Annotated in this window: 53 protein-coding genes and 1 pseudogene (1 of these 54 cut by a window edge); 25 read left to right on the top strand and 29 right to left on the bottom strand. The window is 62.2% G+C overall.

What is annotated here, in order from left to right:
- Window positions 1-1,395, bottom strand: the 5' portion of a protein-coding gene (gene ctaD / locus LOY34_RS00270) for a cytochrome c oxidase subunit I (protein ID WP_045200704.1). The gene continues 195 nt to the left of window position 1, outside the view; the window shows 1,395 of its 1,590 coding nt (coding positions 1-1,395); its start codon is at window positions 1,393-1,395; the stop codon falls past the left edge of the window.
- A gap of 52 nt (window positions 1,396-1,447) precedes the next feature.
- On the bottom strand, window positions 1,448-2,575 hold the full coding sequence (coxB, locus tag LOY34_RS00265; protein ID WP_038997844.1) for a cytochrome c oxidase subunit II: 1,128 nt from the start codon (window positions 2,573-2,575) through the stop codon (window positions 1,448-1,450).
- Between the two features lie 368 nt (window positions 2,576-2,943).
- Between coxB and LOY34_RS00260 the strand changes: the two genes are divergently transcribed.
- Window positions 2,944-3,591: a hypothetical protein gene (locus LOY34_RS00260; protein ID WP_045200708.1), complete on the top strand. Its 648-nt coding sequence runs from the start codon at window positions 2,944-2,946 to the stop codon at window positions 3,589-3,591.
- A gap of 12 nt (window positions 3,592-3,603) precedes the next feature.
- Here LOY34_RS00260 and LOY34_RS00255 read toward each other — a convergent pair whose 3' ends face one another.
- The 5 genes from LOY34_RS00255 to prlC all read right to left on the bottom strand — a co-directional run bounded on the left by LOY34_RS00255 (window position 3,604) and on the right by prlC (window position 9,776).
- Entirely contained in the window at window positions 3,604-5,163 is a 1,560-nt protein-coding gene (locus LOY34_RS00255; RefSeq protein ID WP_195885375.1) for a SulP family inorganic anion transporter, read from the bottom strand.
- 162 nt (window positions 5,164-5,325) lie between these two features.
- Window positions 5,326-6,045: a carbonic anhydrase gene (locus tag LOY34_RS00250; RefSeq protein WP_045200712.1), complete on the bottom strand. Its 720-nt coding sequence runs from the start codon at window positions 6,043-6,045 to the stop codon at window positions 5,326-5,328.
- Window positions 6,046-6,290: 245 nt separating this feature from the next.
- On the bottom strand, window positions 6,291-7,352 hold the full coding sequence (locus LOY34_RS00245; RefSeq protein WP_258664142.1) for a PA0069 family radical SAM protein: 1,062 nt from the start codon (window positions 7,350-7,352) through the stop codon (window positions 6,291-6,293).
- Between the two features lie 97 nt (window positions 7,353-7,449).
- Window positions 7,450-7,728, bottom strand: coding sequence for a YheV family putative zinc ribbon protein (locus LOY34_RS00240; protein WP_258664140.1), 279 nt, complete (start codon window positions 7,726-7,728; stop codon window positions 7,450-7,452).
- Window positions 7,725-9,776, bottom strand: a complete 2,052-nt coding sequence (prlC, locus tag LOY34_RS00235) for an oligopeptidase A (RefSeq protein WP_045200718.1) — start codon at window positions 9,774-9,776, stop codon at window positions 7,725-7,727. The genes LOY34_RS00240 and prlC overlap by 4 nt, the downstream gene beginning before the upstream one ends.
- 91 nt (window positions 9,777-9,867) lie before the next feature.
- On the opposite strand from prlC, the gene LOY34_RS00230 reads away from it, so the two are divergent.
- Both LOY34_RS00230 and LOY34_RS00225 read left to right on the top strand, forming a co-directional pair.
- On the top strand, window positions 9,868-10,416 hold the full coding sequence (locus tag LOY34_RS00230; RefSeq protein WP_045200720.1) for a gamma carbonic anhydrase family protein: 549 nt from the start codon (window positions 9,868-9,870) through the stop codon (window positions 10,414-10,416).
- Window positions 10,417-10,445: 29 nt separating this feature from the next.
- Window positions 10,446-11,096 carry an HAD family hydrolase gene (locus LOY34_RS00225; protein WP_093387231.1) on the top strand — a complete coding sequence of 217 codons (651 nt, stop codon included), beginning with the start codon at window positions 10,446-10,448 and terminating at the stop codon, window positions 11,094-11,096.
- A gap of 4 nt (window positions 11,097-11,100) precedes the next feature.
- Here LOY34_RS00225 and LOY34_RS00220 read toward each other — a convergent pair whose 3' ends face one another.
- Window positions 11,101-12,255: an aminopeptidase gene (locus tag LOY34_RS00220; protein WP_408980898.1), complete on the bottom strand. Its 1,155-nt coding sequence runs from the start codon at window positions 12,253-12,255 to the stop codon at window positions 11,101-11,103.
- Window positions 12,256-12,321: 66 nt separating this feature from the next.
- Here LOY34_RS00220 and LOY34_RS00215 point away from each other — a divergent pair, with 66 nt between their 5' ends.
- Together LOY34_RS00215 and LOY34_RS00210 are read left to right on the top strand one after the other, a co-directional pair.
- Window positions 12,322-12,735, top strand: a complete 414-nt coding sequence (locus tag LOY34_RS00215) for a hypothetical protein (protein WP_195885372.1) — start codon at window positions 12,322-12,324, stop codon at window positions 12,733-12,735.
- Between the two features lie 53 nt (window positions 12,736-12,788).
- Window positions 12,789-13,202 carry a hypothetical protein gene (locus LOY34_RS00210; protein ID WP_045200724.1) on the top strand — a complete coding sequence of 138 codons (414 nt, stop codon included), beginning with the start codon at window positions 12,789-12,791 and terminating at the stop codon, window positions 13,200-13,202.
- A 3-nt stretch (window positions 13,203-13,205) separates the two neighbouring features.
- On the opposite strand, the gene LOY34_RS00205 is transcribed toward LOY34_RS00210, so the two are convergent.
- Window positions 13,206-13,439 carry a DUF1161 domain-containing protein gene (locus LOY34_RS00205; protein ID WP_195885371.1) on the bottom strand — a complete coding sequence of 78 codons (234 nt, stop codon included), beginning with the start codon at window positions 13,437-13,439 and terminating at the stop codon, window positions 13,206-13,208.
- Between the two features lie 73 nt (window positions 13,440-13,512).
- Window positions 13,513-13,938: an OsmC family protein gene (locus tag LOY34_RS00200; protein WP_093377662.1), complete on the bottom strand. Its 426-nt coding sequence runs from the start codon at window positions 13,936-13,938 to the stop codon at window positions 13,513-13,515.
- 186 nt (window positions 13,939-14,124) lie between these two features.
- On the opposite strand from LOY34_RS00200, the gene LOY34_RS00195 reads away from it, so the two are divergent.
- Complete coding sequence (locus tag LOY34_RS00195; protein ID WP_195885370.1) at window positions 14,125-15,129, top strand: LLM class flavin-dependent oxidoreductase; 1,005 nt, start codon at window positions 14,125-14,127, stop codon at window positions 15,127-15,129.
- Between the two features lie 39 nt (window positions 15,130-15,168).
- On the opposite strand, the gene LOY34_RS00190 is transcribed toward LOY34_RS00195, so the two are convergent.
- Window positions 15,169-15,396: a DUF1161 domain-containing protein gene (locus tag LOY34_RS00190; RefSeq protein ID WP_045200732.1), complete on the bottom strand. Its 228-nt coding sequence runs from the start codon at window positions 15,394-15,396 to the stop codon at window positions 15,169-15,171.
- 104 nt (window positions 15,397-15,500) lie between these two features.
- The gene (locus LOY34_RS00185; RefSeq protein WP_010222667.1) at window positions 15,501-15,716 is read right to left on the bottom strand and encodes a dodecin; all 216 of its coding nucleotides are present in this window, start codon (window positions 15,714-15,716) and stop codon (window positions 15,501-15,503) included.
- Window positions 15,717-15,869: 153 nt separating this feature from the next.
- Here LOY34_RS00185 and LOY34_RS00180 point away from each other — a divergent pair, with 153 nt between their 5' ends.
- Window positions 15,870-16,196 carry a YqjD family protein gene (locus tag LOY34_RS00180; protein ID WP_045200734.1) on the top strand — a complete coding sequence of 109 codons (327 nt, stop codon included), beginning with the start codon at window positions 15,870-15,872 and terminating at the stop codon, window positions 16,194-16,196.
- Here the strand turns inward: LOY34_RS00180 and LOY34_RS00175 are convergent.
- On the bottom strand, window positions 16,193-17,089 hold the full coding sequence (locus LOY34_RS00175; RefSeq protein ID WP_176794201.1) for a LysR family transcriptional regulator: 897 nt from the start codon (window positions 17,087-17,089) through the stop codon (window positions 16,193-16,195). The genes LOY34_RS00180 and LOY34_RS00175 overlap by 4 nt on opposite strands.
- Before the next feature lie 109 nt (window positions 17,090-17,198).
- Between LOY34_RS00175 and trpB the strand changes: the two genes are divergently transcribed.
- Window positions 17,199-18,416: a tryptophan synthase subunit beta gene (gene trpB / locus LOY34_RS00170; RefSeq protein WP_195885369.1), complete on the top strand. Its 1,218-nt coding sequence runs from the start codon at window positions 17,199-17,201 to the stop codon at window positions 18,414-18,416.
- Window positions 18,413-19,225, top strand: coding sequence for a tryptophan synthase subunit alpha (gene trpA / locus LOY34_RS00165; RefSeq protein ID WP_195885368.1), 813 nt, complete (start codon window positions 18,413-18,415; stop codon window positions 19,223-19,225). Before trpB ends, trpA begins: the two co-directional genes overlap by 4 nt.
- 105 nt (window positions 19,226-19,330) lie before the next feature.
- Here trpA and LOY34_RS00160 read toward each other — a convergent pair whose 3' ends face one another.
- Window positions 19,331-19,660, bottom strand: coding sequence for a DOPA 4,5-dioxygenase family protein (locus LOY34_RS00160; protein WP_045200742.1), 330 nt, complete (start codon window positions 19,658-19,660; stop codon window positions 19,331-19,333).
- Window positions 19,661-19,737: 77 nt separating this feature from the next.
- Between LOY34_RS00160 and LOY34_RS00155 the strand changes: the two genes are divergently transcribed.
- Together LOY34_RS00155 and LOY34_RS00150 are read left to right on the top strand one after the other, a co-directional pair.
- On the top strand, window positions 19,738-20,355 hold the full coding sequence (locus tag LOY34_RS00155) for an NAD(P)-dependent oxidoreductase (protein WP_258664135.1): 618 nt from the start codon (window positions 19,738-19,740) through the stop codon (window positions 20,353-20,355).
- 66 nt (window positions 20,356-20,421) lie between these two features.
- Complete coding sequence (locus LOY34_RS00150; protein WP_195885366.1) at window positions 20,422-21,993, top strand: SulP family inorganic anion transporter; 1,572 nt, start codon at window positions 20,422-20,424, stop codon at window positions 21,991-21,993.
- Here LOY34_RS00150 and aroE read toward each other — a convergent pair.
- Window positions 21,990-22,814 carry a shikimate dehydrogenase gene (gene aroE, locus LOY34_RS00145; RefSeq protein WP_195885365.1) on the bottom strand — a complete coding sequence of 275 codons (825 nt, stop codon included), beginning with the start codon at window positions 22,812-22,814 and terminating at the stop codon, window positions 21,990-21,992. The genes LOY34_RS00150 and aroE overlap by 4 nt on opposite strands.
- A 54-nt stretch (window positions 22,815-22,868) precedes the next feature.
- Complete coding sequence (gene hemF / locus LOY34_RS00140) at window positions 22,869-23,795, bottom strand: oxygen-dependent coproporphyrinogen oxidase (protein WP_045200751.1); 927 nt, start codon at window positions 23,793-23,795, stop codon at window positions 22,869-22,871.
- 131 nt (window positions 23,796-23,926) lie between these two features.
- On the opposite strand from hemF, the gene LOY34_RS00135 reads away from it, so the two are divergent.
- A complete protein-coding gene (locus LOY34_RS00135) occupies window positions 23,927-24,904 on the top strand; it encodes an NADPH:quinone reductase (protein ID WP_045200753.1) in 978 nt (325 codons plus the stop codon).
- Window positions 24,905-24,979: 75 nt separating this feature from the next.
- Here the strand turns inward: LOY34_RS00135 and LOY34_RS00130 are convergent, their stop codons facing one another.
- On the bottom strand, window positions 24,980-25,537 hold the full coding sequence (locus tag LOY34_RS00130; protein WP_045200754.1) for an L-threonylcarbamoyladenylate synthase: 558 nt from the start codon (window positions 25,535-25,537) through the stop codon (window positions 24,980-24,982).
- Window positions 25,538-25,574: 37 nt separating this feature from the next.
- Window positions 25,575-26,674: pseudogene (gene dprA, locus LOY34_RS00125) on the bottom strand (DNA-processing protein DprA).
- Window positions 26,675-26,915: 241 nt separating this feature from the next.
- Here dprA and def point away from each other — a divergent pair.
- From def to LOY34_RS00100, 5 genes are read left to right on the top strand one after another with little or no spacing between them, the layout of a single operon-like run.
- Window positions 26,916-27,422 carry a peptide deformylase gene (gene def, locus LOY34_RS00120; RefSeq protein WP_038605133.1) on the top strand — a complete coding sequence of 169 codons (507 nt, stop codon included), beginning with the start codon at window positions 26,916-26,918 and terminating at the stop codon, window positions 27,420-27,422.
- A 57-nt stretch (window positions 27,423-27,479) separates the two neighbouring features.
- Entirely contained in the window at window positions 27,480-28,412 is a 933-nt protein-coding gene (fmt, locus tag LOY34_RS00115) for a methionyl-tRNA formyltransferase (RefSeq protein ID WP_195885363.1), read from the top strand.
- On the top strand, window positions 28,409-29,719 hold the full coding sequence (gene rsmB / locus LOY34_RS00110; RefSeq protein WP_093377709.1) for a 16S rRNA (cytosine(967)-C(5))-methyltransferase RsmB: 1,311 nt from the start codon (window positions 28,409-28,411) through the stop codon (window positions 29,717-29,719). The genes fmt and rsmB overlap by 4 nt, the downstream gene beginning before the upstream one ends.
- A gap of 19 nt (window positions 29,720-29,738) precedes the next feature.
- Window positions 29,739-31,112 carry a Trk system potassium transporter TrkA gene (gene trkA / locus LOY34_RS00105; protein WP_010222685.1) on the top strand — a complete coding sequence of 458 codons (1,374 nt, stop codon included), beginning with the start codon at window positions 29,739-29,741 and terminating at the stop codon, window positions 31,110-31,112.
- A 13-nt stretch (window positions 31,113-31,125) separates the two neighbouring features.
- Window positions 31,126-31,437, top strand: a complete 312-nt coding sequence (locus LOY34_RS00100; protein ID WP_195885362.1) for a tetratricopeptide repeat protein — start codon at window positions 31,126-31,128, stop codon at window positions 31,435-31,437.
- 73 nt (window positions 31,438-31,510) lie between these two features.
- Here LOY34_RS00100 and LOY34_RS00095 read toward each other — a convergent pair whose 3' ends face one another.
- Together LOY34_RS00095 and LOY34_RS00090 are read right to left on the bottom strand one after the other, a co-directional pair.
- Window positions 31,511-32,398, bottom strand: a complete 888-nt coding sequence (locus tag LOY34_RS00095) for a lysophospholipid acyltransferase (RefSeq protein WP_045199360.1) — start codon at window positions 32,396-32,398, stop codon at window positions 31,511-31,513.
- Window positions 32,399-32,437: 39 nt separating this feature from the next.
- The gene (locus LOY34_RS00090; RefSeq protein WP_045199362.1) at window positions 32,438-32,989 is read right to left on the bottom strand and encodes a DNA-3-methyladenine glycosylase I; all 552 of its coding nucleotides are present in this window, start codon (window positions 32,987-32,989) and stop codon (window positions 32,438-32,440) included.
- Window positions 32,990-33,071: 82 nt separating this feature from the next.
- On the opposite strand from LOY34_RS00090, the gene glyQ reads away from it, so the two are divergent.
- From glyQ to LOY34_RS00070, 4 genes are all read left to right on the top strand, one after another.
- The gene (gene glyQ / locus LOY34_RS00085; protein WP_195885361.1) at window positions 33,072-34,019 is read left to right on the top strand and encodes a glycine--tRNA ligase subunit alpha; all 948 of its coding nucleotides are present in this window, start codon (window positions 33,072-33,074) and stop codon (window positions 34,017-34,019) included.
- Window positions 34,016-36,070 carry a glycine--tRNA ligase subunit beta gene (gene glyS / locus LOY34_RS00080; protein WP_045199365.1) on the top strand — a complete coding sequence of 685 codons (2,055 nt, stop codon included), beginning with the start codon at window positions 34,016-34,018 and terminating at the stop codon, window positions 36,068-36,070. The genes glyQ and glyS overlap by 4 nt, the downstream gene beginning before the upstream one ends.
- Window positions 36,071-36,073: 3 nt before the next feature.
- Window positions 36,074-36,607: a D-glycero-beta-D-manno-heptose 1,7-bisphosphate 7-phosphatase gene (gene gmhB, locus LOY34_RS00075; protein WP_195885359.1), complete on the top strand. Its 534-nt coding sequence runs from the start codon at window positions 36,074-36,076 to the stop codon at window positions 36,605-36,607.
- A 61-nt stretch (window positions 36,608-36,668) separates the two neighbouring features.
- Entirely contained in the window at window positions 36,669-37,439 is a 771-nt protein-coding gene (locus LOY34_RS00070; RefSeq protein ID WP_045199369.1) for a 1-acyl-sn-glycerol-3-phosphate acyltransferase, read from the top strand.
- A 173-nt stretch (window positions 37,440-37,612) separates the two neighbouring features.
- Here LOY34_RS00070 and LOY34_RS00065 read toward each other — a convergent pair whose 3' ends face one another.
- Complete coding sequence (locus tag LOY34_RS00065) at window positions 37,613-39,235, bottom strand: MFS transporter (RefSeq protein ID WP_045199370.1); 1,623 nt, start codon at window positions 39,233-39,235, stop codon at window positions 37,613-37,615.
- Window positions 39,236-39,335: 100 nt separating this feature from the next.
- On the bottom strand, window positions 39,336-40,985 hold the full coding sequence (locus tag LOY34_RS00060) for a GMC family oxidoreductase (RefSeq protein WP_195885358.1): 1,650 nt from the start codon (window positions 40,983-40,985) through the stop codon (window positions 39,336-39,338).
- Between the two features lie 137 nt (window positions 40,986-41,122).
- Between LOY34_RS00060 and LOY34_RS00055 the strand changes: the two genes are divergently transcribed.
- Window positions 41,123-42,010, top strand: coding sequence for a LysR family transcriptional regulator (locus tag LOY34_RS00055; protein ID WP_045199374.1), 888 nt, complete (start codon window positions 41,123-41,125; stop codon window positions 42,008-42,010).
- A gap of 4 nt (window positions 42,011-42,014) precedes the next feature.
- On the opposite strand, the gene LOY34_RS00050 is transcribed toward LOY34_RS00055, so the two are convergent.
- Genes LOY34_RS00050 through LOY34_RS00040 form a run of 3 tightly spaced genes read right to left on the bottom strand, consistent with a single transcriptional unit; the run spans window position 42,015 to window position 45,028 of the window.
- Window positions 42,015-42,833: a sulfite exporter TauE/SafE family protein gene (locus LOY34_RS00050; protein ID WP_093377741.1), complete on the bottom strand. Its 819-nt coding sequence runs from the start codon at window positions 42,831-42,833 to the stop codon at window positions 42,015-42,017.
- The gene (locus LOY34_RS00045) at window positions 42,830-44,107 is read right to left on the bottom strand and encodes an FAD/NAD(P)-binding oxidoreductase (RefSeq protein WP_195885357.1); all 1,278 of its coding nucleotides are present in this window, start codon (window positions 44,105-44,107) and stop codon (window positions 42,830-42,832) included. Before LOY34_RS00045 ends, LOY34_RS00050 begins: the two co-directional genes overlap by 4 nt.
- Before the next feature lie 36 nt (window positions 44,108-44,143).
- Complete coding sequence (locus LOY34_RS00040; protein ID WP_045199380.1) at window positions 44,144-45,028, bottom strand: MBL fold metallo-hydrolase; 885 nt, start codon at window positions 45,026-45,028, stop codon at window positions 44,144-44,146.
- Window positions 45,029-45,267: 239 nt separating this feature from the next.
- Between LOY34_RS00040 and LOY34_RS00035 the strand changes: the two genes are divergently transcribed.
- The 3 genes from LOY34_RS00035 to LOY34_RS00025 all read left to right on the top strand — a co-directional run bounded on the left by LOY34_RS00035 (window position 45,268) and on the right by LOY34_RS00025 (window position 49,144).
- Window positions 45,268-46,581, top strand: a complete 1,314-nt coding sequence (locus LOY34_RS00035) for a sigma-54-dependent Fis family transcriptional regulator (RefSeq protein ID WP_195885356.1) — start codon at window positions 45,268-45,270, stop codon at window positions 46,579-46,581.
- A 152-nt stretch (window positions 46,582-46,733) separates the two neighbouring features.
- A complete protein-coding gene (locus tag LOY34_RS00030) occupies window positions 46,734-48,239 on the top strand; it encodes a DUF3300 domain-containing protein (RefSeq protein ID WP_045199384.1) in 1,506 nt (501 codons plus the stop codon).
- Between the two features lie 14 nt (window positions 48,240-48,253).
- The gene (locus tag LOY34_RS00025) at window positions 48,254-49,144 is read left to right on the top strand and encodes a DUF2950 domain-containing protein (RefSeq protein ID WP_195885355.1); all 891 of its coding nucleotides are present in this window, start codon (window positions 48,254-48,256) and stop codon (window positions 49,142-49,144) included.
- A 90-nt stretch (window positions 49,145-49,234) separates the two neighbouring features.
- Here LOY34_RS00025 and gyrB read toward each other — a convergent pair whose 3' ends face one another.
- Genes gyrB through dnaA form a run of 4 tightly spaced genes read right to left on the bottom strand, consistent with a single transcriptional unit; the run spans window position 49,235 to window position 55,441 of the window.
- Entirely contained in the window at window positions 49,235-51,652 is a 2,418-nt protein-coding gene (gene gyrB / locus LOY34_RS00020) for a DNA topoisomerase (ATP-hydrolyzing) subunit B (RefSeq protein ID WP_045199388.1), read from the bottom strand.
- Between the two features lie 4 nt (window positions 51,653-51,656).
- Complete coding sequence (recF, locus tag LOY34_RS00015) at window positions 51,657-52,760, bottom strand: DNA replication/repair protein RecF (RefSeq protein WP_010222707.1); 1,104 nt, start codon at window positions 52,758-52,760, stop codon at window positions 51,657-51,659.
- 19 nt (window positions 52,761-52,779) lie between these two features.
- On the bottom strand, window positions 52,780-53,883 hold the full coding sequence (dnaN, locus tag LOY34_RS00010) for a DNA polymerase III subunit beta (RefSeq protein ID WP_038997897.1): 1,104 nt from the start codon (window positions 53,881-53,883) through the stop codon (window positions 52,780-52,782).
- Between the two features lie 40 nt (window positions 53,884-53,923).
- Complete coding sequence (dnaA, locus tag LOY34_RS00005; protein ID WP_093377769.1) at window positions 53,924-55,441, bottom strand: chromosomal replication initiator protein DnaA; 1,518 nt, start codon at window positions 55,439-55,441, stop codon at window positions 53,924-53,926.

Here is a 55,441-nt window from a genome sequence, read left to right as displayed (position 1 = left end):
GTCGGCGAACTGCAGATTGTAGTCGGGGATCCTGCGCGGCATGCCGGCCAGGCCGACGAAGTGCATGGGGAAGAAGGCCATGTTCATGCCGATGAACGACAACCAGAAGTGCAGCTTGCCCAGGGTTTCGTCGTACATGTGCCCGGTCCACTTCGGCAGCCAGTAGTAGGCCGAGGCGAAGATGCCGAAGATCGCCCCGGGCACCAGCACGTAGTGGAAGTGAGCCACCACAAAGTAAGTGTCGTGGTACTGGAAGTCCGCCGGAGCAATCGCCAGCATCAATCCGGAGAAGCCGCCGATGGTGAAGAGAATGACGAAGGCGATGGCGAACAGCATCGGGGTCTCGAAGGTCAGCGAGCCTTCCCACATGGTGCTCACCCAGTTGAACACCTTCACCCCGGTGGGCACCGCGATCAGCATGGTCGCGTACATGAAGAACAGCTCGCCGACCACCGGAATGCCGACCACGAACATGTGGTGGGCCCAGACGATAAACGACAGGAAGGCAATCGCGCCGGTGGCATAGACCATCGAGGTGTAGCCGAACAGCGGCTTGCGCGAGAACGCCGGGATGATCGAGCTGACCGCGCCGAAGGCCGGCAGGATCATGATGTACACCTCGGGGTGGCCGAAGAACCAAAACACATGCTGGAACAATACCGGGTCACCACCGCCGGCAGCGCTGAAGAAGCTGGTGCCAAAGTGGATGTCCATCAGCATCATGGTCACCACGCCCGCCAGTACCGGCATCACCGCGATCAGCAGGAAGGCGGTGATCAGCCAGGTCCAGACAAACAGCGGCATCTTCATCAGGGTCATGCCCGGGGCACGCAGGTTGAGGATGGTGGCGATGACGTTGATCGCGCCCATGATCGAGCTGATGCCCATCAGGTGGATGGCGAAGATGAAGAAGGTCACGCTTTCCGGCGCGTAGGTGGTTGAGAGCGGGGCGTAGAAGGTCCAGCCGAAGTTCGGTCCGCCACCGGGCATGAACAGCGTCGAGACCAGCAGCAGGAACGCGGCCGGCAACAGCCAGAAGCTGAAGTTGTTCATGCGTGGCAGGGCCATGTCCGGCGCGCCGATCATCAGCGGGATCATCCAGTTGGCGAGGCCAACGAAGGCCGGCATCACCGCGCCGAAGACCATCACCAGGCCGTGCATGGTGGTCATCTGGTTGAAGAACTCCGGCTGGACGATCTGCAGCCCGGGCTGGAACAGCTCGGCGCGGATGACCATGGCGAACGAGCCGCCGAGCAGGAACATCATGAAACTGAACCACAGGTACATGGTGCCGATGTCTTTGTGGTTGGTGGTCAGCACCCAGCGCATCAGGCCCTTGGCCGGCCCGTGGGCGTGCTCATGACCGTGGCTGTGGTCGTCGATCACTGCGCTCATGTCCTGTCTCCTGCAGTCCGGTGGCGGGGGCGCGGATAGGCATCAACCCGGCTCATTTGCTTTCTGCCTGTTTGATCGCCAGCACGTCTTTTGGCGTGACCATATCGCCCTTGTTGTTGCCCCAGGCGTTGCGTTCGTAGGTCACTACGGCGGCGATATCGACTTCCGAGAGCTGCTTGCCGAAGGCGGCCATGGCCGTGCCCGGCTTGCCGTGAAAGACGATACTCAGGTGATCTTCCTTGGGTCCGGTGGCAATTTTCGAGCCCTTGAGCGCCGGGAACATCGGCGGCAGGCCCTGACCTTCGGCCTGGTGACAGGCCACGCAGGTGGTGTGGTAAACCTTGTCGCCGCGCTCGACCAGCTCTTGCAGGGTCCATTCCTTGCTGGTCAGCTCCTTGAGCTTGGCCGCCTCGGCCTTGCGCTCGCCGAGCCAGGTGTCGTAGTCGGCCTTGGACTTGACTTCGACCACCACCGGCATGAAGCCGTGGTCCTTGCCGCACAGCTCGGTGCACTGGCCGCGGTAGATGCCGGGCTTCTCGACCCGTGTCCAGGCTTCGTTGACGAAGCCTGGAATGGCATCGCGCTTGACCGCAAAGGCCGGCACCCACCAGGAATGGATAACGTCGGCGGCGGTGACCAGGAAGCGCACCTTGGCACCCACCGGCAGCACCAGCGGCTGGTCGACTTCGAGCAGGTAGTGCTCGTCCTTGGGCGCTTTGTTGTGGATTTGATCGGCGGGGGTAGCCAGGTTGCTGAAGAACTCGACATCCTGGCCCAGGTATTTGTAATGCCATTTCCACTGGTAGCCGGTGACCTGGATATCGACGTCCGACTCGCTGGCATCGTAGATATCGATCAGGGTCTTGGTCGCCGGAATGGCCATGGCCACCAGGATCAGGAACGGCACCACCGTCCACATGATCTCGACCCAGGTGTGCTCGTGAAAATGCGCGGGCTGCTGGCCGGTGGAACGACGGTGGATGATCATCGACCAGAACATTGCGCCAAAGACCACCAGGCCGATGATCACGCAAATCCAGAAAATGGTCATGTGCAGGTCGAACACTGCATTGCTGACTTCAGTCGCCCCTGGCGCCATGTTCACGGTCCAGGCGGCGTGCGCCTGACCGAATACCGACCACAACAGGAGGCCCATCCAGACATGTGGATGTCGCATCATTGCGGGTTCCCCTTATCGTTCTTGTTATCCCGGAGGCGTGGACCTACGGCTAAGGGTACGGCGGCCAAGACTGCGAACTTCGACGACCGAGCCCCTGCGAACTGCAGTCGGGCCTCATCAGCGAATCACTTTCAAACCGGAGTATAGACAGCGACCCCGGCGCCGCAATGCACACAGGGAAAACATCGGCAGAAGTTGAACGTTTGCGCGCAAAGCCGCTAATTACCTGGCTTGAGGCACAATGATGGCATTTAGATATAATTGGCGAATATTAAGTTGTTAATGGTTATGCCAAATGCGTCTTAGGCATTTTCAGAACCGAGCTACCTTATGTCTTCCGTTTGTCACGCCTTTACCCTGGAGTTGTCATGAACATCGCCGCTTTGCGCGAGCAGATTACCCGTGCCCGTCAACATGAGACCGAAACCGGCCAACTGAAAACTCAACTGGAAAACCAGCTGCCCCACCTGCACCCTTCGATCCATCTGCCAAAGGCCGATGCCCAAGGCGCCCTGGTGCGCTTCGTCGACGCCTATATCGATCAGGTACCAGAACTGCTGGAGGCGGCCAACGAGGTTGCCCGCGAAGCCGGCATCGAGTCGCAGATCAAACCGGTGCTGAAAATCGCCGAGCAGTACTTCCTGCAACCGCCCGCCATCACCGATACCCACCTCGGCCTGGGCTGCCTGCTGGATGAGGCCTACCTGGCCCATCGCCTGGTGGAAGAAGTTAACGACTTGTACATCAAGCACTTCAACCAGCCGCTGATCCCGCTCGACACCACTGTGGCCAACCTGATCGCCCACCAACTGATCGGCGAGCAGTTTGCCAATCAGCTGGATGAAGTGGTGCACCACTCGGTGGACGAGATGCTCAACGAAGAAAGCTTTGCCCTGGAGTCGGTCGAGCAGTACCGCGACAAGCTCAGCAGCCCGAACACCGGCGAAGCCTGGAAGCGCTGGCCGTGCCTGTCGCGTCAGCTGGGTGTGGGCCTGGAGCTGGATCAGTCGGCTTGAGGCTGATTCGGCTCAAGCCCCCAACCCGGCTGTCGTCCGCACCCGGCCCTCGACCCGGCGCTTGAGCCGCCGCTGCTCGATCAGCAGCCGCGAGCCCTTGCCGGAATTGGCCCGGCCCCAGTCCTCGAGCAGCTCCAGGCAGGAGTGGTCGATGTAGCTGAGGTTGGCCAACGGCACGTGCAGGGTGGTCCCGGGCGGAATGCCTTCCAGCACCTGGGCCAGTGCCGGCACCTTGAGAAAGGTCGCCGCACCGCTCAGGCGCAGTTGCATATGGCCCGGTTGATCAAGGCTGGCCACGCTGATTTTCAGGCGTGCGGCCTTGAGCGCAAGCTTCAGCAGGGTCAGGGCAAAACCGAGCAGTACGCCGGTCAGCAGGTCGGTGAAGATGATCGCCAACGCTGTCGCCGCATAGGTGAACATCGGCATCCGGCCATACCGCCCCAGCCCGCGAAAGGCCTTGAAGTCGACCAGCTTGATCCCGGTGTAGACCAGCACACCCGCCAGGCTCGCCACCGGAATCTGCTGCAGCACGCTGCTGAGCACCACCACGAAAGCCAATAACCAGACCCCATGCAGGATCGCCGACAGGCGCGTTTGCGCCCCGGCCTGGACGTTGGCCGAGCTGCGCACGATAACCCCGGTCATTGGCAGTGCCCCCAGAACGCCACAGAGCATATTGCCCAGGCCCTGGGCCGACAGTTCGCGGTCAAAGTCCGAGCGCTGGCCGTTGTGCATGCGATCGACAGCGGCGGCAGATAGCAGGGTTTCGGCGCTGGCGATAAAGGCCAGGGCAAAGGCGGCGACCAGCAGGTTGGGGTCGGCCAGGTGGAGCAGGTCGGCCGGGCTCAGCCAATCGATGGCTTCGCTGAGGTTAGCCGGCACTTCGACGCGGTTCACCGGCAATGCCAGCCAGATGCTGATCGCGGTCATCACGGCTACACCCAGCAGCGCACCCGGCACGAAGCGCAGCGACTGCGGGCGCAAGCGCTCCCACCCCCACATGATGGCGATGGTGCCGAGCCCGAGCGCACCGGCCTGCCAGCCGTTGCCCGGGCTTTCTAGCGGCAACGCCTGGGCCAGGGTCGCCGGAAAGCCCAGCAGGTTGGCCAGGCCCGAAGGTTGCGGGGCGCTGTCGAACATCACATGCACCTGGGACAAGACAATCAGCACGCCGATACCCGCGAGCATGCCGTACACCACCGCCGGCGCCGTGACCCGGAACCAGCAGCCCAGGCGCAAACGGCCGGCGAGCAGTTGCAGCAGGCCGGCCAACAGCAGGATCGGGCCGAGCATCGCCACGCCATGCTGGCGCACCAGTTCGAACACCAGCACCGCCAGGCCGGCGGCCGGACCGCTGACCTGCAACGGCGAGCCGGCCAGCCAACCAACGACGATACCGCCGATGATCCCGGTGATCAGGCCCTTGGCCGGTGGCATGCCCGAGGCGATGGCGATACCCATGCACAAGGGCAGGGCGACCAGAAACACGACTACTGACGCCAGTAATTCACGCGGCAAGGCCGCTTTCACTTGTGTCTTGTTCACCCTGTTACTCCTTCTCTCACGTTTCATGGCCATTCCAATGGCCGCTGGCACAACCCCTGACTTACGCGCAGCCGCATACCGCCAGCGGGCGCCGGCACGGCAATCAGGGAGATTCAAGGCAGCCGATGACCAGGCCGCACCAGGCAGGTGCAGCCGTCAATCAGCGATTCGCGGGGGTGTCAGGGACGCTTAGTAGCGGCCTTTTGGGGTGGCGCAGGGGATCGGCTGGCCTTGGGCTAGCGGCAGGAAGCTGTCGCTGGCGGCGTCATAGGCCTCGATCTGGCTGGTTTCGATGTCGTAGATCCAACCATGGATATACAGCTGGCCGGCTGCCAGGCGCGAAGCCACCGACGGGTGAGTGCGCAAGTGGTGCAGCTGGGCGATGACGTTTTCTTTGGTCAGCACCTGCATGCTTTCATGCTCGCTGCCACAGGAGCAGTTGTCTTCGACCACCGTGCGGGCGACCTCGGCATGGCGCAGCCAGGCTTTGACCGTCGGCATTTTCTCCAGGCTCTGCGGGTTGAGCACCGCGCGCATGGCGCCGCAATCGGAGTGACCGCAGACGATGATGTGGTGAACGCCCAAGGCCAGCACCGCATACTCAATGGCGGTGGACACACCGCCGTTCATCTGCCCGTAGGGAGGCACGACGTTACCGACGTTGCGGGTCACGAACAGGTCGCCAGGGGAGCTCTGGGTAATCAGCTCGGGCACAATGCGTGAATCGGCACAGGTGATGAACATCGCACGGGGCTTTTGCGCGGTGGCGAGTTTCTTGAACAGCTCTTGCTGCTCGGGAAAAACGTCATGATGGAAGCGCAGGAAGCCGTCGACGATATGCTTCAGAGCGGCATCGGCGCTCTCGGCTGGGGCTTGCGGGACAACCTTGGATGGGTCCTTGACGGGCATGATTCATCCTCTTTGACGGTTTTGGGTTAAGTCCATTTTACCGGGTTGATGATTCAAACGGCGTATGACAGTTGGATGAAATACGCGCGCCAACCATCACATCAGTTGTTGACTGAATTCCTACGCTACTCGGCGAAACTTAACTCAAACTGAATTGCGAGGCTCTAGAACGGGCGTTCCAGAGATTCAAAGAGGTGTCTGGATAATAGCAAAAAAACATTAATGGCCAATACCCATTAATGAAATCAGAGCAGCGACATCTGCCCGCCTGGAGGACAAAACGCTGTGCAATCAAGCGCGTAGCCTTCGCGCCGATTCAGCCCCAGGCGGCGGATCGCCTTGCTGAAGCGTTGCGCCAGCAACTCGGCAAATACCCCCTCGCCGCGCATGCGCGCACCGAAGCGGCTGTCGTACAACTCACCACCGCGGCTCTGGCGAATCAGGCTAAGGACATGATTGGCCCGTTGGGGGTAATGGTCCAGCAGCCATTGCTCGAACAGCGGTGCCACCTCCAGCGGCAGGCGCAGAATCATGTAGGCCGCGTTCAGGGCGCCGCTGGCCTTGGCCGCCTCGAGCAAGTGCTCAAGCTCGCTGTCGTTGATCATCGGGATCATCGGCGAACACAGCACACCCACCGGCACACCGGCCTCGGCCAGCACCCGGATCGCCCGCAGACGTGCCTTGGGCGCCGCTGCCCGTGGCTCCAGCGTACGCTTGAGCTCGTCGTCCAGGGTGGTCAGGCTGATCATCACCTGTACCAGATTCTGCCGGGCAAGCTCGGCGAGCAGGTCCAGGTCGCGCAGAATCAGTGAGCCCTTGGTGACGATGGTGACCGGGTGCCGGTAGCGCAACAGCACTTCGAGCAGGCGCCGGGTCAGTTGTTGCTCGCGTTCGATGGGCTGGTAGGGGTCGGTGTTGGAGCCCAGGTTGATCGGTGCGCACACATAGCCAGGCTTGCTCAGTTGCTGTTCGAGCACGGCGGCAGCGTTGGTCTTGGCAATCAGCTTGGTTTCGAAGTCGAGCCCCGGCGACAGATCCCAATAAGCGTGGCTGGGCCGGGCATAGCAGTAGATACAGCCGTGCTCGCAGCCGCGATAAGGATTGATCGAGCGATCGAAGGGCAGGTCGGGCGAGTTGTTGCGGGTGATGATGGTCTTGGCGGTTTCGATGCGTACTTCGGTACCCTGGGTCAGGGGCACTTCCTGGTACCAACCGTCATCCTCGGCCACCGAGCGATTCGGGGCGAAGCGGTTATGGGAATTGCTCGCGGTGCCACGACCCCGCACCGGCCCTTGAGGATTGAACATGAAAAACCCCGGATACTGTTTTTATATACAGTACACGGGGCTAGTGTTCGATTCCAGTACCGCTGGGCGCCAGCCGAAAATGCTGGCGCTGGCGCGTTTACTCGGTTGACTTCTTCAACTTCGGATTGGGGAAGAACTGCACCGTCTGCACCGTGGTCGCGGCAGGTTTCACCTCGACCTTGTTGACCCGCGTACCCAGTTCCTTGGGCACCGACAGCCCTTGCTCGTTAAGGGTGTCAGAAAAACCGCAGGCCACACATTCCCGGTGCGGAACGCTGTCTTCGCTCCACATCATCAGTTTGTCCGGCTCGCTGCACGCCGGGCAGACCGCCCCGGCGATAAAGCGCTTTTTCGTTACCACAGGCCCATCACTCATGCCGCCACTTCCTCACTCAGGCCACTGTGGCGCAAGAGTGCATCGATTGACGGCTCGCGGCCACGGAAGTCGACGAACAGCAGCATCGGCTCCTGGGAACCGCCACGGGCCAGGATCGCTTCGCGAAAGGCGCGGCCGGTGTCGGCATTGAGCACGCCTTCTTCTTCGAAGCGCGAGAAGGCGTCGGCCGACAGTACTTCCGCCCACTTGTAGCTGTAGTAACCGGCTGCGTAGCCACCGGCAAAGATATGCGCAAAGCTGTTAGGGAAGCGGTTGTACGCCGGTGGGCGCATGACCGAAACCTCGTCGCGCACCCCTTCGAGCACTTGCAACACGCTGCGGCCGTCGCCGTGGCTGGCATGCAGTTCGAAGTCGAACAGCGAGAATTCCAGCTGGCGAACCATCATCAGCCCGGACTGGAAGTTCTTCGCCGCCAGCATCTTCTCCAGCAAATCCTGGGGCAGGGCTGCGCCAGTTTCGTAGTGGCCAGAAATCAGCGCCAGGCCTTCAGGCTCCCAGCACCAGTTTTCCATGAACTGGCTCGGCAGCTCGACCGCGTCCCAGGCCACGCCGTTGATACCGGAGACACCGGCATGCTCGATGCGGGTCAGCAGGTGATGCAGGCCATGGCCGAATTCGTGGAACAGGGTGGTGACTTCGTCGTGGGTCAGCAACGCCGGCTTGCCGGGGGCGGCCGGGGTGAAGTTGCACACCAGGTTGGCCACCGGGCTCTGCAGCTGGCCGTCAGCGGTCAGGCGACGGTCGCGGGCGCCGTCCATCCAGGCACCGCCACGCTTGTTGGCGCGGGCATAGAGGTCGAAGAAGAAGCGCCCGACGTGCTGGCCGTGCTCCTTGATTTCGAACAGGCGCACGTCCGGGTGCCAGCTGTCGAAGCCCTTGAGTTCGGCAATTTCGATGCCGTACAGGCGCTGGACGATGGTAAACAAGCCGCTCAGCACCTTGTCGATCGGGAAGTAGGCGCGCAGGGTTTCCTGGGAAACGCTGTAGCGCTGTTCACGGAGTTTTTCCCCGTAGAAGCCGCTGTCCCAGCTCTGCAGGTCCGGACAACCCTGCTCGGCGGCATAGGCCTTGAGCTGGGCCAGGTCCTGGGTGGCAAACGGCTTGCTACGCTTGGCCAGGTCACGCAGAAAGCTCAGCACCTGGTCGCTGGACTCGGCCATCTTGGTCGCCAGGCTCAGCTCGGCGAAGTTGGCGTAACCGAGCAGCTCGGCCAGCTCCTGACGCAGGTCGAGAATCTCGGCCATCACCGGGCCGTTGTCGAACTGGCCGGCATTCGGGCCCTGGTCGGAGGCGCGAGTGCAGTAGGCGGCGTAGATTTCTTCGCGCAGGGCGCGGTCTTCGGCGTAGGTCATTACCGCGTAGTAGCTGGGGAACTCCAGGCTGATCAGCCAGCCGTCGAGGCCCTTGGCCTGCGCCGCGGCGGCCATTTGTGCTTTGGCCGAATCAGTCAGGCCGGCAAGCGCCGCTTCGTCGCTGACATGCTTGGTCCAGGCCTGGGTGGCGTCTAGCAGTTGGTTGGAGAAACGGCTGCCCAGCTCGCTGAGCTTGCTCTGCACTTGCGCGTAACGCTGCTGCTTTTCGGCCGGCAGGTCGATACCCGACAGGCGGAAGTCTCGCAGGGCGTGTTCAAGAATAGTTTTTTGTGCCACATCGAAGCCGGCAGCTTCGGGGCTGGCGATCAATGCCTCATAGGCCTGAAACAGCTCGCGGTTCTGGCCCATTTCGGTGGCATACGCGCTCAACGCCGGCAAGCAAGCCTCGTAGGCTTCGCGCAGTTCGGCGCTGTTGCACACGGCATTGAGGTGGCTGACCGGGCTCCAGGCGGCGCCCAGGCGGTCGTTGAGTTCGTCCATGGCCAGGATCAGGCCGGCCCAGCTCGGGCTCTTGCCCTGGGCCTTGAGGATGTCGGCAATGGCTGTACGGTTGTCGGCCAGGATCTGTTCAATCGCCGGCTGCACATGCTCGGCACGGATCGCCGAGAAGGGCGGCAAGTCATAAGACTGCAGAAGCGGGTTGTTCGCACTCACGGTTAAACACCTTGGCAGAAGAAACACTTCCCCATCTTAATTACAATCGACGCCGACCGCAGCCCTATCCATACCAAAGAGAATTCCTATCATGGCCATCCGTAGCTTCCAGCATCACACTCCCAGGCTTGGCGAACGCGCCTTTGTCGACCGCAGTGCCGTGGTACTGGGTGATGTCGAGATCGGTGCCGACAGCTCGGTGTGGCCATTGACGGTGATCCGCGGCGATATGCACCGCATCCGCATCGGTGCGCGCACCAGCGTGCAGGATGGCAGCGTGCTGCACATCACCCATGCCGGGCCGTTCAACCCGGACGGTTTCCCGCTGCTGATCGGCGATGAGGTAACCATTGGTCACAAAGTCATGCTCCACGGCTGCACCCTGGGCAACCGCATCCTGGTCGGCATGGGCAGCACCATCATGGATGGCGCCGTGGTCGAAGACGAAGTGATCATCGGCGCTGGCAGCCTGGTACCGCCGGGCAAGCGCCTGGAAAGCGGGTTTCTGTACGTCGGCAGCCCGGTCAAGCAGGCCCGCGCCCTGAGCGAGAAGGAGCGCGCGTTCTTCCCCTACAGCGCCGGCAACTACGTCAAACTCAAGGACCAGCACCTGGCCGAAGGCTATCACCTGCCCGAGTGAACCTGTCCACCGCCTTATTCGAGACCGCCATGCACCAGCAAAACATCCTCTTTGACCTCGACGGTACCCTGACCGACCCGCGCCTGGGTATCACCCGCTCGATCCAGTACGCACTGGCCAAGCTGGGCATCGACGAGCCGGACCTGACGCGCCTGGAACACTTCATCGGCCCGCCGCTGCTGCAGGCCTTCATGCAGTTCTATGATTTTGATGAGGCCAAGGCCTGGGACGCGGTGAATTTCTATCGCGAACGCTTCAAGGTCACCGGCCTATACGAAAACCAGGTGTTCGACGGCGTCAGCGAAATGCTCGAAACCCTGCAAGGGCAGGGCCGCACCCTGTATATCGCCACCTCCAAACCTTGGGAGTTTGCCCGCGAGATCGCCCGCCATTTCGACTTCGCCAAGCACTTCAAGGTGATCTACGGCAGCGAGCTGGATGGCACCCGCACCAACAAGGTCGAGCTGATCCGCCACCTGCTGGCCGAAGAAGCCCTGGACCCTGCGCACACCCTGATGATCGGCGACCGCAAGCACGACCTGATCGGCGCCCGCAGCAACGGCCTGGAAGCGGTAGCGGTGGGGTATGGCTTTGGTAGCCATGAAGAGTTGACGGCGGAGCAGCCGGCCTACCACTTTGCGACCTTGGCGCAACTGCACCAGGCGTTCCAGCGCGGCTGAGACCCTATCGCGGGGCAAGTCGGGTCGCCGCACCGCCGCTCCCACTGTAGGAGCGGCGGTGCGACGACTCGACTTGCCCCGCAATGCTTTTCAGCGCCTGCTGACGCTGCTCAAGGGGTAGCCGCCCGAATGCTTCTACTCGCTGATAAAACACCTGCCAATCGCCGCCCACCTCGGCAAACAGCTGGGCAAACGCCGGCACCCACTGGTCGTACAGACCAAACGGCAACAACTTGGCATTGTTCATCGGCGCATTGATCCAGGCGTCATAGCGTCCGACACCGCCCCACTGGTTATCGCGCAAGGCCCGGTATTCACGGCGCAAGCGTTCGAATTCGGCCTGCTTGCCCGCACGCTTGGCGGGTTCGGTGAGCGGCGCCGCATACAACGCCTTGAGCCGTTCGCGACTGGCCAGCACCAGGGCGACGAACTGCTCGCGCTGTTGGCTGCCATCTTCGACCAGCGTTGGCAGGCCCCGCGCCGCGCGCCATTGGCGAGTGCCTTCCTGCTCGACGAATGTGGCGAAGGACTCGTTGAACGCAGTGTCGTCCTGGACATAGACGCGTTGATGGGCCAACTCATGAAAGATCACCGTGGCCAGGCGTTCATCACCCCAGCCAAGCATGGAGCTGAGGATCGGATCGTCGAACCAGCCCAGGGTCGAATAGGCTTCGACACCGCCGACATAGACATCCAGCCCTTGTTGTTTCTGCAGCGCAGCCGCCCCGCGCGCGGCGCCCTGGTTGTAATAACCACGGTAGGCAACACAGCCGGCGATGGGGAAGCAATGAGTCTGCGGCTCCAGCGACAACTCGGGTGTGGCGAATACGTTCCAGACCACGAAGGGCCGGCCGATATCGGCATAAACCCGATAGCTGCGGTTGTCCGGCAGCTTCAACTGCGCGCTGGCGAAGGCGCGAGCTTGCTCGGCGTGCAGCAACTGCTGGCGCAATTTACTGTCGGTGGCCGGGTCTGCTACCAGCTCGGCAACCGGCTGGCGCGCCCGCAACAGCTGCCACTGACCGCTGGCCAGTTGCCCGTAGTAACTGACACTGGCACAACCGCTCAGCAGCCCGATGGCCAACAAGGGAACCAAGTAGCGAAAAAGACGGTCGAGTGCCCCATGACTTGAGCGCAACAAAAAAAATAGTCGAAGCATTGGTGTCCTGTATCCGCTCAAGTACTCATCCGCTTCAAGACTATCCTGCCCGGCTGGAGTTTTGCCATGCGTACACTGCTCGTCGTCAGCACTGTTGTGCTTCTGTCCGGCTGCGCCGGCCTTCCTGCGCCTGACCCCAACCAGGCCTGGATCGACCTTGCCCCTGGTGAGGACGACACCTTGCACGCCGTCGAAGTAGACGAGCGCGCCTGGGCCGACAAACGCTATTTCGAAGTACCGCCAGGCAGCCATGAGCTGACCGTGCGCTATCTGTTTGCGGTTACGCCAAGCAATATCGGCCCGGTCAACGAGCCACTGTGGCGCGATTGCCAGCTCAATGTGAAATTCAATGATTTCAGTGCCGGCCAGCGCTACCAGCTTGAAGCCGGTAGCATCGGCTTCCGCCCCTGGGCCAAGCTCTATGACGAACAGCGCAAAGTGGTCGGCAAAGGCCAGCCGGCGGGCTGCCAGCGTACCTAAAGGCGTGAATGGCGCTATGCTTATGCTTTGTAACCCGCACGTCGGAGTTCGCCATGCGCCAGCCTGTGATGCTGCTCGCAATCAGTACCCTTGGAGCTTGCGTTAGCCCCCTGCCACCTGTGGATAACAAACAGGCCTGGGTCGACCTCTACACCATCACGCCGGGCAAGACACTGATGGCCGAACGGCTCGATGGCAAACGCCTGACCGATGGCCGGTTCTTTCAGGTGACGCCCGGTGCCCACGAGTTGGTGGTGCGGTTCGACTACGAGATCTACTCCGGTGGATTCAGTACCGACCCGACCGAGCGCACCTGCTACCTGACCATCAAGTTCGCGCATTTCAAGGCCGGCCAGCGCTATCGCCTGGAAGCCCGGGCCCCGGCCATGCAGCCCAGCGCCTACCTCTATGATGCCCAGCGCAAGATGGTCGCCGAAGAGTCCAACGACGTCTTCTGCACCCCCTGAGGCCTAGCGATCATTCTTTTGGTAGATGATCTTCTTGGTGCCGCCTTCACAGCTGCCGACCACCATGTTCTGGTCGTGGACCTCGTCAGTCTTGACGATTTCCAAGGTGTAGGAACTCACGTTGTTGGCCTGGATCTTGGCTTCGATCTCGGCCTTGAGCTCTTCACAGGGTTTCGGCGCGGCCAGCGCAGCGGTTGCCAGCAGCGAAGCCAGCACAGCGATTGCAACACGGATCATGGGACAGCTCCTTGTGGCGGCAGTCGTTCTACCGACCCTCATTTGACCACAAGAAGCGCGCCCCGGTTCTGCCTTAACTCAGCAGCGTCGCATCCAGGCTGATTTTCGCGTTGAGCACTTTCGACACCGGGCAACCGGCCTTGGCCTTGTTGGCAATCTCAAGAAACTGCGCTTCGCTAGCCCCGGGGACCTTGGCCTTGAGGATCAGGTTCACGGCAGTAATGGCAAAGCCATCCGGCAGTTTGTCGAGGGTCACTTCGGCGATGGTATCGATGCGTTCGGCGGTCAAGCCCGCTTCACCGAGCATCATTGACAGGGCCATGGAGAAGCAGCCTGCATGCGCCGCGCCAATCAGTTCCTCCGGATTGGTACCCGGCTGGCCTTCGAAGCGGGTATTGAAGCCATAAGGGTTCTGCTTGAGAGCGCCGCTTTCAGTGGAAAGCAGGCCCTTGCCATCCTTTAAGCCACCTTGCCAGATAGCTGATGCTGTCTTTTTCATAAAGCCTCCTGAGCTCCCTGGGGCGCGGGATATCGCGCCTTGCCTTAATTTCAGAGAGCCCTGACGCAGGCAAGTTCAGAAGGATTACAAGCCCCGGCATTGATTCCTGCAGATGTGCCCATACAGAGCTAGAAAGGCCGTTGGATTGTTTGCGGCCCCTCGACTGCCCAGGAGGCGCCAACGCCCATGAAGCAACTTGCCGATATCAAGATTTCCACCCTCGACCTGGTGCCAGTACGCGCCGACAGCGGCCCGGCGCAGTCCCTGCGCAACTCACTGGACCTGGCGCAACACGTCGAGAAGTTTGGCTACAACCGCTTCTGGGTGGCCGAGCACCACAACATGGATGGTATCGCCAGCTCCGCAACCTCGGTGCTGCTCAGCTACCTGGCCGGTGGTACCTCAACCATTCGTGTTGGCGCCGGCGGGGTGATGCTGCCCAACCATGCGCCACTGGTGATCGCCGAACAGTTCGGCACACTCGCCAGCCTGTATCCCGGGCGAATCGACCTGGGCCTGGGCCGCGCGCCGGGCTCCGACCAGATGACCGCCCGCGCCCTGCGCCGCGAACGCTCGGGCAGTGCCGACGACTTTCCCGATGACGTCGAAGAACTGATGCGCTACCTGGGCCCGCGCACGCCGGAGCAGAAGGTCATTGCCGTGCCGGGTTACGGTACCGAAGTGCCGATCTGGCTACTGGGTTCGAGCCTGTTCAGTGCACAACTGGCCGGTATGCGCGGTTTGCCCTACGCCTTCGCCTCGCATTTCGCTCCACGTTACATGCACGAGGCGATTCGCGTGTACCGCAACCACTTCCAGCCCTCGGCGGTGCTCGACAAGCCTTATGTGATGCTTGGCGTACCACTGGTGGCGGCCGAGACCGATGAACAGGCCGACTACCTGGCCACCTCGGTGTATCAGCGCATCCTCGCCCTGATGCGCGGGCAAAGCCTGGTGCAACGCCCGCCAGTGGAGACCATGGACGGCCTGTGGTTGCCGCATGAGCGGGAAGCGGTGGGCAGCTTCCTGGGCCTTGCGATGGTCGGCAGCCCGCAGAAAATCCGCGCCAAACTGGAGGTGTTGCTGGAGCAGACCGAGGCGGATGAGCTGATCTTCACCTGCGACCTGTATGAGCATGCCGACCGCATACGCTCTTATGAGCTGCTGGCGCAGACAGTGCTGGGCAACTGAGGGCCCTATCGCGGGGCTTGCCCCGCGATGGATTCAACACTATCGCCCGCGCTTATAGACTATTTCCTTGGTGCCGCCTTCGCAGCTACCCACGACCTTGCCGTCTGCGGCAGCGCCTTTATCGACGATCTCCAGCGAGTAGCCGCTGACACCCTTGGCGTCCAGCTTGGCTGCTATTTCGCCCTTGAGCTCTTCACATGGCTTGCCGGCTGCCAGCGCAGTACCGGCCAGCGTCATCAAACCTATCGCTACTACCAACTTCTTCATCGATCGCTTTCCTTGTTCAGATCAAAATAGAGAAGGGCGCCAGGAAGGCCGGGCGCCTCAGGATTGTGTAACGCAATTGACCCGCACAAGCCAGTGTCGCCGCATCAGCTGTTGACGATGCGAAAGCCCACTTTGAGCGTGACCTGAAAATGCGCGGCCTTGTTGTCCTTGATATGGCCTCGGGTGTCGACCACTTCGAACCACTCAAGGTGCTTGATGCTCTTGCCTGCTTCGGCCAGGGCATTGTTGATCGCCTCTTCGATAGAGGTGGGCGACGAGCCGACCAGCTCGATTTTCTTGTAGGTGTGATGATCAGACATAAGCAATCTCCTTTTTGAATGTGAGATAGAGCCTAGCAGCGCCGGGCTGTTTTACCTGCGAGGGGTAAATGCCGTTAAAAGTTCGACTGCACTTTCCCAGCAGCCTGTAGTCGGAACCTACACAGCTCAACTCAATCTCGAAGGAGAGTCACCATGGCCAACACCTCGCTGCGTAAAGCTTCGCTGCAAAGCATGGAAGCGGAAATCGAAAGCCTGCTCAAGTCACTGGAAAGCCTCAAGGACGATGCCTCGGATGAGTCGCGCAAAACCCTCAAGACGCTCAAGGGCAACGCCGAGAATGCCCTGCGCCATTCGCGCAGCCTGCTCAGCGATGCCTACGAAGAAGTAAAAACCAAGACCCGCGAGACTGGCCTGGCCACCCGCGATTACGCCCAGGAACACCCGTGGACCACCGCCGGTGTCGCCGTTGGCGCCCTCGGCCTGCTGGCCGCCTACCTGATGTGCAAACGCGGTAACTAAGCGGCCTGGCGCGCAAGCTCCGCGCGCAACCAGCCGGCCAATTGCTCGGCGCGCCCGTCTGCGGCGCGTCGCGGCACCCACAGGGCCAGCGCGGCCTGGGTTTCGCAAAAACCCCATGGCGCCGCCAGGCGCCCGGCGCGCAAGTCGTCGGCTACCAGCGGTTGCGGCGCAATCGCCACGCCCAACCCTGCCACTGCAGCCTCCAGCAAGTAATACAAATGCTCGAAATCCTGCCCGTAACGCAGCGCCTGCGGGTCGATACCTTGCTGCGCCGCCCAGCTTGGCCAGGCTTGCGGGCGAGAAGTGGTCTGCAACAGGGTTTGCGTCAGCAACGCCTCGGCTGGCGCCTGCTGCAAGCGGCTGAACCCGGCAAAGTGCGGGCTGAGCACCGGGCCAATACACTCCTGGGCCAGCACATGCACTTGCATATCCGCAGGCCAGGGCGGCTCGGCAAACACCAGCAAGGCATCCAGCCCTGGGCGACGCGGGTCGAGATCACCTTCACCGGCCGACAGGTGCAGGCGCAGTTCCGGCAAATCCGCTTTTAATCGCCCCAGCCGTGGGATGAACCAGCGCGCCAGCAGGCTGCCGGAGCAACCGAGGACGAACGGCGCATCGGCGCCGCTCTGGCTGATGTCCGCACACGCGCCGCGCAAGCGCTCGAAGGCATCACTACTGGCATCGCGCAAACGCACCCCGGCATCTGTGAGTTTAAGGCCACGTCCTTCCTTAACGAACAAGGCCACCCCAAGGTGTTCTTCGAGCACCTTCAATTGCCGGCTGACCGCGCCGTGGGTAACGTGTAGCTGTTCGGCCGCCTGGCTGACGCTATTGAGCCGGGCAGTGGCTTCAAAGGCCCGCAGGGCATTGAGTGGGGGCAGGTCCTGGCGCATAACGTGTGAGTTTTCCTGACAGGTTGTCGCAATCTTATCGGTTTTCAGTTGCGCGTGTCGTGGTTAGAGTAAAGCCATTCCCGACTTCACTACCGCCCTGGAGCGACCCATGACCCAGACCAACTTCCGCGCCGGCCCCGATGCCAATGGCCTGTTTGGCGCATTCGGCGGCCGCTACGTGGCAGAAACCCTGATGCCGCTGGTGCTCGACCTTGCCCGCGAATACGAAGCAGCCAAAGCCGACCCGGAATTTCTCGAGCAACTGGCGTACTTCCAGCGCGACTACATCGGCCGCCCGAACCCGCTCTACTTCGCCGAACGCCTGAGCGAACACTGCGGCGGCGCGAAGATCTTCTTCAAGCGTGAAGAGCTCAACCACACTGGCGCGCACAAGGTGAACAACTGCATCGGCCAGGTGCTGCTGGCCAAGCGCATGGGCAAAAAACGCCTGATCGCCGAAACCGGCGCCGGCATGCACGGCGTGGCCACTGCCACCGTCGCCGCGCGCTTCGGCCTGCCTTGCGTGATCTACATGGGCGCCACCGACATCGAGCGCCAGCAAGCCAACGTGTTCCGCATGAAGCTGCTGGGCGCAGAAATCGTTCCGGTCACCGCCGGCACCGGCACCCTCAAGGACGCGATGAACGAAGCCCTGCGCGACTGGGTCACCAACGTCGACGACACCTTCTACCTGATCGGTACTGTAGCGGGCCCGCACCCGTACCCGGCAATGGTCCGCGACTTCCAGTCGATCATCGGCAAAGAGACCCGTGAACAGCTGCAAGCCAAGGAAGGGCGCCTGCCCGACAGCCTGATCGCCTGCGTCGGCGGTGGCTCCAACGCCATGGGCCTGTTCCACGACTTCCTCGATGACGCCAGTGTGCAAATCATCGGCGTCGAAGCCGGTGGCCACGGGGTCGACACCGACAAGCATGCCGCCAGCCTCAACGGTGGCGTACCGGGCGTGCTGCACGGCAACCGCACCTACCTGCTGCAGGATGCCGACGGCCAGATCACCGACGCCCACTCGATTTCCGCCGGCCTCGACTACCCCGGCATCGGCCCGGAACACGCCTGGTTGCACGAAGTGAAACGCGTCAAGTACGTCAGCATCACCGACGACGAAGCCCTGGCCGCGTTCCACACTACCTGCCGCCTGGAAGGCATCATTCCGGCCCTGGAAACCTCCCACGCCCTGGCCGAAGCGATCAAACGCGCACCGACCCTGCCCAAGGATCACCTGATGGTGGTGTGCCTGTCCGGGCGCGGCGACAAAGACATGCAAACCGTGATGAGCCATATGGCCGCCCAGGAGAAACAGGCATGAGCCGTCTTGAACAACGCTTCGCCGAACTGAAGGCCGAAGGCCGCTCGGCACTGGTCACCTTCATCACCGCAGGCGACCCTGGCTACGACGCTTCGCTGCAGATCCTCAAAGGCCTGCCGGCTGCTGGCGCCGACGTCATCGAACTGGGCATGCCGTTCACCGACCCGATGGCCGACGGCGTGGCAATCCAGCTCGCCACCCTGCGCGCCCTGGACGCCGGTCAGACCCTGGCGAAAACCCTGCAAATGGTTCGCGAGTTCCGCGTCGACAACCAGACCACGCCGATCGTGCTGATGGGCTACTACAACCCGATTCACCGCTTTGGCGTCGAGGCCTTCGTGGCTGAAGCCAAGAAAGTGGGCGTGGATGGCCTGATCATCGTCGACCTGCCGCCGGAGCACGACGCCGAGCTGGCCACCCCGGCCCAGGCCGCGGGCATCGACTTTATTCGCCTGACCACCCCGACCACCGACGACGTGCGCCTGCCGCGTGTGCTGGAACGCAGTTCGGGCTTCGTCTACTACGTGTCGGTTGCCGGTGTGACCGGTGCCGGTTCTGCGACCACCGAACACGTCAGCAGCGCTATCGAGCGCCTGCGCCGGCACACCGACCTGCCAATCAGCGTCGGCTTCGGTATCCGCACGCCAGAGCAGGCTGCGGCGATTGCCAGGCTATCGGATGGTGTAGTGGTCGGTTCGGCGCTGGTCGACAAGATAGCCAATGCGGCCACTGCCGAGCAGGCTGTGGGTGATGTGCTCGAGCTGTGCTCGGCGCTGGCCCAGGGTGTGCGGGGTGCACGCAAGGCCTGATCCCTGTGGGAGCGGCGGTGCGACGCCTCGACTTGCCCCGCGATTGCGGTCCATCAGACAGATCGCAATCGCGGAGCCAGCCCGCACCGACCCCGCAGCCGTAAACTACTTGAAAATCGTCAGATCCAGCGGCCGCACCGCCCCCATCCAGATCGCATGATCACGATGATCGGCCAGCTCGTCACCAGTCAACGGATGCAGAAACACCACCAGCCCTTGGCGATATAACGCCAGCCAGGGCAGCACCACCCCCACCACTTCAGGCCCGAAGGCCAACTGGCAGCTCCAGTCCGGGTGCGGCCCGACCGGCTTCTGATGCATGCGCCCCATGGTCACCGGAAACAGCCGAGCGGCTTCTTCGCACAACTGGCGAGCCTGCTCCAGGGTGCTGGCGTCATAGTAGATATGCGCGTGATAGCCCTTGATCCTTTGCACGAAAACTCCTTAATCGCAACGAACCTGCGCCTGGCTACGCGGGTCAAACGATCACCCGTTGCCAATGGAGTGATCTGGTGAAAAATGCCGAAACCCCAGTGTTCAAACTGGTCCTGCTTGGAGGTTTGAGCAGCCTGGGCAGCGCCCTGATGGCCGAATTGCTCAAGCGCCAGCATGAGGTGATCGTCGTGGTCGATGATCTCAATACCCTGGCACCGCGCCCCGGCCTGCACTTCAAGACCGGCGGCCTCGATACCGCCGATCAGGCCGAACAAAGCGTGGCCGGCGGCTCGGCGGTGGTCTGCCTGTTGCCAGCACTGGCGCCCGATGACTTTGCCGCGCAACTGCGCATGAGCCAGGCGCTGATCGCCGGCATGTCCCGCACCACTATACGCCGGCTGTTGCTGGTGGGCGATTTCAGCGTGCTGGATCAGAATCACGGGCACGATGAACAACAACGGGCCTGCGCCGACCAGATCGTCGACCTGTTGCAGCGCAGCCCGCTGCACTGGACCCTGATCAACACCCCGCAGCAAGTTGCCGGCCTGGGCATCGAGCACTTTCACCAGACCCATGGCACCCTCGAGCCGGGTTTGGCCGAACCACTGCAACGCCTGGCCCGAGTGGCAGCGGCCATGGTCGATGCCCTGGAGCTCAAGCTGCACCATGGCGAGCATGTGAACTTTGTTTTCTGACGCGGCTTGCACCCGAGCGCCCGACATCGCACCCTGAACAGCTTCCGCCTGCAATAGAGAGTGCTCATGGCCTGGCCTGACCGCCATCGACTGCTGCCGTTTCTCACCTGGTTGGCGCGCCAGACCGGGGCCAGCGTGCGTCGCGATCTGCTGGTGGGCCTGAGCGGGGCGATCCTGGCCCTGCCGCAATCAATCGCCTATGCCCTGATTGCCGGGCTGCCGGCCGAGTACGGGCTATACGCAGCGATCGTACCGGTGATCATCGCCTGCCTGTGGGGCTCGTCCTGGCACCTGATCTGCGGGCCGACGGCGGCAATCTCGATTGTCCTCTATGCCAGCGTCAGCCCCCTGGCAGTTGCGGGCAGCAGTGACTACATCACCCTGATCCTGCTGCTGACCTTCCTCGCCGGGGTGTTTCAGTGGTTGCTGGGGCTGCTGCGCTTCGGCGCGCTGGTCAATTTCGTCTCGCAGTCGGTAGTGCTGGGTTTCACCCTCGGTGCTGCGCTGGTCATTGCCCTCGGGCAATTGCCCAACCTGATGGGTATCGACTTGCCCAGCCAGGCCACCGCCCTGAAGACCGTGCAAAACCTGCTGGCGCATGCCCCGGAGGTGGATTGGCCCTCGTTGTTGCTGGGGCTGGGTACGCTGCTGCTGGGTATTGCGTTGAAGCTGTTGCAGCCGCGCTGGCCGGGCCTGTTGATAACTCTGGCGGTGGCCAGCGTGCTGGTCTGGCTGCTCCCAGGTGTTTTCGGCCATGTGCAGTTGGTGCCCGGTTTCATCGGTCAGCTTCCACCGATAAGCCCCTTGCCGCTGCTGGACCTGGAGCTGATTTTGCGTCTGCTACCCAGCGCCGTGGCGGTCGGCATGCTTGGCCTGGTTACCAGCCTGTCGATTGCCCGCTCGCTGTCAGCACGCTCCGAGCAACTGATCGATGCCAACCAGGAAATCCGCGCCCAGGGCCTTTCAAACATGGTCGGGGGATTTTTCTCCGGCTACCTGTCATCCGGTTCCTTCACCCGCTCCGGGCTCAGCTACGAGGCCGGCGCCCGCTCGCCCCTGGCCGGGGTGTTTTCCGCCCTGTGGGTAACGTTGTTTGCAGTAGCAGGGGCAGGGCTGATCGCGCATATTCCGATCCCGGCCATGGCCGGCAGCATCCTGCTGATCTGCTGGGGCCTGGTTGATCATCGGGCGATCCGCGCGCTGTTTCGCGTCAGCCGTTCGGAATTCCTGGTGATGGCCCTAACGGCAGCAGCAACACTGTTGCTCGAGCTGCAAACGGCGATCTACGCCGGGGTGCTGGCGTCGCTGTTCTTTTACCTCAAACGCACCTCACGGCCACGGGTGCAGCAGTCCCGCGAAGGGGATGCCGACGTGTTGCGGGTGGGCGGGTCAATCTTCTTCGGCGCCAGCCACTACCTGCAGGTGCGCTTGCAGCGTTGCCCAGGGCCGCAGGTAGTGATCGATGCCCGGCAGATCAACTTCATCGATTATTCCGGGGTCGACATGCTTCATCGCGAAGCGCGCCGCCTGGGTCGTGCTGGCGGCAGCCTGACGCTGCGCCGGGCGCGGGCGCAAGTGATCGAGGAGTTGCACAAGCTGGAGGGGGCAGCGCACTGCCCGATCCGCTTCGAAGATTAGCCGCGCGCCAGTTGACGGCGCAGTTCGTCGAGCACCGGCGCGGTGTCGGGGCGCACGCCGCGCCAGATGTAGAACGCCTCGGCGGCCTGCTCGGCAAGCATACCCAAGCCATCGAGGACCTTGGCCGCCTTGTGCTCGCCGGCCCAACGGCAGAAAGGCGTAGGCTCCTTGCCATACATCATGTCGTAGCACACGGTCTTGCCGGGCTCGATCAGGCTGGCGGAAATCGGCGGCAGCTCGCCGGCAAGGCTCGCCGAGGTGGCGTTGATGATCAGGTCGACCGGCTCTTCAAGCCAGTCGAAGCCGCTGGCAGCCACCGGCCCCAGGTCGGCGAATTCACGGGCCAGTTGCTCGGCTTTTTCCACCGTGCGGTTGGCGATTACCAGCGAAGCCGGGTTGTGCGCCAGCAATGGCTCCAGCACCCCGCGCACGGCACCGCCGGCGCCGAGCAACAGGATGCGCTTGCCAGTCAGTTGCACCCCGGCATTGACGGTAAGGTCGCGGACCAGGCCGGCGCCATCGGTGTTGTCGCCCTGCAAGGTGCCATCGGCGAGCTTGCTCAGGGTATTTACCGCCCCCGCGCGCTGGGCCCGTGGGGTCAGGCTATCGACCAGGCGATAGGCTTCTTCCTTGAACGGCACGGTGACGTTGGCACCCAGGCCCTGCTTGAAAAAGCCCTGGGCGCACATGCTGAAGTCATCCAGCGGCGCCAGCAGGGTGCTGTACTCCAGTTGCTGGCCGGTCTGGTCGGCGAACAGGCGATGGATCAGCGGCGATTTGCTGTGGCCGATCGGGTTGCCGAATACAACGTACTGGTCCATTCAGGCGGTTCCTGAGTCAAGGTCGGGCAGGGCCGGAAAGTTATCCACAACGGCTCAGTGGCTGGCCTTGGCCTCACCAAGCCAGTCACGGTCCTGCAGGAAATACTCGGTCAGGCGCGCTTCTTCGCTGCCTGGCGCGGCCTTCCAATCGTACCCCCAACGCACCTGCGGTGGCAGCGACATGAGGATCGATTCGGTACGCCCGCCCGATTGCAGGCCGAACAGCGTGCCACGGTCGTAAACCAGGTTGAACTCGACATAACGGCCGCGTCGGTATTCCTGGAACTCACGCTGCTCGGCGCTATAGGGCTGGTCTTTACGGCGCTGGATGATCGGCAGGTAGGCCTCGACATAGGCATCGCCGATGGCGCGGATGAAAGCGAAGCAGGTGTCGAAGTCCCACTCGTTGAGGTCATCGAAAAACAGACCGCCGATGCCGCGAGGCTCGCCACGGTGCTTGAGGTGGAAATAGCGGTCGCACCAGGCCTTGTAGCGCGGATAAACATCGGCACCGAACGGCGCACAGGCACGCTCGGCAACCTGGTGCCAGTGCACGCAGTCTTCTTCGTTGCCGTAGTAGGGGGTCAGGTCGAAGCCGCCGCCAAACCACCAGACCGCTTCTTCGCCTTCTTTCTCGGCGATGAAAAACCGCACGTTGGCGTGGGAAGTCGGCACATGCGGGTTGTGCGGGTGGATCACCAGCGACACCCCCAGGGCTTCGAAACCGCGCCCGGCCAGTTCTGGTCGATGAGCACTGGCTGACGGCGGCAACCCGCTGCCGAATACGTGGGAGAAGTTCACACCGCCTTTTTCGATGACCTTGCCGTCGCCGATCACCCGGGTCCGCCCGCCACCGCCGGCCTCGCGCGTCCAGGCATCCTCGACAAAACGGGCGCCGCCGTCTTCGTTTTCGAGGGCGGTGCAGATACGGTCTTGCAGGTCGAGCAGGTAGGCTTTCACGGCCTCGGTGCGGCTAGTCATCAGGTCACCTGGAAGCGGGCTAAGGCAAATTCGGCGCGTAGCATACCACCGGCGGCGGGCTGGCCGCAGTTGACGGCGATCAAGCAAAGGCGTCCGATAGGGGTTTTCCCGCTAGCTTCAGGAGAGTGCAGATGGCCAAGCGTATCCAGTTCAGCCAGCATGGCGGCCCCGAAGTCCTGACCCTGGTCGACTTCGAGCCGGCAGCGCCCGGCCCGCAGCAGGTTCGCGTGCGAAACCAGGCGATCGGCCTGAACTTCATCGACACCTACTTTCGCAGCGGCCTCTATGCTCCGCCGTCGCTGCCCTCCGGGCTGGGTACCGAAGGCGCCGGAGTGGTCGAGGCGGTAGGCGAGCAGGTCAGCCGGCTCAAGGTTGGCGATCGCGTCGCCTACGCCGGCGGCCCGCTCGGAGCCTACAGCGAAGTGCACGTGCTGCCCGAAGCCAATCTGGTCAAACTCCCCGACAGCATCAGCTTCGAGCAGGCGGCGGCGGTGATGCTCAAGGGCCTGACCGTGCAGTACCTGCTCAAGCAAACCTACGCAGTGCAGCCGGGCGAGACCATTTTGTTCCACGCCGCCGCCGGTGGCGTGGGCTCATTGGCCTGCCAATGGGCCAAAGCCCTGGGCGCCAGGTTGATCGGTACTGTCAGTTCTGCCGAGAAAGCCGAGCGGGCCAAGGCCCTGGGCGCATGGGCAACTATCGACTACAGCCGGGAAGACGTCGCCCAGCGAGTGCTGGAACTGACCGACGGCAAGAAATGCCCGGTGGTGTACGACGGCGTTGGCCAGGACACCTGGCTGACCTCACTGGACTGCCTGGCGCCGCGCGGGCTGATGGTCAGCTTCGGCAATGCCTCAGGGGCGGTGAGCGGGGTCAACCTGGGAATACTGGCGCAGAAGGGCTCGCTGTATGTCACCCGGCCAACCCTGGCCAGCTACGCCAACAACGCCGAGAACACCCAGGCCATGGCCGACGACCTGTTTGCGATGATCGCCAGCGGCAAGCTGGCTGTGGATATCCACCAGCGTTATCCACTGAGCGAGGCGGCCAAGGCGCAGAGCGAGCTGTCGGCGCGCAGGACAGTGGGGTCGACGGTGTTGCTGCCTTGAAACAGTAGTGAATTGATCGCGGGACAAGCCCGCTCCTACACAGTCGCTAGGAGCGGGCTTGTCCCGCGATTGGCCTCAACCAGCCCGCACAACCTCACCGCTCGCCAAATCGCGAATCACACTCGGGTTACGCCGCCCGCCCAAAGCGCCACCGAGCACCAGGTCCAGTTGCCCACGGAAGTACTGCTCGACGCGCAAGCGGGTCTTGGCTGCCGGGCGACCTTGCGGGTTGGCTGAAGTGGAAATCAGCGGGCCGACCAATGCACAAAGGTCACGTACCACCGGGTGATCGCTAACGCGCAACGCCACGGTGTCGTGCACCCCGGTTATCCACTCGGGCAGCAGGTTCTGATGTGGCACCAGCCAGGTGTTCGGCCCCGGCCAGGTGGCAGACATGCGGTCGAGCCAGGTTTCAGGGAAATCCTCGAAAAGGAAGTCGAACTGGCGGATATTGTCGGCGATCAGGATCAGACCCTTATCGACCGAACGCGACTTGATCGCCAGCAGGCGATCCACCGCCTCTTCGTTCCATGGGTCACAGCCCAGGCCCCAGACCGCCTCGGTCGGATAGGCAATCACCGCACCGGCCCGAATTTCACGCGCGGCTTGTTGCACACGCCAACTGCTCACCATTGTTTTCACTCCGCATAAAGGCAGATGAGCAGTGTACTTAGCCGGGCCGGGCAAACCAACGTCCGGCTTCACTACAGACCCTTCCAGCCAGTTCCAGCTCGGTCAGCGCCGCCAGCACCCGGGGCAACGGCCAGCCGCTGCTGCTGGCCAGGCCCTCGGTAGTTTGCGGTGCGGCCAGCAACAGATCGACCAGTTCATGGCCGGCAATGGCGTCCACCTGCAACGGCGGCAAGCGTTGCCAACCCTGCAGGGTTTCGACGATCTGATCGACCGTTTCCACCAGCAAGGCGCCGTCGCGAATCAACTGGTGACACCCCTTGGAGCCCGGGTGATGAATCGAACCCGGAATGGCATATACCTCGCGGCCTTGCTCGGCCGCCAAACGCGCGGTGATCAGCGAGCCACTGGCAAGGCTCGCCTCGACCACCAATACACCCAGCGACAGGCCACTGATGATCCGGTTACGCCGGGGAAAGTTGCCCGCAACGGGCCCGGCATCCAGCGGAAACTCGGAGACCACCGCGCTACCTTGCTGGATCATCGCCGCCGCCAGCGCTCTGTGCCGCTGTGGATAAAGTTTTTGCAGCCTGTGCCGAGCACGCCGATGGTCTGCCCGCCAGCGTCCAGGGCAGCCTGGTGTGCGGCGCCATCGACGCCCAGGGCCAGGCCGCTGGTAATGACAAAACCACCCCGAGCGAGGCTGCGCGAGAAGGCCGCAGCCGTATCGAGCGCCGGCCTCGATGCCCTGCGGCTGCCGACGATCGCCAGCTGGGGTTTTTCCAGAATCGCCGGGTTGCCGGCGATGAACAGCAGCGGCGGGGCGTCGCCCAGCTCCGCCAGCAAACCTGGATAGCCAGGGTCGTCCCACATCAGTAAATGCTGGTCGCGGGCCTCTAGCCAGCGCATTGTCGCGGCGGCGCCTTCGCGTACTTCAAGGCTGCGCCGGGCATCACTGCTGTCTGCGGGTACGCCCAGCGTACGCCAGGCCGTGGCCGGCGCACTGAGCGCTGCCGAGGCATTGCCAAAGGCCTGGATCAATGTGTGAAAACGCCGCGGCCCCAGGGACGGCAGCAAGTGAAGGCGCAATCGCGCTTCGAGTTCGGCGGGAGAACACGCCGGCGATAAGGGTTGCGACATGACGATCATCCTTGATCGGGAAGCTTGGGCCAGCCGTGAACAAGCTGTGGATAACTCTGTTGATAATACTTTGACAACCGGTTGACGGATTTCCCTCGGCGGCATTCTTTCAGGCTTGGCGCCATGGGTGGAAAAGCACCCTGAAACCTTAGCTGACCTTTGCCAGGTGCCGAATGCGCCGAATCCCTTTATTATGTGTACTCATGTTTGTAATTCATCGCACAGTGCAGCTCATACGCTTATGGCCATTCTGAACATCCTCGAATTCCCGGACCCGCGCCTTCGCACCATCGCCAAGCCGGTGACCGAAGTCGACGACGGCGTTCGCCAGTTGATCGATGACATGTTTGAAACCATGTACGAAGCCCCTGGCATCGGCCTTGCCGCTACCCAGATCAACGTGCACAAGCGCATCGTGGTCATGGACCTGAGCGAAGATCGCAGCGAGCCACGGGTGTTCATCAACCCCGAGCTCGAGATGCTGACCGACGAAATGGACCAGTATCAGGAAGGCTGCCTGTCGGTGCCCGGCTTCTACGAGAACGTTGACCGCCCGGTGCGAGTCAAGGTCAAGGCGCTGGACCGCGACGGCAAGCCGTACGAGCTGATCGCCGAAGGCCTGCTGGCGGTGTGCATCCAGCACGAATGCGATCACCTCAACGGCAAGCTGTTCGTTGATTACCTGTCGACGCTCAAACGCGACCGGATCAAGAAGAAGCTGGAAAAACAGCATCGCCAGCAAGCTTGATCCGCTCTTCCCAAAGGCTTGCTCCGGCAAGCCTTTTTCTTTTTAAGCGAGAACTCCATGCGCATTGTCTTCGCAGGCACCCCAGAGTTTGCCGCCGAACACCTCAAGGCCCTGATCGCCAGCCCCTATGAAGTGGTAGCGGTCTACACCCAACCGGACCGTCCGGCCGGTCGTGGGCAAAAACTGATGCCCAGCGCGGTCAAGCAATTGGCTGTGGATAACGCCATTGCGGTGCTGCAACCAGCGACCCTGCGCAATGCCGAGGCCCAAGCGGAGCTGGCGGCGCTCAAGCCGGACCTGATGGTAGTGGTCGCCTATGGCCTGATCCTGCCCCAGGCGGTCCTGGATATTCCGCGCCTGGGCTGCATCAACAGCCACGCCTCGCTGCTGCCGCGCTGGCGTGGCGCAGCGCCGATCCAGCGCGCGGTCGAAGCTGGTGACAGCGAAAGCGGCGTCACCGTGATGCGCATGGAAGCAGGCCTGGACACCGGGCCAATGCTGCTCAAGGTCAGCACCCCGATCAGCGCCAACGACACGGGTGGCAGCTTGCACGACCGCCTGGCCGAAATGGGCCCGCCGGCCGTGCTCGAAGCCGTTGCCGGTCTCGCCGCGGGCACCTTGCAGGGTGAAGTCCAGGACGACAGCCTGGCCACTTATGCACACAAGCTGAACAAGGACGAAGCGCGCCTGGACTGGAGCCGCCCGGCCGTTGAGCTGGAGCGCCTGATTCGCGCCTTCAACCCGTGGCCGATCTGCCACAGCACCCTCAACGGTGAAGCCCTGAAGGTGCTCGGCGCGAACTTATCCACAGGCTCCGGCAACCCGGGTGAAATCCTCTCTGCCAGCAAGGACGGCCTGATCGTCGCCTGCGGCGAGCAGGCGCTGTGCCTGACCCGCCTGCAATTGCCGGGTGGCAAGGCGCTGAACTTCAGCGACCTGTTCAACAGCCGCCGCGAGAAATTCACCACCGGCACGGTGCTTGGCCAATGAATCCACGTCTGGCAGCCGCCCGCGCCCTGGCGGCAGTACTCAGTGGCAAGGCGTCGCTGAACAGCTCGCTGCCAAGCCAGCTGGACAAGGTCGAAGTGCGTGACCGTGGCCTGACCCAGGACCTGGCCTTCGGCACTGCGCGCTGGCAGCCACGGCTGTCGGCCCTGGCCGAACGCCTGCTGCAAAAACCGTTCAAGGCCGCCGATGCCGACGTCGAGGCGCTGCTGCTGGTCGGCCTGTACCAGTTGCTCTACACGCGCATCCCCGCCCACGCCGCCATCGGCGAGACCGTCGGCTGCGCCGACAAGCTGAAAAAGCCCTGGGCCAAGGGTTTGCTCAACGCCGTGCTGCGCCGTGCGCAACGCGAAAGCGGCGATATCTTCGCCGAGCTTGAGCGCGACCCGGTCGTGCGCACCGCGCACCCGCGCTGGCTGCAAAAGTCGCTCAAGGCGTTCTGGCCCGAGCAGTGGGAGGCCATCTGCGCCGCCAACAATGCCCACCCGCCGATGATCCTGCGGGTCAACCGACGCCATCACAGCCGTGATGCCTACCTCGAACTGCTGGGTGAAGCCGGCCTTGAAGCGGCGCCGTGCCAGTTCAGCGGCGACGGCATCTTGCTCGCTGAAGCCTGCGATGTACGTGGCCTGCCCGGTTTCGACCAAGGCTGGATCAGCGTCCAGGACGAAGCCGCACAACTGGCCGCCGACTTGCTCGACCTGGCCCCCGGCCAGCGCGTGCTCGACGCCTGCTGCGCCCCGGGCGGCAAGACCTGCCATCTGCTCGAAGCCCAGGCCGGGCTGGACGCCGTGGTCGCCATCGACCTGGAAGCCAAGCGCCTGACCCGCGTGCGCGAGAACCTCGATCGTCTCGGCCTCGACGCCCAGTTGATCGCCTGCGACGCCCGCGACACCGCCAGCTGGTGGGACGGCAAGGGCTTCCAGCGCATCCTGCTCGACGCGCCGTGCTCGGCCACCGGCGTAATCCGCCGCCATCCGGACATCAAGCTGACCCGCCAGGCCGATGACATTGCCGCCCTGGCCAGCCTGCAAGGCGAGCTGCTTGACGCCCTGTGGCCAACCCTTGAGGTCGGCGGCATCCTGCTCTACGCCACCTGCTCGACGCTGCCGACGGAAAACACCGAAGTGATCGAGGCCTTCCTCGCCCGCACTCCCGGCGCCCGTGAGCTGGACCTGGCGACCCAGGCCGGTATCCGCCAGCCCCATGGCCGCCAGTTGCTGGCCCAGGCAGGCGGACACGACGGCTTCTACTATGCCAAGCTGATCAAAATCGCCGCCGCGCGCGGATAACAAGAGAAAGGAACAGCGGATGAAGATCATCATCCTCGGCGCAGGGCAGGTCGGCGGTACGCTGGCTGAACACCTGGCCAGCGAAGCCAACGATATCACCGTGGTCGACACCGATGGCGACCGCCTGCGCGACCTCGGCGACCGCCTCGACATCCGTACCGTGCAGGGCCGCGCCTCCTTCCCGACCGTGCTGCGCCAGGCCGGCGCCGACGATGCCGACATGCTGGTGGCGGTCACCAACAGCGACGAGACCAACATGGTCGCCTGCCAGGTTGCCCATACCCTGTTCCACACCCCGACCAAGATCGCCCGGGTGCGCGAATCGGCCTACCTGACCCGCGCCGGGCTGTTCGACAACGACGCCATTCCGGTCGACGTGCTGATCAGCCCCGAGCAGGTGGTCACCCACTACATCAAGCGCCTGATCGAACACCCCGGCGCCCTGCAGGTGATCGACTTCGCCGAGGGCAAGGCCCAGCTGGTAGCGGTCAAGGCCTACTACGGCGGCCCGCTGGTGGGCCAGCAATTGCGCCAGATCCGCGCGCACATGCCCAATGTCGACACCCGCGTGGCGGCAATCTTCCGCCGCGACCGGCCGATCCTGCCGCAGGGCGACACGGTCATCGAAGCCGACGACGAAGTGTTCTTCATTGCCGCCAAGGCGCACATCCGCGCAGTGATGGGTGAGTTGCGGCGCATCGACGAAACCAACAAGCGCGTGGTCATCGCTGGCGGCGGGCAAATCGGCGAGCGCCTGGCCGAGGCGATCGAAAGCCGCTACCAGGTGAAAATCATCGAGATGAACCCGGCCCGTTGCCGGCACCTGTCCGACACCCTGGAAAGCACCGTGGTGTTGCAGGGCAGTGCCTCGGACCGCGACCTGATGCTTGAAGAGAACATCGCCGAAGCCGACATCTTCCTGGCCCTGACCAACGACGACGAAGCCAACATCATGTCCTCGCTGCTGGCCAAGCGCCTGGGCGCGCGCAAGGTGATGACCATCATCAACAACCCGGCCTACGTCGACCTGGTCCAGGGCGGCGAAATCGACATCGCCATCAGCCCGCAGCTGGCCACCATCGGCACCTTGCTGGCCCACGTGCGCCGCGGCGATATCGTCAGCGTGCACTCACTGCGCCGCGGTGCGGCCGAGGCCATCGAGGCGATCGCCCATGGCGACTCGAAGTCGAGCAAGGTAATCGGCAAGGCCATCGAAGACATCGCCCTGCCACCAGGCACCACCATCGGCGCAATCATCCGCGACGAAGAAGTGCTGATCGCCCATGACGACACGGTGATCGAAGCGGGCGACCACGTGATCCTCTTCGTTGTGGATAAAAAGTACATCCGTGACGTCGAGAAGCTCTTCCATGTAGGGTTGAGCTTCTTCTAAAGAGGGAGCTGGAATGCGCGAATCACTGGAAAAGATGCTGGCCAAGGGTGTGGATAACGCCCTGTTGCGCTTTGGCCTGGGCAAGGCCTGGCTCGATGAAGGCAACGGCGCCGAGGCGGCCGTGCATTTGCAGTGCTGCGTCGAGCAGGACCCGAAGTATTCGGCGGCGTGGAAGCTGCTGGGCAAGGCGCATCAGCTCGAAGGTGACCTGGCAGCTGCGCGCAAGGCCTGGGAGCAGGGGCTGGAAGCGGCTCGCGCGCACGGCGACAAGCAGGCAGAGAAAGAGATGACGGTGTTTCTGAAGAAGCTCGATAAGGCTGGTTGAGCCATCGCGGGGCAAGCCCGCTCCTACAGGGATTGTGGATAACTGTGGGAGCGGGCTTGCCCGCGACAGGGCTTCAATACCAGCGCGGCTCGCCCGGCGGGCGCTTCTTGAAGCGCTTCATGCTCCACATGTACTGGCTCGGATACGCCCGCACATAGCGCTCGACCACCTGGCTCATGGCCGCCGCCGAGGTCTCGGTGTCTTCGCTGTACATCGCCTCGGGCGCGGCTTCCAGGATGACCTTGAAGCCCGAGCCATCCGGCAGGCGCAAGGCATGCAGGAACACCCCGACCGCCTTGCCGCCAGCGAGCATGTTCGGCACGAACTTGCTGGTCAGCGCCTTGGTGGCGAAGAACGGCACGAAGATACCCGCCGACTCGGCCGGCTCCGGGTCGGCCGGAATGCCCACCTGACCGCCTTTGCGCACTTCCTTGATGATGCTCAGGATGCCTTCCTTGGTCGACGCCGCGACGCGGTTGCCCAATTGCACGCGCTGTTCGCGCAGCAGGTCATCGACCGCCTTGAGCTTGGGCGGGCGGTAGAAAATGATCGGTTTGCACTGGCTGCAATAGAAGTGGTTGAGCACTTCCCAATTGCCCAGGTGGCTGGTGATGCCAACCACGCCCTTGCCCGATGCCAGGGCCGCCTCAAGCACTTCCAGGCCTTCCACCTCGCGCACCAGGTCGAGCGAACGCCGGGCCGGCCAGATCCAGGCGCAGGCGCTTTCGGTAAAGGACTTGCCGATGTCCATCAGGGTCCGGCCCACCAGTTGCTCACGGGCAACCGGGTCCATTTCCGGGAAGCATTTGGCCAGGTTGATGCGCACCACGTTGCGCGAACTGTTCGGCACCTTCCACATGATCCAGCCGATGGCCGCGCCGACCCGCTGTACCGCGCCCCAAGGGAGCTTGGCAAACAACCGCAACGCCCCGACCATCAAGGCGCCCTTGAATTTATCCACAGGCTGGTTCCTCTTTCTGCAAGCCGGCCATTGTAACCCTCAGCGCAGCAGAGCGGCGTAGCGATCACAATCGGTGGTGTGGTCCATGACCATGCCGGTGGCCTGCATGAAGGCATAGCAAATGGTCGGTCCGACAAAGGTGAAGCCAGCTTTCTGCAGCGCTTTGCTCATTGCCTTGGCCTCGTCGGTGACCGCCGGCACCTCGCTGCGCTGGACGAAATGATTGATCTTCGGCGCGCCGCCGACGAACGACCAGAGCCATTGCCCGGGGTTTTCCAGCGCCAGCCAGGCCCGCGCATTGCGCCGCGCGGCGTTGAGCTTGAGGCGGTTACGGATGATGCCCGGATCAAGCATGCGCTCTTCAATTTCGTCGTCGCTCATCTGCGCCAGACGCTCTGGGTCGAAGCCGAACAGCACCTGGCGATAGCGTTCGCGCTTTTTCAGCACGGTAATCCACGACAACCCGGCCTGGAAGCCTTCGAGCAGGAGCATCTCGAACAGCTGGCGCGGATCGCGCTGCGGCGTGCCCCATTCCTGGTCGTGATAAGCCTGGTAAAGCGGATCGTCGGTACACCAAAAGCAACGTGGCATAAGGCTCCAAGGGTAGAGGCCTGCGCGAATCGGGTTATACTCCCGCTCTTTATATTCGCAGCCCTAGAAACAGGTGAATTTCGTGAGCCAGCCTACGCCAGCCGTGCGTACCTTCCAAGACTTGATCCTCGCCCTGCAGAACTACTGGGCCGAGCAAGGTTGTGTGGTGCTTCAGCCCTACGATATGGAAGTAGGCGCCGGCACTTTCCATACTGCCACGTTCCTGCGCGCCATCGGCCCGGAAACCTGGAACGCCGCCTATGTGCAGCCTAGCCGTCGTCCGGCGGATGGCCGTTATGGCGAAAACCCGAACCGCCTGCAGCACTACTATCAGTTCCAGGTGGTCCTCAAGCCGAACCCGGCGAACTTCCAGGAACTGTACCTGGGCTCGCTGAAAGCCATCGGCCTCGATCCGCTGGTGCACGACATCCGTTTCGTCGAAGACAACTGGGAATCGCCGACCCTCGGCGCCTGGGGTCTGGGTTGGGAAATCTGGCTCAACGGCATGGAAGTCACGCAGTTCACCTACTTCCAGCAAGTGGGCGGCATCGAATGCTTCCCGGTCACTGGTGAAATCACCTACGGCCTGGAGCGCCTGGCCATGTACCTGCAGGGCGTAGATTCGGTCTACGACCTGATCTGGACCGACGGCCCGTTCGGCACGGTGACCTACGGTGACGTGTTCCACCAGAACGAAGTGGAGCAGTCGACCTACAACTTCGAGCACGCCAACGTCGAGAAGCTGTTCGATCTGTTCGACTTCTACGAAAGCGAAGCCAACCGCCTGATCGAGCTGGAACTGCCGCTGCCGACCTATGAAATGGTCCTCAAGGCCTCGCACACCTTCAACCTGCTCGATGCCCGTCGCGCCATCTCGGTGACCGAGCGTCAGCGTTACATCCTGCGCGTACGGACCCTGGCCCGGGCCGTGGCCCAGAGCTACCTGCAAGCCCGCGCCAAGCTGGGCTTCCCGATGGCGTCCCCTGAATTGCGTGATGAAGTGTTGGCTAAGCTGGAGGCTGCACAATGAGTGCTCAAGATTTCCTGGTTGAACTGGGCACCGAAGAACTGCCACCCAAGGCCCTGAGCAGCCTCGGTGACGCTTTCCTTGCCGGTATCGAGAAAGGCCTGCAGGCCGCTGGCCTGAACTACACCGACAAGCAGGTGTTCGCCGCGCCGCGCCGCCTGGCCGTACTCATCCGCAACCTCGACACCCAGCAGCCGGACCGCAGCGTCAACCTCGACGGCCCGCCGCGTCAGGCCGCCTTCGACGCTGACGGCAACCCGACCCAGGCCGCCCTGGGTTTCGCCAAGAAGTGCGGTGTAGAGCTTTCGGATATCGACCAGAGCGGCGCCAAGCTGCGCTTCTCCCAGCACATTCCGGGCAAGGCCACCGCCAGCCTGCTGCCAACCATCGTCGAAGACTCGCTCAACGACCTGCCGATCCCCAAGCGCATGCGCTGGGGTGCGCGCAAGGAAGAGTTCGTGCGTCCAACCCAGTGGCTGGTGATGCTGCTCGGTGACGAGGTGGTCGACTGCACCTTGCTGGCGCAGAAAGCCGGTCGCGAATCCCGTGGCCACCGCTTCCACCACCCGGAAAACGTGCGCATCAGCGCCCCGGCCAATTACCAGGAAGACCTGCGCAAGGCCTACGTGCTGGCCGATTTTGCCGAGCGCCGCGAGCTGATCAGCAAGCGTACCGCCGAACTCGCCCTGCAGCAGGAAGGCAGCGCCATCGTGCCGCCAGCCCTGCTCGATGAAGTGACCGCCCTGGTTGAATGGCCTGTGCCGCTGGTGTGCTCGTTCGAAGAGCGCTTCCTGGAAGTGCCGCAAGAAGCGCTGATCACCACCATGCAGGACAACCAGAAGTACTTCTGCCTGCTGGATGCCGACGGCAAGCTGCTGCCGCGCTTCATCACCGTGGCCAACGTTGAGAGCCGCGATCCGAAGCAGATCGTCGAAGGCAACGAGAAGGTCGTGCGCCCGCGCCTGACCGACGCCGAGTTCTTCTTCAAGCAAGACAAGAAGCAGCCGCTGGAAAGCTTCAACGAGCGCCTGCAGAACGTGGTGTTCCAGGCCCAGTTGGGCAGCGTCTTCGACAAGGCCGAGCGGGTTGCCAAACTGGCCGCCTTCATCGCCCAGCGCATCGGCGGCGACGCCCAGCGCGCGGCGCGTGCAGGTTTGCTGTCGAAGTGCGACCTGGCCACCGAGATGGTCGGTGAATTCCCTGAAATGCAGGGTGTTGCCGGTTACTACTACGCCCTCAACGACGGCGAGCCGCAAGACGTCGCCCTGGCCCTGAACGAGCAGTACATGCCGCGCGGTGCCGGTGCCGAACTGCCGTCGACCCTGACCGGCGCGGCCGTGGCGATTGCCGACAAGCTCGACACCCTGGTCGGTATCTTCGGTATCGGCATGCTCCCGACCGGTAGCAAAGACCCCTATGCCCTGCGTCGTGCAGCGCTGGGCGTACTGCGCATCCTGATCGAGAAGCAGCTGGACCTGGACCTGAACGAAGCAGTGAACTTCGCCGTCAGCCAGTTCGGTGCCAAGGTCAAGGCCGCAGGCCTGGCCGAGCAGGTGCTGGAATTCGTCTTCGATCGTCTGCGTGCCCGTTACGAAGACGAAGGCATTGACGTTGCCACCTACCTGTCGGTGCGTGCCCTCAAGCCAGGCTCGGCCCTGGACTTCGACCAGCGCGTGCAGGCCGTACAGGCCTTCCGCCAGCTGCCGGAAGCCGCTGCCCTGGCCGCGGTGAACAAGCGCGTGTCGAACCTGCTGAGCAAGGCCGAAGGCGCTGTCGCCACCACGGTCGAGCCGAAGTACTTCGACAACGCCAACGAGTTCTCCCTGTACTCGGCGATCCAGCAAGCCGACCAGGCCGTTCAGCCAATGGCTGCGGCGCGCCAGTACAGCGAATCGCTGGCACGCCTGGCCGCTCTGCGTGAACCGGTCGACGCCTTCTTCGAGGCGGTGATGGTCAATGCCGACGACGCCAATGTCCGCGCCAACCGTTATGCCCTGCTCAGCCGCCTGCGCGGTCTGTTCCTGGGCGTGGCCGACATTTCGCTGCTGGGGTAAGTCTTGAAGCTGCTGATTCTCGATCGGGACGGGGTGATCAACCAGGACTCCGACGCCTACATCAAGTCGCTGGACGAGTGGATTCCGATCCCGGGTTCGATCGAAGCGATTGCGCAGTTGAGCAAAGCCGGCTGGACGGTGGCGGTTGCCACCAACCAGTCCGGCATTGCCCGTGGCTACTACGACCTGCCGACCCTTGAGGCCATGCACGCGCAATTGCGCACGCTGGTGGCCGAGCAGGGCGGCGAGGTCGGGCTGATCGTCTATTGCCCGCACGGGCCCGATGAGGGCTGCGCCTGCCGCAAACCCAAGCCGGGCATGCTCACCACCATTGCCGCGCACTACGGCGTGAATCTGACCGGCGTGTGGTTTGTCGGTGATAGTAAGGGTGACCTGGAAGCCGCTTTGGCCGTCGATGCTCAACCAGTTCTGGTAAAAACCGGAAAAGGCGAGAAGACCCTGAGCAAGGGAATTCCAGAAAACACGCTGATTTTCGATGATCTGGCAGCCATCGCCAGAGAACTTATCCACAAATAGCGCGTCTGCATAACAGGCGCACTTTTACTAGGCGGGCAAGCCCGCAACGGTACATGCCGCTATGTCGATCTTGCAGGCGATCAGAATTTTTCTTTTTTACCTGCTGCTGGGTACCAGCTCCTTGCTGTGGTGCACCCTGAGCTTTTTTATCGCGCCGTTTTTGCCTTTCAGCGCCCGCTACCGCTTCATCAACGTCTACTGGTGCCGCTTTGCGCTGGTGTTGGTACGGGTGTTTCTCAACATCAAGGTCAAGGTCACCGGGGCTGAAAACATCCCCAAGCAACCCTGTGTGATCCTCTCTAACCACCAGAGCACCTGGGAAACCTTTTTCCTTTCCGCCTATTTCTCGCCCTTGAGCCAAGTGCTCAAGCGTGAACTGCTGTACGTGCCGTTCTTCGGCTGGGCCATGGCCATGCTGCGGCCGATCGCCATTGACCGCGATAACCCCAAGGCAGCCTTGAAGCAAGTCGCCAGCAAGGGCGACAAATTGCTCAAGGAGAACGTCTGGGTGCTGATCTTCCCCGAAGGCACCCGTGTGCCGTTCGGCCAGATTGGCAAGTTCTCGCGCAGCGGGGCCGCGTTGGCGGTCAACGCTGGCCTACCGGTACTGCCGATCGCCCACAACGCCGGCAAGTTCTGGCCCAAGCAGGGCTGGGGCAAACGTGCCGGCACCATCGAGGTGGTAATTGGCGCCCCGATGTTTGCCGAAGGCAGCGGCCCACGGGCGATTGCCGAGTTAAACGATCGTGCTGCAGCCTGGAATGAACAGACCCAGCGCGAGCTCGGCTCACTGCCTGCAGCGGCGCCGAACGCGGCGCAGGGCGTGGCCTGACCGATCTGTGGATAACTTGTGTACAGTATTTGGATTTCTTAACGAAAAATGCTCTAAGTGATTAATTTAGCTACTTATTTCTCTGTATGACTGTTTTCTGAAAATCGTGCATAAGTTTTTTCGCGGCATAAAAAAACCGGCGCTTACGCCGGTTTTTTTATGCCTGCAAATCCTCACACCTTGTCGATATCCACATCACGGGTTTCTTTCAGGCAGAACAGCCCCACCACCAGGCTGATACCGGTGATCAGCACCGGGTACCAGAGCCCGTAGAAGATGTCGCCGGTGTACACCACCAGGGCAAAGGACACGGTGGGCAGGAAGCCGCCGAACCAGCCGTTGCCAATGTGGTAGGGCAGCGACATCGAGGTGTATCGGATACGCGTTGGGAACAGCTCGACCATCACCGCCGCCAGCGGGCCGTAGGTCATGGTCGCGATCAGGATCATGGCGACGATCAGCACCACCACCATCGGCTGGTTGACGCTGGCTGGATCGGCCTTGGCCGGGTAGCCGGCTTTTTCGATCGCTGCACGCAGGGCTGCTTCGTCAAACCCATTGATCTTCTGCTCGCCAATGCTCACCACCACTTCGGCACCAGCAGCCGCTTCAGCCGAGCTGTAGGGCAGGCCCTGTTTGACCAGGAAGGTTTTGACCTTGTCGCAGGGGCTGTCAAAACGCGCCTTGCCCACCGGATCGAACTGGAAGGTGCAGCCTTGCGGATCGGCCATCACCACAATCGGGGCCTGGCGGCTGGCGGCGTCGATCTGCGGGTTGGCGTAATGGCTCAGAGCCTTGAACAGTGGGAAGTACAGTACCGTGGCCAGCAGCAAGCCGAGCATCAGGATTGGCTTGCGCCCGACCCGGTCCGACAACCAACCGAAGAACACGAAGAACGGCGCGCCGATCACTACGCTGATAATCAGCAAAGTGTTGGCCTGGGCCGGGTCCATCTTGAGCATCTGGGTAAGAAAGAACAGCACATAGAACTGCGCGGTGTAGAAGGTCACCGCTTGCCCGGCGTTGATGCTGAACAGGGCAGTGAGTACCACTTTGAGGTTGGGCCAGGAGCCGAACGATTCACGGATCGGCGCTTTACTGGCCTTGCCCTGGGCCTTCATCTTCACGAAGGCTGGCGACTCGTGCATGCTCATGCGGATCCAGGTGGAAATCCCCAACAGCACGATCGACAGCAGGAACGGCAGGCGCCAGCCCCAGACTTCAAACTGGTCGCCACTGATGTAACGGCTGCCGAGCACCACCAACAACGACAGCAGCAGGCCGAGGGTCGCGGTGGACTGGATAAAACCGGTGTGGAAGCCGCGTTTGCCAGGTGGTGCGTGTTCGGCAACATAAGTCGCCGCGCCGCCGTACTCACCACCGAGCGCCAGGCCCTGCAGCATGCGCAACACCACCAGAATGATCGGTGCAGCAATGCCGATGCTGGCGTAGGTCGGCAACAGGCCGACGGCAAAGGTCGACAAGCCCATCAGCACGATGGTCACCAGGAAGGTGTACTTGCGCCCGATCATGTCGCCCAGGCGGCCGAACACCAGCGCGCCGAAGGGCCGCACGAGAAAGCCGGCGGCAAAGGCCATCAAGGCAAAGATAAAGGCAGTGGTGTCGTTCACCCCGGCAAAGAACTGCTTGCTGATGACCGCGGCCAATGCCCCATAAAGAAAAAAGTCATACCACTCGAAAACTGTCCCGAGGGATGACGCGAAAATGATCTTGCGTTCTTCCCGGCGGCTGGTGCTCGCCGTTGCAGCGCCCTGCTCTTGAATGTAATCCGACATCGTTGCTGTCCTCGGCCTGCAGGCCCCAGTGATTATTCTTGTTGTTCCACTGTCGACGCCGGCAGACTGCGTCCGGCGTCGTTGTTGCTACGCACCCTGGTCAGGGCGTCGGTACTGCGTTTTTTTCATCGATGCGGCTTGTGGATAAGCTTTCCCGGCGAATCAATTGCGCCGCCTTTTCGGCAATCATCAGGGTAGGGGAGCAGGTATTGCCGGAGACGATTTGCGGCATGATCGAGGCGTCGGCAACCCGCAACCCCGGCACGCCGTGCACGCGCAACTGGTCGTCGACCACATCCAGCGGCCCGTTGCCCATGCGGCAGGTGCCTACCGGGTGGAAAATGGTAGTGCCGATCTGCCCGGCGGCTTCATGCAACTGCTGTTCGCTTTGCAGGTCGGGGCCTGGCAGATACTCACGCGGGCTGAACGCCGCCAGGGCAGGGGCCTGGACGATCTTGCGGGTCAGGCGAATGGCTTGGGCGGCGACGCGCAGGTCTTCAGGGTCGCTCAGGTAGTTGGGGTCGATCAGTGGCGCGTCGTCCGGGTTGGCCGAGCGGATATCGATACGCCCGCGGCTGGCCGGGCGCAGGTTGCACACCGAGGCGGTAAACGCCGGGAAGCGGTGCAGCGGCTCGCCAAAGCGCTCCAGCGACAAGGGCTGCACGTGGTACTGCAGGTTGGCCGAAGCCTGCTCGGGCCCGGAACGTACGAACGCCCCCAACTGGCTCGGCGCCATCGCCAGCGGGCCGCTGCGATCGTAAAGGTAACGCAGGCCCATGCCGAGCTTGCCCCAGGGACTGTTGGCAACCTGGTTGAGGGTGCGCGCCTGGGTAACCTGGTAGATCAGGCGCAGTTGCAGATGGTCCTGCAGGTTGCCGCCAACCCCGGGCAATTCGTGGCGAACAGTTATCCCCAGGCTCTCGAGCAAGCCACGCGGGCCGATGCCCGAGCGCTGGAGAATACCGGGTGAACCCACGGAGCCGGCACACAGGATAATCTCCCGGCGTGCGCTGAAGTTCTGCCAATTGCCTTGCCAGCGAGCACGTACCTGCGAAGCGCGGCCTTCTACCAGCACCACCTGGTCAACCAGCACATCGGTCAGTACCGTCAGATTGGGGCGCTTAAGGATCGGGCGCAAAAACGCCTTGGCCGAGTTCCAGCGAATGCCGGAACGCTGGTTGACCTGAAAGTATCCACAGCCCTGGTTATCCCCAGTGTTGAAGTCAGCAACGTTAGGGATACCACTCTGCGCCGCGGCTTCGCGGAAGGCATCGAGGATCGGCCAGGAGTAGCGCTGCTGCTCGACCCGCCACTCGCCTTCGTTGCCATGGGCTTCGCTGGCGCCACCGAAGTGGTTTTCGCTGGCCTTGAACAGTGGCAGCACATCCTTCCACGCCCAACCGGCATTGCCCTGCTCGGCCCAGCGATCGTAATCGCCCGCCTGGCCACGCATGTAGATCATGCCGTTGATCGAAGAACAGCCACCGAGCACCTTGCCCCGTGGATAACCCAGGGCACGGCCATTGAGGCCGGGTTGCGCTTCGGTCTTGAAGCACCAGTCGGTGCGTGGGTTGCCGATGCAGTAGAGGTAACCCACCGGAATGTGAATCCAAGGGTAGTTGTCGCGCCCACCCGCTTCGAGCAACAGCACCCGGCAGCCTGGGTCGGCGGATAAGCGATTGGCGAGCAGGCACCCGGCAGGACCGGCACCAACCACCACATAGTCGTAGACAGGATCGGCTGATGGCATGGGCAACCTCGCGCCTGATTATTATTCTTGTCCCAGCCCATGTTATTGATTAATTTCGGGATGAAAACGTTAGATTTCACTCAAGTGCTGTGCGTTTTAACACAACGTCCGTGAACACCTGATTCACAAGGAAAAGCATGTTCGACTGGAATGATCTGCGGTTTTTTCTCGAGTTGCAGCGCAGCGGCCGGCTGCTGACTGCGGCCAAACGTCTGAACACCACCCACAGCACCGTGGCCCGGCATATCGACAATATCGAGCAGAGCCTGGGGACCGCCTTGTTCGTCCAGCACGCCCAGGGCTACGAACTGACGCCCTCCGGCCAGGCCCTGCTCAAGCACGCCGAAGCCATGGAAAACGTCGCCCTGCTGGCCCAGGAAGAAATCACCCAGGCCATCACCCCGCTGGGCAAGATTCGCCTGGGAGTCACCGAAGGCATCGGCATCATGTTCTTCACCCCGCGCATGGGCAGCCTGTTCGAACGCTACCCAGGCCTTGAGGTGGAGCTGGTGGCGGTACCGCGGTTTGTCAGCATCCTCAACCGCGAAGCGGAGATCAGCATTCACCTGGAGCGGCCCAACGCCGACCTGTTGATAACCCGCAAACTTACCGATTACCGCCTGGCGCTGTACGCTAGCCCCGAGTACCTGGCCCAGGCACCAGCGCTCAATCACCGCGAAGACCTGGCCAAGCACAGCTGGATCGGCTACGTCGACGACCTGCTGTTCAGCCAGGAGCTGCTGTTTTTGAACAGCTTCTGCCGGGCACCCAATGTGGTGTTTCGCAGCACCAGCGTGATCGCCCAGCAACAAGCGGCTCGCGCCGGCCTGGGCATTGCCGTGTTGCCCAACTACATGGCCCGCCACGATCCGGCGCTGGTGCGGGTGCTGCCCAGCGAGACCATCCAGCGTAGCTACTGGATCTGTACCCGCCGTGAGCTGCACAAGTCGGTGCGCCTGCGCGTGGTCTGGGATTTTCTCCTGGCCCTGTGCGCGCAGGAGCAGGACGCCTTGCTGGCGGAGTAGGGCCTCAGCCGCCCAGGGTTTTCGCCGCCAACAGCACCGCCGCACAGATACCCACGGTCGCAAACATCTGCTGCAGTCGTGGCCCGGCCAGTTTGCTGGCGACCTGACGCGCCAGCAGCAGCCCGAGCACCGCACCGCCGGCAAACGGCGCGCCCACAGACCAATGCATGACGCCGCCAACCGTGGCGCTGACCACGCTGCCGGTCGACACCAGGGCGATCACTGCCAGCGAAGTGGCAACGATGCTCTTCATGTCCAGGTTGGTGTAACGGCTCAGCGCCGGAATGATCACAAAGCCGCCGCCAACCCCGAGCAACCCCGACAGCAATCCGGACATCGCGCCGGTAAACGCCAGGGCGCGGGCGCAGGGCAAAGTCCAGCGCAGGCGCCCCTGCAAGGGGTTGAGCACACAGGGCATGACCATGCGTTGGCCCAGTGGTGGCTGGCCACGAAGTTCGCGGTGCGCCTTGAGCAGCATGCGTGCACAGGCATAGACCAGCACCACGGCGAAAGTCAGAGCCAACGGCCCGTTCGGCAAGCGATGGGCAAGCATCAAGCCGAAGGGCGCAATCGCAATGCCGATCACCGCCACAAACAACGCCGCACGATAACGCACCAGACCTTGGCGCAGGCCCAACAGGGCACCCACCGCCGCCGCCATGCCGACGGCGAGCAAGCCGACTGGCGCCGCCTCGACCATCGACAAGCCCAGACCGAATACCAGCAAGGGTACGGCCAGAATGCCGCCACCGGCGCCGGTCAGCGCCAGCACCGCACCAATGATCGCGCCCAGCCCAGCCGCAAGAAATTGATGCTCGATCACCGCAGGCCCTCGGCGGCAACCCGCGGCTTGGCCAGCCACTCACGGCCCTTGAGCATGCACCGCCAGTACAGCGGTGGCAGGATCTGCGCCTTCAGAAGCCAAGCCAGGCGCGTTGGCCGGCGACCATCGAGCAGCCAGCGCGGGAAACTCGGCGCCAGCTTGCCGCCATAGGTAAATTCGGCCAGCACGATCTTGCCGCGTTCGACAGTCAACGGGCAGGAACCATAACCATCGTAGTGGGCGAGGTTGGGCAGGCGCCCCAGCGCCACCAGCACATTGTTGGCCACCACCGGCGCTTGCTTGCGCGCAGCCGCTGCAGTCTTGGCATTGCTGGTGTTGATGCCATCGCCCAAGGCGTGGATGTTGCCATAGCGTTTATGACGCAAGGTAGCCGGATCGACATCGATCCAGCCGGCCTGGTCAGCCAGCGGGCTGTTGCGAATAAAATCAGGGGCAACCTGCGGCGGCACCACATGCAGCATGTCGAAAGGCTGCACCCGGGTTTCGCTGCTGCCATCGGGCAAGGTGCGCACAAAGGTAGCGCGCTTGCCCGGGCCATCGACCGCCACCAGGCGATGCGCGTACTGCAGGTCTACCGCGTACTTGTCGATGTACTCCATCAAGGCCGGCACATAGTCAGGCACCCCGAACAGCACGCCACCGGCATTGAAAAACTGCGCCTGGATGTTGCCCAGCCGACCGTTGCGCAGCCAGTGGTCACACGACAGGTACAGGGCCTTTTGCGGTGCGCCGGCACATTTGATCGGCATCGGCGGCTGGGTGAACAACGCCCGGCCTTCACGCAGGTTCTGCACCAGTTGCCAGGTGTAGGGCGCCAGGTCATAGCGGTAGTTGGAAGTCACGCCGTTACGCCCAAGGGTTTCGCTCAAGCCCTCGATGGCATCCCAGTCGAGCTTCAGCCCAGGGCAGACCACCAGTTGTTCGTAACTGAGCAGTCGCCCGTCATTCAGCGTCACCGTTTGCGCCTGCGGATCAAAGCTCTCGACCCGCGCCTTGATCCACTGCACGCCGCCGGGAATGGTCGAGGCCATGGTGCGCGCCGTCGAAGGCGCCTGGAAGATACCGGCGCCGACCATGGTCCAGCCCGGTTGGTAGTAGTGCACATCGGCCGGGTCGATGATCGCGACATCCAGCGAAGGGTCGCGGCAGATCAAGCTGGAGGCGGCAGCGACACCGGCAGCACCGGCACCGACGATCAGCACTTTATGGTGGTCGCCTTTCGGCACCTCGGCAGGGGAGGGTTGAGCAAGCATGGCAGGGTCCTTCTAATAATAATTCTGGGGTGAAACTCAGAGCACGTTGAGCGGGATCTTCAGGTAGCGCACTCCGTTGTCTTCAGGTTCAGGTAGTTGGCCGCTGCGCATGTTGATCTGCACCGAAGGCAGGATCAGCACCGGCATCTCCAGGGTGGCGTCGCGGGCTTCGCGCATGCTGACGAAGCTGTCTTCGCTGATGCCTTCACGGATGTGGATGTTGCTGGCGCGCTGTTCGGCCACCGTGGTCATGTAGCGCAGTTCGCGGCCACCCGGCAGGTAGTCGTGGCACATGAACAGGCGCGTCTCGGCGGGCAGGGCAAGGATGCGCTGGATCGAGCGATACAAAGTGCGCGCACTGGCGCCAGGGAAGTCGCAACGGGCGGTGCCGTAATCGGGCATGAACAGCGTGTCGCCGACAAAGGCGATGCTTTGCCCGTCGACCTCCACCACGTAGGTCATGCACGCCGGCGTGTGGCCGGGCGTGTGCAGGGCACGTGCCTTGAGGTTGCCGATGGTGAAGGGCTGCTCGTCGTCGAACAGCACATCGAACTGGCTGCCATCGCGGGCGAAGCCGCCATCGGCATTGAACAGCGCACCGAAGACTTTCTGCACCTGGGTGATCTGGCTGCCAATGGCAATCTGGCCGCCCAGCGCCTGCTTGAGGTAAGCCGCCGCCGACAGGTGATCGGCGTGCACGTGGGTTTCGAGAATCCACTGGACCTTGCCGCCCAGTTCAGTCACCCGCTCGATCAGCTTGTCTGCCGAAGCACTGCTGGTGCGTCCGGACTTCGGATCGTAATCCAGCACACTGTCGATCAAGGCACAGTCGCCACTGCTCCGGTCCATCAGCAAATAGCTGATGGTCGAGGTGACACTGTCGAACAGTGCCTCCACATACAAGTTGCCGCCGATGATCATTTACCACGCTCCGAATTCATCACAGGTGCCAGCTATCTAGCCTTGCTGGCAATGGATAGGCTGTCATCAAGATATGTGCCATCGAACCGGTAGGCTGTTTCCCAATGTTCGCGGGCTGCGTAGGGAAAAGCACTGCCAGACTGTCAGCATAGTTGGCAGTGACATGGCAGCAGTTGGCAGTTTTTGGCAGTCACTGGCAGCTTCAGTTAAGCTTCGCCCGAGCTTGCCCAGGTGTCGCCATGTCCTTCTCGTCCACTGTTGTTCCTCATCCTGCTGTGCAGGCTTTGGTGTCCTACCTCGAACACGACGCCCAGCCGACCATCGTGCTGGACACCGACTACAACATTCTTGCCGCCAACGCTGCATACCGACGCCAGTTCGGCATCGACGGCCAACCGCCCATCGGCGCCAAGTGCCACCGGGTGTCCCATCACTACGCCGTGCCTTGCGACCAGGCCGGCGAACACTGCCCGATGCGCAAGGCCTGGGACAGCCGTGTCCCCGAGCGTGTTCTGCATGTGCACCACACCCCGCGCGGGCCGGAACATGTGGATGTCGAGTTGCGCCCGATCCTCGATGAGCAAGGTGAGGTGGTGGCGTTCGTCGAGCGCCTGACCCGCATCACCGTCGCCTCGGCGCAGCCCCAGCAACAAGGCTTGGTCGGCCGCTCAGCGGCGTTCCAGGAAGCACTGGCCAGCCTGCAGCGCGCGGCACCTGCGCAAATTCCGGTGTTGCTCCAGGGTGAATCCGGGACCGGCAAAGAGTTGTTTGCGCGCGCTCTGCACCTGGGCAGCCCTCGAGCCAGCGGCCCTCTGGTGGTGGTCGACTGCACCGGCCTGACTGAGTCGTTGTTCGAGAGCGAGCTATTCGGTTACGAGAAGGGCGCCTTTACCGGCGCTCATCAGCGCAAGATCGGCCTGGCGGAAGCGGCTCATGGCGGCACCTTGTTCCTCGATGAAATCGGCGAAGTACCGTTGGCGATGCAGGTCAAACTGCTGCGCCTGATCGAGTCTGGCAGCTTTCGCCCGGTCGGCAGCCTGCGTACGGTTCACTCCGACTTCAGGCTGGTTTCGGCGACCCACAAACCGCTCAAGGAAATGGCTGCAACGGGCAGCTTCCGTGAAGACCTGTATTACCGCATCAGCGGTTTTCCGATCCGCTTGCCGGCATTGCGCGAACGGGTCGACGATCTGCCGTTATTGATCGAGAGCCTGTTGCAACGGATGGCAGGGGCGGCGGCACCGAAGGTCAACCCAGATGCGATGAATCGACTGAGCTTGTACGCCTATCCTGGCAACATTCGCGAGCTGCGTAATATCCTCGAACGAGCGCGGCTGTTCGCCGACGACGGACTGATACGTGCCGAGCACCTGCCTGCTGAGCTCGGTTCGAGACTTGAGCCGGCGCCAAGCATCAGCCGCCGCAGCAAAGACAACCTCGGGCAACTGGCCCAGGCCCTGGACAGCTTCAATGGATCACGCAGCGAGCTGGCGCGTCACCTGGGCATGAGTGAACGCACTTTGTACCGGCGCCTGCGCGAACTGGGTCTTTGAGACTGACGCAAGACAACCAACTGCGGCTTTTTCTTCTACGCTGAAACTGCTCACCCACCGCAGAGCGTTCCATGCGTCGATTGCCGAGTCGGTAACCAGGTGCCAGGACGCCTGACGTTCCGCTCTGTCTTTTCTGCCACAGGAGCATCGTCATGTCTTCCTGCCTTCACCGGGCGATCCTGCTCAGCATCGCCATGCTCGCGCTTTCTGGTTGTTTCGAAGAGGACGCGCAACCCAAGGCCACGGCTACGGCACCCGCAGCGGCTGCACCGGCTACACCAGCCGCGCCGGCGGCGCCGAGCGAGGCGGTGTTCAGCACCGAACAGCTTGATCAAATGCTCGCACCGTTGGCGTTGTATCCGGACGCTTTACTCGCACAGGTGCTGATGGCCACCACCTATCCAGGCAATGTCGCCGACGCGGTTGCCTGGTCCAAGGCGCATCCGAACGTCAGCGGTGATGCCGCGGTCAAGCAGGTCGCCGAGCAACCTTGGGACCCCAGCGTGCAATCCTTGGTGGCTTTCCCGCAGGTGCTGGCGACACTTGGTCAGGACCCGGTCTGGGTGCAGCGCGTCGGCGATGCCTTTCTCGCCCAGCCCGACGCGGTGATGAACTCGGTGCAGCGCCTGCGCGCCAAGGCCAAGGCTGCCGGGCACCTGGAGTCCAACGAACAGCAGACGGTTATCGTGCAACCATCAAGCGCCCCCGCAGGCGGCACGACCACGGTGGTACAAGGTGCCGCGCCGGCACAGACTATCGTTATCCAGCCGACCAACCCGCAGGTTGTATACGTACCAAGCTACAACCCCTCCGTGGTGTACGGCAGTTGGTCCTCGCCGTCCTACCCACCCGCGTATTATCCGCCGCCACCGGGTTATGCCATCGGCACGGCGTTAGCCTCCGGCCTGGCTTTTGGTGCAGGCGTCGCAATCGTCAATTCACTCTGGGGGGATTGCGACTGGGACGATCATGACGTCGATATCAACGTCAATCGCTACAACAACATCAACAACGTCAACCGCAGGCTCGATGCCAACCAGAACACCTGGCGCCATAATCCTGCGTATCGCGACGGCGTCCCGTACCGCGACCAGGCCAGTCGAGCCCAGTTTGACCGACGCTTACCCGGCAGTGCAGAGCGCACAGCCTACCGCGGTGACACCCCAGCCCGGGTCGAAGATCGCGCACGAGCCCGTGAAACCCTGACACAGCGCGGCATCGAAGCACCGGCAACCAGCAACCTTGAAGCCCGCCAACGGGTGCAGAGTGCCGACCGCGAGCGCGCCCAACAGCGCCTGGAAAAACAGGGCATCAACCCGTCCGGCAATGCACGCGAGCGTGCTCAGGTTGCCGACCGCCAACTGAAAAATGACGGTCAGGCCCGCCAGCGAGCACAGGCGCCGCAGAACAACCGCCAGCCTCAGCAGGCGGGGCGCAACCAACAAGTACGCCAGCAAGCCCGTCAGCAACATGTTAGCGCCCAGGCACCGCGCAACAATGCGTTGGCCGGTGTGCGCAACCCTTCGCAGTCACGCATCGCAAGCAATCGTGGCCAGCTCAGCCAACGCAGCGCCAGCCGACCATCTGCAGCCGCTGCGGGCCACCAGGTACAACGACCCGCGCGGATGCAATCCGGCGGTGGCGGCCGTCGCCGTTGAGAGGAGAATCAGTCATGAATGCTGCTAGCCGAATTGTGCTGATTCTGCTGCTGTGCTGGACGTCCAGCAGCTACGCTCAGGAACATTTCCCACACCCCGAAGCCGCCGGCGAAGCACTGGTGCAGGCGCTTGGTAGCGAAAAGGCCGATAGCCAACTGTTGGCGAAATTGCTTGGCAACGACTGGGAGAGTTACATCCCGACCAAGAACATCGATCGCAAAGATGTCGATGCCTTTCTCGCCCTCTACAAGGAAAAACATCAGGTTCAGTCCGACAGCCCGGAGCGTGCACATCTGGTCGTCGGCGACACGCCCTGGGTGTTCCCGATTCCCATCAGACACAGTACTGACGGTTGGGCATTCGACACCAAAGCCGGCGCCGCGGAAATCCGCCTGCGCCGCATCGGACGCAACGAGCTGGCGACCATTCAATCAGTGCGCGCCTATCACGACGCGCAGATGGATTACGCCGAGGTTGATCGCAATGACGATGGGATACTCGAGTACGCGCAGAAACTCATCAGCAGCGACGGGCAGTTCGACGGTTTGTACTGGCCGCAAGAGGAGGGCGTTGAAGAAAGCCCGCTCGGACCGCTTTTTGGTGATACCGCAACGGGCGATGATTGGCACGGCTACCACTATCGCATCCTCACTGGCCAAGGCCCTTCGGCGCCGGGCGGTGCCTATGACTACAAGATCGGTGATCACATGACCCGCGGCTTTGCCGTGATCGCCTGGCCGGCGGACTATGGCGACACGGGCGTGATGAGCTTCATGATCAGCCACGACGGCGAACTGTTCGAGAAGGACCTGGGCCGCGACAGCGCCAAGCGCGCTGCCGCGATTACCCGTTTCGACCCCGACAGCAGTTGGAGCGAAGTTAAGGACGCGGAAGAGGGGCGCTGAACCGAACAGCTCAACACAGGGAAACCAGCACAACAAAAAGCCCGCGTGAGCGGGCTTGATGATGTTGCTTTACTTTGAGCCTACAGCTGATCAGAAGTCCAGGTTGGACACCGCCAGGGCGTTGCTCTCGATGAACTCACGACGTGGCTCAACGGCGTCGCCCATCAGGGTGTTGAAGATCTGATCGGCAGCGATCGCGTCTTCGATGGTCACCTTGAGCATGCGGCGCACGGTTGGGTCCATGGTGGTTTCCCACAGCTGATCCGGGTTCATCTCACCAAGACCTTTGTATCGCTGGATGGTGTGGCGCTTGGTGCTTTCGGTCATCAGCCAGTCCAGTGCTTCCTTGAACTCGGTGATGGCTTTCTTGCGCTCGCCACGTTGCACGTAGGCGCCTTCACCCAGCAGGGTGCTCAGCTGTGCACCGAGGGCGGTGACGGTGCGGTAGTCGTTACTGCCGAAGAAGTCACGGTTGAAGGTGACGTAGCTGGCCAGGCCGTGAGAGGTGATTTCCACTTCCGGCAGCCAGACATTGCGCTCTTTGTCTTCGCGCAGGCTGGCCTTGTACAGCAGGCCGGACTTCTCGCTGGTGCGCAGACGCTCTTCGAATTTGCCCAGCCACTCCTGCATGGCAGCGTGGTCGCCCAACTGCTCCAGCGATACCGCCGGCAGGTAGACGAAGTGCTCGGTCAGCTCCTGCGGGTACAGGCGCGAGAGGCGCTTGAGGGTCTTCATCACGGTGCGGAATTCGTTGACCAGACGCTCCAGCTCGACGCCGGAAACAGGTGGTGCGGATTCGTCCAGGTGCAGGCTGGCATCTTCCAGAGCCGACTGGGTCATGTACTCTTCCATGGCGTCGTCGTCTTTGATGTACTGCTCTTGCTTGCCTTTCTTGACCTTGTACAGCGGTGGCTGGGCAATGTAGATGTAGCCACGCTCGACCAGTTCCGGCAGCTGACGGAAGAAGAAAGTCAGCAGCAGGGTACGAATGTGCGAACCGTCGACGTCAGCATCGGTCATGATGATGATGTTGTGATAGCGCAGCTTGTCGATGTTGTACTCTTCGCGGCCAATACCACAGCCCAGCGCGGTGATCAGCGTGCCCACTTCCTGGGACGAGATCATCTTGTCGAAGCGTGCTTTCTCGACGTTGAGGATCTTGCCCTTGAGCGGCAGGATCGCCTGGGTCTTGCGGTTACGACCCTGCTTGGCCGAACCACCCGCGGAGTCACCCTCCACCAGGTACAGTTCGGAAAGGGCAGGGTCCTTCTCCTGGCAGTCCGCCAGTTTGCCCGGCAGGCCGGCGATATCCAGCGCACCTTTGCGGCGAGTCATTTCCCGCGCTTTACGAGCAGCTTCACGAGCACGCGCGGCGTCGATCATCTTGCCGACAACGGCCTTGGCTTCGTTCGGGTTCTCCAGCAGGAAGTCGGAGAAGTACTTGCCCATCTCCTGTTCCACGGCTGTTTTCACTTCCGAGGACACCAGCTTGTCTTTGGTCTGCGAGCTGAACTTCGGATCAGGTACCTTCACTGAGATGATCGCGGTCAGACCTTCACGGGCGTCGTCGCCGGTGGTCGAAACCTTGTTCTTCTTGGCCAGGCCTTCCTGCTCGATGTAGTTGTTCAGGTTACGGGTCAACGCCGAGCGGAAACCGACCAGGTGGGTACCACCGTCGCGCTGCGGAATGTTGTTGGTGAAGCACAACAGGTTCTCGTTGAAGCTGTCGTTCCACTGCAGGGCGATTTCCACGCCCACGCCGTCTTCGCGTTGAACACTGAAGTGGAAGACCTGGTTGACCGGGGTCTTGTTGGTATTCAGGTACTCGACGAACGCACGCAGACCGCCTTCGTATTTGAAATGTTCTTCTTTACCGGAGCGCTCGTCCTTCAGCAGGATGCCGACGCCGGAGTTGAGGAAGGACAGTTCGCGAATCCGCTTGGCCAGGATGTCCCAGCTGAAGTGGATGTTCTTGAAAGTTTCAGCCGACGGCTTGAAGTGGATATGGGTACCGGTGGTTTCACTGTCGCCAACGATTTTCATCGGCGCTTGTGGAACACCGTGGACGTAAGTCTGTTCCCAGATCTTGCCACTGCGGCGAACGGTGAGGATCAACTGCTCGGAAAGGGCGTTAACCACCGACACACCTACACCGTGCAGACCGCCGGATACTTTGTAGGAGTTGTCATCGAACTTACCGCCGGCGTGGAGGACGGTCATGATGACCTCGGCAGCAGATACGCCTTCCTCTTTGTGCACGTCGACCGGAATGCCGCGACCGTTGTCGCGAACACTGATGGATTCGTCTGGGTGAATAATTACGGTGATGTCATCGCAGTGGCCGGCGAGTGCCTCGTCGATCGAGTTATCGACCACCTCGAACACCATGTGGTGCAGGCCGCTACCATCATCGGTGTCGCCAATGTACATACCGGGACGCTTGCGCACGGCATCTAGCCCTTTCAGCACTTTAATGCTGGAGGAGTCGTACGTTTGATTTTCGCTCATGCCTTCACTCCCGATGGTCGTGGGTCTGGGTGATACGGCCCTGTTCCACGTGGAACAAAGCAACTGGCGTTTCCGTCTGCCAGCCTTCCCTCAATAATTCTTGATCTACACAGGTGATAAACACCTGGCAGCGTAAGTCTTCCAACAAGCGACAAAGTGCGCGGCGGTGCTGGTCGTCGAGTTCCGACGGCAAGTCATCCACCAGATAAATACATTGGCCGCGACGCGCTTGGCTAACCAGATGGCCTTGAGCAATACGCAATGCACAGACCACCAGCTTCTGCTGGCCGCGAGACAAAATGTCAGCCGCGTTATGGGCGCCGAGTCTCAGGCGCAGGTCTGCACGTTGTGGGCCGGCCTGGGTGTGGCCCATGTGCTGATCACGTTGCAGGGAGGAGGCGAGCACTTCACTGAGTTCGCGATCCTTGTCCCAGCCACGGTAATAACTCAGGGTCAGCCCTTCGAGCTCGACCAAATCGCTCAGGGTTTGCTCAAAGACTGGCTTCAAGGCCTTGATGTAGTTGCGACGGTATTCATCTATTTCCGCGCTGGCCAGGCACAGTTCCCGGTCCCAGGCCGCTTGCGAAACAGCGTCAAGTGTACCATGCCGCAACCATGAGTTCCGCTGCCGCAAAGCCTTCTGCAGGCGTTGCCACGTGGCCATGAAGCGGGGTTCCACGTGGAACACCCCCCAATCGAGGAACTGCCGGCGTATTTTCGGCGCGCCTTCGAGCAGGCGAAAGCTGTCCGGATTGATCAGTTGCAGGGGCAGAATCTCTGCCAACTGGGCTGCACTGCGAGCATTCTGCCCATCGATGCGAATGGTGAACTCACCTTGCCGATCCCGCGAAATCCCCAGGTTGCTGGAACCGCCTTCACTTAACTCGACCTGGCCGAACACAGTACAAGCCAATTGCTCGTACTGAATCACCGGTGTCAGGCGGGTGCTGCGAAACGAACGGGCCAGGCCCAACAGATGAACGGCTTCCAGCACGCTGGTTTTACCGCTGCCGTTGGCGCCGTACAGGATATTGATGCGGGGGGAGGGAGAGAAGGTCACCGGGTGCAGGTTACGCACCGCGGTGACAGAAACGCGACTGAGGGACATCTAGAGTCTGCTGGACAAATTACAGACGCATCGGCATGACAACGTAAGCGGAGTCGTCGTTGTCAGCTTCCTGCAGCAGGGCACTGCTGTTGGAGTCCGACAGGATCAGACGAACCTGCTCAGTGGTCATGACACCCAGGACGTCGAGCAAGTAGCTGACGTTAAAGCCGATTTCCAGCGAGCTACCGTTGTACTCGACGCTGATTTCTTCTTCCGCTTCTTCCTGCTCAGGGTTGTTAGCCTGGATCTTCAACTGGGCATTGGCCAGTTGCAGACGGATGCCGCGGTACTTCTCGTTGGACAGAATCGCGGTACGGCTGAAGGCCTCGCGCAGTGCCTGGCGGTCACCGACCACCAGCTTGTCACCGCCCTTGGGCAGCACGCGCTCGTAGTCCGGGAACTTGCCATCGACCAGCTTCGAGGTGAAGGTGAACTCACCAGTAGTAGCACGAATGTGATGCTGACCCAGCACGATGCTGACCATGCCATCCGGCTCAGTAAGCAGGCGCGCCAGTTCGAGGATACCTTTGCGCGGCACGATGACCTGGTGGCGATCAGCCTGGCCGATATCGGCACGCATCGAGCACATGGCCAGACGGTGACCGTCGGTGGCGACAGCGCGCAGGGTGTCGGTGGACACTTCCAGCAGCATGCCGTTGAGGTAGTAGCGTACGTCCTGCTGGGCCATGGCGAAGCTGGTGCGCTCGATCAAGCGGCGCAGACGGCTTTGCTCCAGGTTGCAGGTCAGCGAGCCTGGGCCTTCTTCGACAGTCGGGAAGTCATTGGCCGGCAGGGTCGACAGGGTGAAGCGGCTGCGGCCAGCCTTGACCACGAGCTTCTGCTCATCGAGCTTGATGTCGATCAGCACGTCGTTGGGCAGGCTTTTGCAGATATCCATCAGCTTGCGCGCAGGCACGGTGATTTCGCCTGGCTCGGCCGGCTCTTCCAGTTGCACGCGGCCAACCAGTTCCACTTCCAGGTCAGTACCGGTCAGCGACAATTGCTGACCCTGTACCACCAGCAGTACGTTGGACAGTACCGGCAAGGTCTGGCGGCGCTCGACGACGCCTGCGACCAGTTGCAGGGGTTTCAACAGGGCTTCGCGTTGAATGGTGAAATGCATGGTCTAGTCCCTTGCCTTTAATAAGCTGCGCTGACGTTCATCAAGTCGTCAGAGTCCGCAGCAGGTTCTTGTAGTCCTCGCGGATATCCGCGTCGGATTCCTTGAGTTCGTTGATCTTGCGGCACGCATGCAACACGGTGGTGTGATCGCGGCCGCCGAATACGTCGCCGATCTCCGGCAGGCTGTGGTTGGTCAGCTCTTTGGACAAGGCCATGGCGACCTGCCGCGGACGGGCTACCGAACGGGAACGACGTTTGGACAACAGATCGGAGATCTTGATCTTGTAGTACTCGGCAACGGTGCGCTGGATGTTATCCACACTCACCAGTTTGTCCTGCAGTGCCAGAAGATCCTTGAGCGATTCGCGAATCAGCTCGATGGTGATGTCGCGGCCCATGAAGTGTGAATGAGCAATCACCCGTTTCAGGGCGCCTTCGAGTTCACGCACGTTCGAGCGAATACGCTGGGCGATAAAGAAAGCCGCATCGTGGGGCAGGTCGACCTTGGCCTGGTCGGCCTTCTTCATCAGGATCGCTACCCGGGTTTCCAACTCCGGAGGCTCTACCGCAACGGTCAGGCCCCAGCCAAAGCGCGACTTCAGGCGCTCTTCCAGGCCTTCGATTTCCTTCGGATAACGGTCGCTGGTCAGAATGACTTGCTGGCCGCCTTCGAGCAGGGCGTTGAAGGTATGGAAAAACTCTTCCTGGGAACGCTCTTTACGGGCAAAGAACTGAATGTCATCGATCAGCAGCGCGTCGACCGAACGGTAGAAGCGCTTGAATTCGTTGATGGCATTGAGCTGCAGCGCCTTGACCATGTCGGCGACGAAACGCTCGGAGTGCAGGTACACCACCTTGGCATTCGGGTTCTTCTTGAGCAGGTGGTTACCCACAGCATGCATCAAGTGCGTTTTACCCAGGCCCACGCCGCCGTACAGGAACAGCGGGTTGTAGCCATGCTTGGGGTTGTCGGCAACCTGCCAGGCCGCGGCGCGGGCCAGCTGGTTGGACTTACCTTCGACGAAGTTCTCGAAGGTAAAGGTGCGGTTCAGGTAGCTGGTGTGCTTGAGCGCACCTTCGACCTGCACGGTGCGTTGTTCGGTGCGGCCACTTGGAGCTGGCGCGGCGTTGGCCTCGCCCATGGAATCGAAGCTGTCACGCGAAGGCGCTTGCTCGACTTCTGCCACCGGTGCCGGCGCTGCAACAGGTGCGGCGACCGGTTCGCTGACCACCGCGGTTTGGGCAGCCTGGGCTTGCGAGGCGGCGACGGCTGCAGCCAGCGGCGCGTTGGGTGCGGCACGTGGTGCCGAACTGCGTCTGCTGCCTATTAATAAGGAAAGGGCAGGCGCAATACCGTTGCCGTGTTCACCCAGCAGTTCGAGCAGACGGCTCAGGTACTTTTCATTGACCCAGTCGAGAACGAAACGGTTAGGCGCATAGACGCGCAACTCGTCGCCTTCGGCTTCGACCTGTAGCGGACGGATCCAGGTGTTGAATTGCTGGGCAGGCAGTTCATCGCGCAGAAGCTCCACGCACTGCTGCCAAAGTTCCACTGACAC

Source organism: Pseudomonas sp. B21-009 (assembly GCF_024749345.1).
Lineage (GTDB): Bacteria > Pseudomonadota > Gammaproteobacteria > Pseudomonadales > Pseudomonadaceae > Aquipseudomonas.
The sequence above is the reverse complement of the archived record's forward strand: the minus strand, read 5'-3'. Positions and strand labels throughout refer to the sequence as shown.

What these genes read in the sequence shown, in the direction of transcription:
- coxB (WP_038997844.1), bottom strand. Translation starts at nt 2,575, where the DNA reads ATGATGCGACATCCACATGTCTGGATGGGCCTCCTGTTGTGGTCGGTA.
- LOY34_RS00260 (WP_045200708.1), top strand. Translation starts at nt 2,944, where the DNA reads ATGAACATCGCCGCTTTGCGCGAGCAGATTACCCGTGCCCGTCAACAT.
- LOY34_RS00255 (WP_195885375.1), bottom strand. Translation starts at nt 5,163, where the DNA reads ATGAAACGTGAGAGAAGGAGTAACAGGGTGAACAAGACACAAGTGAAA.
- LOY34_RS00250 (WP_045200712.1), bottom strand. Translation starts at nt 6,045, where the DNA reads ATGCCCGTCAAGGACCCATCCAAGGTTGTCCCGCAAGCCCCAGCCGAG.
- LOY34_RS00245 (WP_258664142.1), bottom strand. Translation starts at nt 7,352, where the DNA reads ATGTTCAATCCTCAAGGGCCGGTGCGGGGTCGTGGCACCGCGAGCAAT.
- LOY34_RS00240 (WP_258664140.1), bottom strand. Translation starts at nt 7,728, where the DNA reads ATGAGTGATGGGCCTGTGGTAACGAAAAAGCGCTTTATCGCCGGGGCG.
- LOY34_RS00230 (WP_045200720.1), top strand. Translation starts at nt 9,868, where the DNA reads ATGGCCATCCGTAGCTTCCAGCATCACACTCCCAGGCTTGGCGAACGC.
- LOY34_RS00225 (WP_093387231.1), top strand. Translation starts at nt 10,446, where the DNA reads ATGCACCAGCAAAACATCCTCTTTGACCTCGACGGTACCCTGACCGAC.
- LOY34_RS00220 (WP_408980898.1), bottom strand. Translation starts at nt 12,255, where the DNA reads ATGCTTCGACTATTTTTTTTGTTGCGCTCAAGTCATGGGGCACTCGAC.
- LOY34_RS00215 (WP_195885372.1), top strand. Translation starts at nt 12,322, where the DNA reads ATGCGTACACTGCTCGTCGTCAGCACTGTTGTGCTTCTGTCCGGCTGC.
- LOY34_RS00210 (WP_045200724.1), top strand. Translation starts at nt 12,789, where the DNA reads ATGCGCCAGCCTGTGATGCTGCTCGCAATCAGTACCCTTGGAGCTTGC.
- LOY34_RS00205 (WP_195885371.1), bottom strand. Translation starts at nt 13,439, where the DNA reads ATGATCCGTGTTGCAATCGCTGTGCTGGCTTCGCTGCTGGCAACCGCT.
- LOY34_RS00200 (WP_093377662.1), bottom strand. Translation starts at nt 13,938, where the DNA reads ATGAAAAAGACAGCATCAGCTATCTGGCAAGGTGGCTTAAAGGATGGC.
- LOY34_RS00195 (WP_195885370.1), top strand. Translation starts at nt 14,125, where the DNA reads ATGAAGCAACTTGCCGATATCAAGATTTCCACCCTCGACCTGGTGCCA.
- LOY34_RS00190 (WP_045200732.1), bottom strand. Translation starts at nt 15,396, where the DNA reads ATGAAGAAGTTGGTAGTAGCGATAGGTTTGATGACGCTGGCCGGTACT.
- LOY34_RS00185 (WP_010222667.1), bottom strand. Translation starts at nt 15,716, where the DNA reads ATGTCTGATCATCACACCTACAAGAAAATCGAGCTGGTCGGCTCGTCG.
- LOY34_RS00180 (WP_045200734.1), top strand. Translation starts at nt 15,870, where the DNA reads ATGGCCAACACCTCGCTGCGTAAAGCTTCGCTGCAAAGCATGGAAGCG.
- LOY34_RS00175 (WP_176794201.1), bottom strand. Translation starts at nt 17,089, where the DNA reads ATGCGCCAGGACCTGCCCCCACTCAATGCCCTGCGGGCCTTTGAAGCC.
- trpB (WP_195885369.1), top strand. Translation starts at nt 17,199, where the DNA reads ATGACCCAGACCAACTTCCGCGCCGGCCCCGATGCCAATGGCCTGTTT.
- trpA (WP_195885368.1), top strand. Translation starts at nt 18,413, where the DNA reads ATGAGCCGTCTTGAACAACGCTTCGCCGAACTGAAGGCCGAAGGCCGC.
- LOY34_RS00150 (WP_195885366.1), top strand. Translation starts at nt 20,422, where the DNA reads ATGGCCTGGCCTGACCGCCATCGACTGCTGCCGTTTCTCACCTGGTTG.
- aroE (WP_195885365.1), bottom strand. Translation starts at nt 22,814, where the DNA reads ATGGACCAGTACGTTGTATTCGGCAACCCGATCGGCCACAGCAAATCG.
- hemF (WP_045200751.1), bottom strand. Translation starts at nt 23,795, where the DNA reads ATGACTAGCCGCACCGAGGCCGTGAAAGCCTACCTGCTCGACCTGCAA.
- LOY34_RS00135 (WP_045200753.1), top strand. Translation starts at nt 23,927, where the DNA reads ATGGCCAAGCGTATCCAGTTCAGCCAGCATGGCGGCCCCGAAGTCCTG.
- LOY34_RS00130 (WP_045200754.1), bottom strand. Translation starts at nt 25,537, where the DNA reads ATGGTGAGCAGTTGGCGTGTGCAACAAGCCGCGCGTGAAATTCGGGCC.
- def (WP_038605133.1), top strand. Translation starts at nt 26,916, where the DNA reads ATGGCCATTCTGAACATCCTCGAATTCCCGGACCCGCGCCTTCGCACC.
- fmt (WP_195885363.1), top strand. Translation starts at nt 27,480, where the DNA reads ATGCGCATTGTCTTCGCAGGCACCCCAGAGTTTGCCGCCGAACACCTC.
- rsmB (WP_093377709.1), top strand. Translation starts at nt 28,409, where the DNA reads ATGAATCCACGTCTGGCAGCCGCCCGCGCCCTGGCGGCAGTACTCAGT.
- trkA (WP_010222685.1), top strand. Translation starts at nt 29,739, where the DNA reads ATGAAGATCATCATCCTCGGCGCAGGGCAGGTCGGCGGTACGCTGGCT.
- LOY34_RS00100 (WP_195885362.1), top strand. Translation starts at nt 31,126, where the DNA reads ATGCGCGAATCACTGGAAAAGATGCTGGCCAAGGGTGTGGATAACGCC.
- LOY34_RS00090 (WP_045199362.1), bottom strand. Translation starts at nt 32,989, where the DNA reads ATGCCACGTTGCTTTTGGTGTACCGACGATCCGCTTTACCAGGCTTAT.
- glyS (WP_045199365.1), top strand. Translation starts at nt 34,016, where the DNA reads ATGAGTGCTCAAGATTTCCTGGTTGAACTGGGCACCGAAGAACTGCCA.
- LOY34_RS00070 (WP_045199369.1), top strand. Translation starts at nt 36,669, where the DNA reads ATGTCGATCTTGCAGGCGATCAGAATTTTTCTTTTTTACCTGCTGCTG.
- LOY34_RS00065 (WP_045199370.1), bottom strand. Translation starts at nt 39,235, where the DNA reads ATGTCGGATTACATTCAAGAGCAGGGCGCTGCAACGGCGAGCACCAGC.
- LOY34_RS00060 (WP_195885358.1), bottom strand. Translation starts at nt 40,985, where the DNA reads ATGCCATCAGCCGATCCTGTCTACGACTATGTGGTGGTTGGTGCCGGT.
- LOY34_RS00055 (WP_045199374.1), top strand. Translation starts at nt 41,123, where the DNA reads ATGTTCGACTGGAATGATCTGCGGTTTTTTCTCGAGTTGCAGCGCAGC.
- LOY34_RS00045 (WP_195885357.1), bottom strand. Translation starts at nt 44,107, where the DNA reads ATGCTTGCTCAACCCTCCCCTGCCGAGGTGCCGAAAGGCGACCACCAT.
- LOY34_RS00040 (WP_045199380.1), bottom strand. Translation starts at nt 45,028, where the DNA reads ATGATCATCGGCGGCAACTTGTATGTGGAGGCACTGTTCGACAGTGTC.
- LOY34_RS00035 (WP_195885356.1), top strand. Translation starts at nt 45,268, where the DNA reads ATGTCCTTCTCGTCCACTGTTGTTCCTCATCCTGCTGTGCAGGCTTTG.
- LOY34_RS00030 (WP_045199384.1), top strand. Translation starts at nt 46,734, where the DNA reads ATGTCTTCCTGCCTTCACCGGGCGATCCTGCTCAGCATCGCCATGCTC.
- LOY34_RS00025 (WP_195885355.1), top strand. Translation starts at nt 48,254, where the DNA reads ATGAATGCTGCTAGCCGAATTGTGCTGATTCTGCTGCTGTGCTGGACG.
- gyrB (WP_045199388.1), bottom strand. Translation starts at nt 51,652, where the DNA reads ATGAGCGAAAATCAAACGTACGACTCCTCCAGCATTAAAGTGCTGAAA.
- recF (WP_010222707.1), bottom strand. Translation starts at nt 52,760, where the DNA reads ATGTCCCTCAGTCGCGTTTCTGTCACCGCGGTGCGTAACCTGCACCCG.
- dnaN (WP_038997897.1), bottom strand. Translation starts at nt 53,883, where the DNA reads ATGCATTTCACCATTCAACGCGAAGCCCTGTTGAAACCCCTGCAACTG.